The organism is Sphaerisporangium sp. NPDC049457, from assembly GCF_055586705.1.
The window spans coordinates 205453-263123 of record NZ_JBVJHR010000008.1; the positions used below are offsets into that span (position 1 = coordinate 205453).

General features: G+C 71.9%; 42 protein-coding genes and 1 pseudogene (2 of these 43 only partly in view). 25 read left to right on the plus strand and 18 right to left on the minus strand.

What is annotated here, in order from left to right; genetic code table 11:
* The 7 genes from ACZ6QO_RS14975 to ACZ6QO_RS15005 all read left to right on the plus strand — a co-directional run.
* On the plus strand, window positions 1-934 hold the 3' end of the coding sequence (locus ACZ6QO_RS14975) for a DNA repair ATPase (RefSeq protein WP_465850985.1). Its footprint begins 3935 nt before the window's first position; the window shows 934 of its 4869 coding nt (coding positions 3936-4869); its start codon lies beyond the left edge, outside the window; its stop codon occupies window positions 932-934.
* Between the two features lie 224 nt (window positions 935-1158).
* Window positions 1159-1923, plus strand: a complete 765-nt coding sequence (gene grpE, locus ACZ6QO_RS14980; RefSeq protein WP_465850986.1) for a nucleotide exchange factor GrpE — start codon at window positions 1159-1161, stop codon at window positions 1921-1923.
* A gap of 3 nt (window positions 1924-1926) precedes the next feature.
* On the plus strand, window positions 1927-3510 hold the full coding sequence (locus ACZ6QO_RS14985; protein ID WP_465850988.1) for an Hsp70 family protein: 1584 nt from the start codon (window positions 1927-1929) through the stop codon (window positions 3508-3510).
* A 12-nt stretch (window positions 3511-3522) separates the two neighbouring features.
* The gene (locus tag ACZ6QO_RS14990; protein WP_465850989.1) at window positions 3523-6231 is read left to right on the plus strand and encodes a hypothetical protein; all 2709 of its coding nucleotides are present in this window, start codon (window positions 3523-3525) and stop codon (window positions 6229-6231) included.
* Between the two features lie 7 nt (window positions 6232-6238).
* Window positions 6239-7408, plus strand: coding sequence for a TRAFAC clade GTPase domain-containing protein (locus tag ACZ6QO_RS14995; protein ID WP_465851139.1), 1170 nt, complete (start codon window positions 6239-6241; stop codon window positions 7406-7408).
* Between the two features lie 423 nt (window positions 7409-7831).
* Window positions 7832-10270, plus strand: coding sequence for a GAP1-N2 domain-containing protein (locus tag ACZ6QO_RS15000; protein WP_465850990.1), 2439 nt, complete (start codon window positions 7832-7834; stop codon window positions 10268-10270).
* 67 nt (window positions 10271-10337) lie between these two features.
* Window positions 10338-12461, plus strand: a complete 2124-nt coding sequence (locus tag ACZ6QO_RS15005) for a TRAFAC clade GTPase domain-containing protein (protein ID WP_465850992.1) — start codon at window positions 10338-10340, stop codon at window positions 12459-12461.
* A gap of 18 nt (window positions 12462-12479) precedes the next feature.
* Here the strand turns inward: ACZ6QO_RS15005 and ACZ6QO_RS15010 are convergent, their stop codons facing one another.
* A complete protein-coding gene (locus tag ACZ6QO_RS15010; RefSeq protein WP_465850994.1) occupies window positions 12480-13211 on the minus strand; it encodes a hypothetical protein in 732 nt (243 codons plus the stop codon).
* Window positions 13212-13473: 262 nt separating this feature from the next.
* Here ACZ6QO_RS15010 and ACZ6QO_RS15015 point away from each other — a divergent pair, with 262 nt between their 5' ends.
* Window positions 13474-14271 carry a hypothetical protein gene (locus ACZ6QO_RS15015; protein ID WP_465850996.1) on the plus strand — a complete coding sequence of 266 codons (798 nt, stop codon included), beginning with the start codon at window positions 13474-13476 and terminating at the stop codon, window positions 14269-14271.
* Here ACZ6QO_RS15015 and glnA read toward each other — a convergent pair.
* Window positions 14231-15592, minus strand: coding sequence for a type I glutamate--ammonia ligase (glnA, locus tag ACZ6QO_RS15020; RefSeq protein WP_465850998.1), 1362 nt, complete (start codon window positions 15590-15592; stop codon window positions 14231-14233). The two genes, ACZ6QO_RS15015 and glnA, sit on opposite strands and share 41 nt — an antisense overlap.
* A gap of 346 nt (window positions 15593-15938) precedes the next feature.
* On the opposite strand from glnA, the gene ACZ6QO_RS15025 reads away from it, so the two are divergent.
* Window positions 15939-17582, plus strand: coding sequence for an expansin EXLX1 family cellulose-binding protein (locus tag ACZ6QO_RS15025; protein ID WP_465850999.1), 1644 nt, complete (start codon window positions 15939-15941; stop codon window positions 17580-17582).
* Between the two features lie 22 nt (window positions 17583-17604).
* Here ACZ6QO_RS15025 and ACZ6QO_RS15030 read toward each other — a convergent pair whose 3' ends face one another.
* The gene (locus tag ACZ6QO_RS15030; protein WP_465851000.1) at window positions 17605-18567 is read right to left on the minus strand and encodes an ArsR/SmtB family transcription factor; all 963 of its coding nucleotides are present in this window, start codon (window positions 18565-18567) and stop codon (window positions 17605-17607) included.
* A 297-nt stretch (window positions 18568-18864) separates the two neighbouring features.
* On the opposite strand from ACZ6QO_RS15030, the gene ACZ6QO_RS15035 reads away from it, so the two are divergent.
* The gene (locus ACZ6QO_RS15035; RefSeq protein WP_465851002.1) at window positions 18865-20085 is read left to right on the plus strand and encodes an MDR family MFS transporter; all 1221 of its coding nucleotides are present in this window, start codon (window positions 18865-18867) and stop codon (window positions 20083-20085) included.
* 260 nt (window positions 20086-20345) lie between these two features.
* Window positions 20346-22136: an NAD+ synthase gene (locus ACZ6QO_RS15040; RefSeq protein ID WP_465851004.1), complete on the plus strand. Its 1791-nt coding sequence runs from the start codon at window positions 20346-20348 to the stop codon at window positions 22134-22136.
* A gap of 65 nt (window positions 22137-22201) precedes the next feature.
* Here ACZ6QO_RS15040 and ACZ6QO_RS15045 read toward each other — a convergent pair whose 3' ends face one another.
* Both ACZ6QO_RS15045 and ACZ6QO_RS15050 read right to left on the minus strand, forming a co-directional pair.
* Entirely contained in the window at window positions 22202-22822 is a 621-nt protein-coding gene (locus ACZ6QO_RS15045) for a TetR/AcrR family transcriptional regulator (protein WP_465851005.1), read from the minus strand.
* A 7-nt stretch (window positions 22823-22829) separates the two neighbouring features.
* Complete coding sequence (locus ACZ6QO_RS15050) at window positions 22830-24341, minus strand: MFS transporter (protein WP_465851006.1); 1512 nt, start codon at window positions 24339-24341, stop codon at window positions 22830-22832.
* A 445-nt stretch (window positions 24342-24786) separates the two neighbouring features.
* Between ACZ6QO_RS15050 and panB the strand changes: the two genes are divergently transcribed.
* Window positions 24787-25638 (plus strand): 3-methyl-2-oxobutanoate hydroxymethyltransferase, encoded by an 852-nt coding sequence (gene panB / locus ACZ6QO_RS15055; protein WP_465851008.1) that lies wholly within the window; start codon window positions 24787-24789, stop codon window positions 25636-25638.
* A 474-nt stretch (window positions 25639-26112) separates the two neighbouring features.
* On the opposite strand, the gene ACZ6QO_RS15060 is transcribed toward panB, so the two are convergent.
* Together ACZ6QO_RS15060 and npdG are read right to left on the minus strand one after the other, a co-directional pair.
* Window positions 26113-27288 carry a trans-sulfuration enzyme family protein gene (locus ACZ6QO_RS15060; RefSeq protein WP_465851010.1) on the minus strand — a complete coding sequence of 392 codons (1176 nt, stop codon included), beginning with the start codon at window positions 27286-27288 and terminating at the stop codon, window positions 26113-26115.
* A 114-nt stretch (window positions 27289-27402) separates the two neighbouring features.
* Window positions 27403-28074: an NADPH-dependent F420 reductase gene (gene npdG / locus ACZ6QO_RS15065; protein ID WP_465851141.1), complete on the minus strand. Its 672-nt coding sequence runs from the start codon at window positions 28072-28074 to the stop codon at window positions 27403-27405.
* Window positions 28075-28172: 98 nt separating this feature from the next.
* On the opposite strand from npdG, the gene ACZ6QO_RS15070 reads away from it, so the two are divergent.
* Window positions 28173-28757 carry a hypothetical protein gene (locus ACZ6QO_RS15070; protein WP_465851012.1) on the plus strand — a complete coding sequence of 195 codons (585 nt, stop codon included), beginning with the start codon at window positions 28173-28175 and terminating at the stop codon, window positions 28755-28757.
* 387 nt (window positions 28758-29144) lie between these two features.
* Window positions 29145-29405, plus strand: coding sequence for a CBU_0592 family membrane protein (locus tag ACZ6QO_RS15075; protein WP_465851014.1), 261 nt, complete (start codon window positions 29145-29147; stop codon window positions 29403-29405).
* Window positions 29406-29595: 190 nt separating this feature from the next.
* Here the strand turns inward: ACZ6QO_RS15075 and ACZ6QO_RS15080 are convergent, their stop codons facing one another.
* A complete protein-coding gene (locus ACZ6QO_RS15080; RefSeq protein WP_465851016.1) occupies window positions 29596-29778 on the minus strand; it encodes a hypothetical protein in 183 nt (60 codons plus the stop codon).
* Between the two features lie 105 nt (window positions 29779-29883).
* Between ACZ6QO_RS15080 and map the strand changes: the two genes are divergently transcribed.
* Window positions 29884-30732, plus strand: a complete 849-nt coding sequence (gene map, locus ACZ6QO_RS15085; RefSeq protein ID WP_465851018.1) for a type I methionyl aminopeptidase — start codon at window positions 29884-29886, stop codon at window positions 30730-30732.
* A gap of 64 nt (window positions 30733-30796) precedes the next feature.
* On the opposite strand, the gene ACZ6QO_RS15090 is transcribed toward map, so the two are convergent.
* Window positions 30797-32605 carry an alpha/beta fold hydrolase gene (locus ACZ6QO_RS15090; protein WP_465851020.1) on the minus strand — a complete coding sequence of 603 codons (1809 nt, stop codon included), beginning with the start codon at window positions 32603-32605 and terminating at the stop codon, window positions 30797-30799.
* A gap of 504 nt (window positions 32606-33109) precedes the next feature.
* Here ACZ6QO_RS15090 and ACZ6QO_RS15095 point away from each other — a divergent pair.
* Window positions 33110-33748, plus strand: coding sequence for a DedA family protein (locus ACZ6QO_RS15095; protein WP_465851021.1), 639 nt, complete (start codon window positions 33110-33112; stop codon window positions 33746-33748).
* 267 nt (window positions 33749-34015) lie between these two features.
* The gene (locus ACZ6QO_RS15100; protein WP_465851023.1) at window positions 34016-35797 is read left to right on the plus strand and encodes a thiamine pyrophosphate-requiring protein; all 1782 of its coding nucleotides are present in this window, start codon (window positions 34016-34018) and stop codon (window positions 35795-35797) included.
* A gap of 76 nt (window positions 35798-35873) precedes the next feature.
* Here the strand turns inward: ACZ6QO_RS15100 and ACZ6QO_RS15105 are convergent, their stop codons facing one another.
* Together ACZ6QO_RS15105 and ACZ6QO_RS15110 are read right to left on the minus strand one after the other, a co-directional pair.
* On the minus strand, window positions 35874-36416 hold the full coding sequence (locus ACZ6QO_RS15105; RefSeq protein WP_465851024.1) for a hypothetical protein: 543 nt from the start codon (window positions 36414-36416) through the stop codon (window positions 35874-35876).
* Between the two features lie 437 nt (window positions 36417-36853).
* Window positions 36854-37849, minus strand: coding sequence for a LuxR C-terminal-related transcriptional regulator (locus ACZ6QO_RS15110; protein WP_465851026.1), 996 nt, complete (start codon window positions 37847-37849; stop codon window positions 36854-36856).
* A 922-nt stretch (window positions 37850-38771) separates the two neighbouring features.
* Between ACZ6QO_RS15110 and ACZ6QO_RS15115 the strand changes: the two genes are divergently transcribed.
* From ACZ6QO_RS15115 to ACZ6QO_RS15135, 5 genes and pseudogenes are all read left to right on the plus strand, one after another.
* Window positions 38772-39590: a helix-turn-helix domain-containing protein gene (locus ACZ6QO_RS15115; RefSeq protein ID WP_465851027.1), complete on the plus strand. Its 819-nt coding sequence runs from the start codon at window positions 38772-38774 to the stop codon at window positions 39588-39590.
* Window positions 39581-39778 carry a DUF397 domain-containing protein gene (locus ACZ6QO_RS15120; protein WP_465851029.1) on the plus strand — a complete coding sequence of 66 codons (198 nt, stop codon included), beginning with the start codon at window positions 39581-39583 and terminating at the stop codon, window positions 39776-39778. The genes ACZ6QO_RS15115 and ACZ6QO_RS15120 overlap by 10 nt, the downstream gene beginning before the upstream one ends.
* Before the next feature lie 63 nt (window positions 39779-39841).
* Window positions 39842-40393, plus strand: a pseudogene (locus ACZ6QO_RS15125) (GNAT family N-acetyltransferase); the annotation flags it as partial.
* A gap of 186 nt (window positions 40394-40579) precedes the next feature.
* Complete coding sequence (locus ACZ6QO_RS15130; protein WP_465851030.1) at window positions 40580-43642, plus strand: hypothetical protein; 3063 nt, start codon at window positions 40580-40582, stop codon at window positions 43640-43642.
* A 325-nt stretch (window positions 43643-43967) separates the two neighbouring features.
* Window positions 43968-44147 (plus strand): hypothetical protein, encoded by a 180-nt coding sequence (locus ACZ6QO_RS15135; protein WP_465851031.1) that lies wholly within the window; start codon window positions 43968-43970, stop codon window positions 44145-44147.
* A 49-nt stretch (window positions 44148-44196) separates the two neighbouring features.
* Here the strand turns inward: ACZ6QO_RS15135 and ACZ6QO_RS15140 are convergent, their stop codons facing one another.
* From ACZ6QO_RS15140 to ACZ6QO_RS15160, 5 genes are all read right to left on the minus strand, one after another.
* Complete coding sequence (locus ACZ6QO_RS15140) at window positions 44197-44586, minus strand: sensor histidine kinase (protein WP_465851033.1); 390 nt, start codon at window positions 44584-44586, stop codon at window positions 44197-44199.
* A gap of 348 nt (window positions 44587-44934) precedes the next feature.
* Window positions 44935-46923 (minus strand): bifunctional copper resistance protein CopD/cytochrome c oxidase assembly protein, encoded by a 1989-nt coding sequence (locus ACZ6QO_RS15145; protein WP_465851035.1) that lies wholly within the window; start codon window positions 46921-46923, stop codon window positions 44935-44937.
* Window positions 46920-47528: a copper resistance CopC family protein gene (locus ACZ6QO_RS15150; protein WP_465851037.1), complete on the minus strand. Its 609-nt coding sequence runs from the start codon at window positions 47526-47528 to the stop codon at window positions 46920-46922. Before ACZ6QO_RS15150 ends, ACZ6QO_RS15145 begins: the two co-directional genes overlap by 4 nt.
* A 163-nt stretch (window positions 47529-47691) precedes the next feature.
* Window positions 47692-48993: a helix-turn-helix domain-containing protein gene (locus tag ACZ6QO_RS15155; RefSeq protein ID WP_465851038.1), complete on the minus strand. Its 1302-nt coding sequence runs from the start codon at window positions 48991-48993 to the stop codon at window positions 47692-47694.
* Window positions 48994-49214: 221 nt separating this feature from the next.
* Entirely contained in the window at window positions 49215-50864 is a 1650-nt protein-coding gene (locus ACZ6QO_RS15160) for a PucR family transcriptional regulator (RefSeq protein WP_465851039.1), read from the minus strand.
* A gap of 183 nt (window positions 50865-51047) precedes the next feature.
* On the opposite strand from ACZ6QO_RS15160, the gene ACZ6QO_RS15165 reads away from it, so the two are divergent.
* Window positions 51048-53216: a molybdopterin cofactor-binding domain-containing protein gene (locus ACZ6QO_RS15165; RefSeq protein WP_465851142.1), complete on the plus strand. Its 2169-nt coding sequence runs from the start codon at window positions 51048-51050 to the stop codon at window positions 53214-53216.
* A 46-nt stretch (window positions 53217-53262) separates the two neighbouring features.
* On the opposite strand, the gene ACZ6QO_RS15170 is transcribed toward ACZ6QO_RS15165, so the two are convergent.
* Window positions 53263-54720 carry an excalibur calcium-binding domain-containing protein gene (locus tag ACZ6QO_RS15170; protein ID WP_465851040.1) on the minus strand — a complete coding sequence of 486 codons (1458 nt, stop codon included), beginning with the start codon at window positions 54718-54720 and terminating at the stop codon, window positions 53263-53265.
* A 445-nt stretch (window positions 54721-55165) separates the two neighbouring features.
* Here ACZ6QO_RS15170 and ald point away from each other — a divergent pair, with 445 nt between their 5' ends.
* Window positions 55166-56281, plus strand: a complete 1116-nt coding sequence (gene ald, locus ACZ6QO_RS15175; RefSeq protein ID WP_465851042.1) for an alanine dehydrogenase — start codon at window positions 55166-55168, stop codon at window positions 56279-56281.
* 78 nt (window positions 56282-56359) lie between these two features.
* On the opposite strand, the gene ACZ6QO_RS15180 is transcribed toward ald, so the two are convergent.
* Entirely contained in the window at window positions 56360-57076 is a 717-nt protein-coding gene (locus ACZ6QO_RS15180; protein WP_465851044.1) for a DUF3105 domain-containing protein, read from the minus strand.
* 124 nt (window positions 57077-57200) lie between these two features.
* Here ACZ6QO_RS15180 and ACZ6QO_RS15185 point away from each other — a divergent pair, with 124 nt between their 5' ends.
* Window positions 57201-57671: the 5' portion of a DUF305 domain-containing protein gene (locus tag ACZ6QO_RS15185; protein WP_465851045.1), read on the plus strand. The gene runs 162 nt beyond the window's last position; 471 of the gene's 633 nt are visible here — the first part of the coding sequence; it begins with the start codon at window positions 57201-57203; its stop codon lies off the right edge, out of view.

A 57671-nucleotide genomic window follows, 5' to 3' on the forward strand; every position in this document is an offset into this window, starting at 1 on the left:
GGTGTTCGTGAAGGTCGACGGGCCGTCCCTGGGCGGCGGCGTCACCTCGCTCGATCCCGCGCGGGCGCCGGACGCGACCGCCCGGCGCGAGGTCGAGAAGATCTCCTTCGCGCTGGAGATGGGGAGCAACGTCCTGCTCTATCTGGACGACATCCAGCACACCTCGCCAGAGCTGCTGCGGCGGTTCATCTCGCTGTGCGACGCCCGGCGCCGGATGGAGGGGGTGTGGGACGGCGCCGCCCGCACCTACGACCTGCGCGGCAAGCGGTTCGCGGTGTGCATGGCGGGCAACCCGTACACCGAGTCGGGCGGGCGCTTCCACGTCCCCGACATGCTGGCCAACCGGGCGGACGTGTGGAACCTGGGCGAGGTCCTGTCGGGACGCGAGGAGCTGTTCGCGCTCAGCTACGTCGAGAACGCGCTCACCTCCAACCCCGTCCTCGCCCCGCTCGCGGCCTGGGACGGCGACCTGGCGTCGCTGCTGAGCCGGGCGAGGGGCGACCAGGCGGTGCGCCCGGACGGGCTCGCCAATTCCTGCTCCGCCGCGGAGCTGGACCAGATCACCTCCGTGCTGCGCAAGCTGCTGCGGGTGCGGCGGGTCGTCATGGCGGCCAACCAGGCCTACATCGCCTCCGCCATGCGGTCGGACGCGTCGCGGACCGAGCCGCCGTTCCGGCTGCAGGGCTCCTACCGGAACATGAACAAGCTGGCCGAGCGGATCGTGCCGGTGATGAACGACGCGGAGCTTGAGGCGTTGATCGACGACCACTACCTGGGCGAGGCGCAGACCCTCGGGAGCGCGGCGGAGGCGAACCTGCTGAAGCTGGCCGAGTTGCGCGGGACGTTGACGCCCGAGCAGGCGAAGCGGTGGGAGGAGGTCAAGGCCGCCCACGTGCGAGCCGCCCTGACATCGCGTGGCGCGGAATCCGTGTAACTAATGGGACGTATGGGATCTAAGCCATATCCAACCGAGAATTCCTGCGCCGGGCCGAGAAGGATGTATATACGGTGCAGGTCTTGCCTTCGGAAGCCCGCGCTCCGGCGTAGATCAGTCCGACATTTAGCTCATTATCGGACAGATGAATCTCTACCGGGCGGGGTCTTCGGTGGCCTAGAGTTACTGACGTCAGGAATTCATATTCCGCCGCGAGGAGATAGATGGCGCCTCCCCCCGAAGAGCCGCGCGAGCCCGCCTCCGGCGGCGCGACGCCCTCCGCGCCCTCCGAGGGGCGGCCCGACGCCGCCGCAGAGCTCTCACGCCAGGTCGAGGAGCTCGCGCGCCGGGTCGCCGCCCTCACCGAGGCCGCCGGACGCGAGCACGAGCGGGCGGCGCACCGGGAGCAGGTCATCGACCGCCTGCACGCCGAGAACCAGCAGCTCAGGCATGGGCTGCTGCAGGAGGCGCTGACCCCGGTCAGGGCGATCCTCTACCGCCTGCACGACACCGTGGCCCGTGAGGCGACCCGCTGGCAGGGGCCCGCCGTCCCGTCGGCCGAGCTGGCCGGGCCGCTGTTCTCGGCCATCGCCGACGAGGTCGCCGAGGTGCTCGGCCGCACGGGCGCCGAGCGCGCCGGGGTCAGGCCCGGCGACGCCTACGACCCGGCGCTGCACCGGCCGGCGGGCACCAGTCCGGTGGCCGAGGATGCCGACGGGACGGTCGCCGAGGTGCTGGGCGAGGCGTTCACGATGGGCGAGCGCGTGCTGCGCAAGGCCTCGGTGGTCGTCGGACGCGCGGAGGCCGACGTGGCGGAGCAGCGGAAACCCGAAAATACGAAAAAGCCGAGAAAGCCGGATAAAGCGGGCAACATGGATGACCCGAAGCAGCAGCGGGACAACCGGAGAGACGGCAAGGCCGGCAATGCGCGTGACGGGGTGAACGGCACCGCCGAACGCGTCGGCGGCACGGACAAGGGGAGCGAGTAGGCGATGGCTGTTCACGGGATCGACCTCGGTACGACGTACTCCTGCATCGCCTACGTCGACGACGTCGGGCGTCCCACGGTGCTGCGCAACATGGAGGGCAGCGACACCACCCCCTCGGTGGTGTTCTTCGAGTCCCCCGGCAACGTCGTCGTCGGCGCCACCGCCAAGGACAGCGCCGTCCTGCACCCCGACCTCGTCGTCAGCCGCATCAAGCGCGACATGGGCCAGGACACCCCCCGCGTCAGGCACGGCAGGCCCTACACCCCGGAGGAGATCTCCGCCTTCATCCTGCGCAAGCTCGCCGACGACGCCGCCACCGCGACGGGCGAGACGGTCGAGGACGTCGTCATCACCGTCCCGGCGTACTTCGGCGCGGCCGAGCGGGACGCCACCCGCAAGGCCGGGCAGATCGCCGGCCTCAACGTCATCGACATCGTCTCCGAGCCGATCGCCGCGGCCATCACCTACGGGGTGCTCAACCCCGACCAGGACCGCACGATCCTGGTGTACGACCTCGGCGGCGGCACCTTCGACACCACCGTCATGCGCATCCAGGGCGGCGACATCGAGGTCGTGTGCACCGACGGCGACCACGAGCTCGGCGGCGCCGACTGGGACGACCGCCTGGCCGAGCACCTGGCCGAGCGGTTCCGCGAGGAGCACCCCGACGCCGGCGACCCGCTGCTGGACAAGCACTCCGAGCAGCAACTGCGCCGCGACGCCGAAGACCTGAAGAAGACGCTGTCCACGCGCGCCCACCACGTCGTCCGCGTCATGCACGAGGGCCGGGTCAGCACGGTCGAGCTGACCCGCGAGTCCTTCGAGGAGCTCACCCGCGACCTGCTCGACCGCACCCTTGAGATCACCCGGCGCACGATGGAGACCGCCGCCGCCAAGGGGACGCGCGACTACGACCACCTGGTGCTGGTCGGCGGGTCCACCAAGATGCCCGCGGTCACCGAGGCGCTGCAGAAGGAGTTCCAGCTCACCCCGCGCCTGCAGGACCCCGACCTGGCCGTCGCCAAGGGCGCCGCGCTCTTCGCCTTCGAAGAGACCTACCGGCGCCTGATGCGAGCCGGCGAGCCGGCCAAGGCGCAGGAGATCGCCGAGCGGGCGGGCCTGAGCGCCGAGCAGCAGGAGCAGATCGCCGGGCGGACGATCAAGACGGTCGCCTCGCGCGCCTTCGGCATCATCGTCACCGACAAGGAGAGCCGGCGCCGCAGCGTCGAGCACCTCGTCCACGCCAACGACGCCCTGCCCGCCGGCGTGACCCAGGACTTCTACACCATCGACGCCGGGCAGACCGGGGTCACCATCGAGGTCATGGAGCAGGCGGGCACCGCCGAGTCCGAGGAGGTCGAGGACAACGGCCTCATCGCCGAGGGGGTGCTGAAGATCCCGCCGGGCAAACCGGCCGGGTTGCCGATCGAGGTCACCTTCGCCCTCGACGGCTCCGGGCTGCTCCAGGTCACCGCCCGCGAGCGCGAGACCGGCGAAGAGCTGGAGCTCCGCATCCAGATCGGCGGCATGTCGGAAGAGGACGTCGCCGAGTCCCGGGCCGCCCTGTCCCGCGTCCAGGTCAGCTAGCCGGGCGGTCGCATGGCGTTCGACGAGCAGCGTTACACCCGGGAGGTGCTGGAGCCCGCCCGCGAGGCCGGCGGGCTCCCGCCGGAGGATCTGCGCGTCCGCTACCAGCTCACCGAGGCGATGACGGCGGCGGAGGTCGCCGACACCGTCCGGCGGGTGCGCCAGTGCTGGCGGCGGGCCAGGGGCATGCTCAAGTACAAGCGGCTGGCCGACCGGCTGGAGGCCGACCACGCCCGGTTCGCCCCGATCTTCTCGGCCGCCGCCGAGGGCGACCTCGCGCCCCTGCGGGAGGCGCTCGGCGACTCCGAGCGCAGGGCGGCGCGCAGGCTGTCCGGCGCCGGCGGCCGGCTGGAGGACGCCGCGGGCCGGCTGCGCATGCTCTCCCCCGGCCTGCTGGCCACCATCGCCCGCTCCAGCGGCGTCAGCCAGGAGGAGGCCGTCCGGCTGGCGGCCGAGCGGAACATCGAGGTCCGCGACCCCGACCCGCTGCCCGAGACCGCCCCCTACCCCGGGTTCGCCAAGGTCCGCGAGGCGCTGGACGTGCTCGGCGCGCCCCACCTGGGCCGGTTCCTCTTCGGCGACCGGTGCGCCGAGATGCGGGTGCTCGGCGCGTTCGCGATCGCCGGCGGCGGCTCGGTGCCCGACGCCATCGCCGAGGCCGGGCGCCACTGGGCGGCCCGCACGCGCGGCCCGTGGACCATCGGCGCCGACACGGTGCTGGCCGCGCTGCGCAACTCCCCCGACCCCGTGGCGCTCATCCGCTACGACGTCGTCGCCCGCCTGCGCGAACGCGTCCGCGAGCACCCCTACGACGACACGCTGCTGCGCCACGCCACCACCGAGCTCGACCTGCACCCCGGGGACGCCCGCAGGCTGATCTTCGCGGTCCGCGGCGAAGGCGGGCTCGGCGGCGGCGCGGCCACCCGGCTGCGCGAGCTGGTCGACGCGGGCGAGATCCACGCGGCCGCCGACTTCGCCGAGGCGCTGGAGCCTGGCGCGCTCGCCGGCGACGCCGCCGAGCTGGCCACCGAGGTGCGGGCCCGGCTCGCGCACGCCGTCCGGCTCAGAGACCGGGCGCGGGCCGCCCTCGACCCCGACGACGCCTGGATCGCGCTGCGCGACGCCCTCCAGCGCGTCCCCGACCTGCCGGGCGCCAAGGAACTGCTCGCCCGGCTGGCCCCCCACCCGGCGCGGGCCGTGCGCGCCGCCGTCCAGGGCGAAGGGGTGAGCCTGGTGTGGCAGCCCTCGCCGTCGCGGGCCGGCCGCATCGTCTACGACGTCTACCGGGACGGCATCCTGCTGTCCACGGCCGACCGGCCGTCCGCGCGCGACGACGGGCCGCCGGTCAACACCCCGGTCACCTACTGGGTGGTGGCCCGCAGGGACGAGGCCGTCGCCATGCCCGCGCTCGCCGCCTCGGTGGTCGTCCGCCCCGAGCCCGCCGACCTGCGGCTGACCGCGGGCGACGGGGTGGTGTCCGGCCGCTGGACCCGGCCCGCCGAGGCCACGCGGGTGATCGTCACCCGCGACGGGCAGCCGGTGCCCGCCGGCGACACCGGGTTCCGCGACCGGGACGTCGCCAACGGCACCAGCTACAGCTACACCGTCCGCGCCGTCTACGCCGATCCGGACGGCGAGGTGGTCACGCCGGGCGTCCGGCGCACGATGACACCTCTCGGCCGGCCGCGCCCGGTCACCGACTTCACCCTGCGGCCCGACCCGTCGGCGCCGGGCACGTTGCTGGTCCACTACGAGGAGCCCGCGACCGGCGCCCTGGAGATCGTCGGCCTTGACGCCGCGCCGCCCTGGCCGATGGGCACCACCCTGTCGCTGCCCGAGCTGCGCGCCGCCACCCGCGCGATCCCCTCCGCGCCCACCCGCGACGGCCAGTCCATCCGCCCCGGCGGCGGGCAGGGCGTGCTGCTGGCGGTCACCGTGTCCGGCGAGCTGGCCACGGTCGGCGCGCACACCGAGCACGTGAACCTCGCGCCCCCGGCCAGGCTCACCGCCCAGCGCCGCGGCGTCACCGTGTACGTCGGCTTCGTCTGGCCGCCGGACGTGCCCGAGGTCGAGGTGCGCTGGAACGGCCGCAGCATGATCGTCAACTCGGCCGCCTACCGCGCGCAGGGCGGCGTCCGGCTGGACGTCCCCGAGGGCGAGCCGGTCACCGTCGAGGTGGCCCCCACGTCCATGGTCCGCGGTGAGCGGGTGCGCGGCGCCGCCGTCAGCCTGAGCCTGCCCGGCCGCGTCCCGGTGCGGTACGACATCAGCCAGCAGGGGCCGGCCTGGCGGCGCTCGCTGGTGGTCGAGGTCACCGCCGACCGGCCCGTGCGCCTGCGCCGCCTGGCGCTGGTGCTCAAACCCGGCCACGTGCAGCCCAAGTCCGCCGACGACGGCGTCCTGCTCGACGATTGGACCGACCTGGAGATCCCCGCGCGTCTCACCGTCCCCGCCCCCCGGCAGGCCAAGCCGTACTGGCTGCGCTGCTTCGCCGAAGGCGTCGCCGACGGCGGCCGGGTGCGGGCGGCGCCCTACGGCGACGCGCCGGAAAGCCTCGAACCCGCCCACGGGCCCGGCCCGTCGTTCGGCGACGGCCTGTTCGCCGACGACCGCGACCCCCGCCCGGCGTACGGCTCCGGCCCGGACTTCGCCGAGCCCGGCGGCCCGGGCGGCGAGGTCGCCCTGATCGATCCGCCGGTCCGGCGGATGAAGGTGGGATGACCCCTTGGTGATCACCTGTCCGTTCTGCTTCGCGCGGCCCGATCGCAACCGCATCGCGTTCCGCTGCGCGGGCAGGTCCGGGCGTGGCGGCGGATGCGAGGCCGAGCTCGACGAGGTCCTGGCCGACTACCTCGGCTCGCCCGCCGCCGCGTCCCTGCCCCCGGTGTTCTCCGTGCGCCGGCCGGGACGCCGGGCCGACTGCCCCCGGTGCGGGCGCTCCACCGGATGGCGGGTGTGCCCCGAGTGCCACAACCGGTTGCCCGCCGAGTACTGCGCCAACCCCGGCAAGATCGTCGCCCTGGTGGGGGCCAAAGGGTCGGGCAAGAGCACCTACATCGCCGTGCTGCTGCACGAGCTGACCAACCGGGTCGGAGCCGAGCTGGACGCCTCGCTGGTCGCCTGCGACGACCGCACGATCGCCCGTTACAAGCAGGACTTCGCCCGCCCCCTGTACGGCGAGCAGCGGCTGCTCGCCACCACGCGGCCGGCGGCCACCGAGCCCCGCGACCCGCTGGTGTACCTGCTCACCCGCACCGTCCCAGGGCGGCTGCGCGCCAAGACGATGTCGCTGACGCTCGTCCTGTTCGACACCGCCGGCGAAGATCTGCGCAGCCGCGAGTCCACCGAGACCCACCTGCGCTATCTCAACGCCGCCGACGCGATCGTCTTCCTGGTGGACCCGCTGGAGCTGCCGGGGGCCAAGGCGTCGCTCAGCGGCATCGCCGCGGCCAGGAGCGGCGTGAACGCGGGCGATCCCGACAGCGACCCGATCAACGTCATCAGCCGGGTCACCGAGCTGCTGCGCGACCGCGCCGGGTCCGGCCGCCTGAAGGTGCCGGTGGCGGTGGCGCTCAGCAAGATCGACGCGCTGCAGGAGGGCATGGACGCGCAGTCGGCCCTGCACCGGGCCCGCACCCCGTCCGGCACGCTCGACCTGGACGACCGCGAGGCCGTCCACGAGCAGATCCGGGCGCTGCTGGACGAGTGGCAGGCCGGCATGGTCGACCGCTACCTGCGCCAGCACTTCATGGACTTCGCGCTGTTCGGCCTGTCGGCCCTCGGCGGAGTTCCCGGCGCCGACACCGTCGGCCCCGGCGGCATCCGCCCCTACCGGGTCGAAGACCCCCTGTTATGGCTCCTCCACCGCTTCGGCATGCTAGCCGGAGTCCGCCGATGACCCCACCATCCCCACCCGAGCCCCGCACGACCACCCCGGCCGAAACACGACCCCCTCACCCCCGCACGACCACCCCCTCCACCCCGGCCGACGCACGCCCCCCCCACCCCCGCACGACCACCCCCTCCACCCCGGCCGACGCACGCCCCCCCCACCCCCGCACGACCACCCCCTCCACCCCGGCCGACGCACGCCCCTCCCACCCCCGCACGACCACGGCCCCGGCCACCCCGGTCAGAGGGCACCCGCACATCGGCGCCGCGACGGCGAGAAGGTGTACGGCGATGCCGGCGCCGCCGTACGGCGGGTCACCCGGCCGCCGTGCCGCGGCCCTGCCGTGGCGAAACGTGCCGGCGTGGCGGGGTGCCCTGTGGCGGGGTGCTCTGTGGCGGGGTGCTCTGTGGCGAGGGGAGGTGGGCGGAGATGGCGTGGCAGTTGCACTACACCTCGGCTGAGGCGGGGCCCGCCGGACGGGCGGGGTTCCAGTTCGTGGCCGAGTCGCCCGGGCTGCCGCCGGGCCTCACCGGCAAGGTGGCCGCGTACCTCTCCTACCGGCCGCCCCCCGGCGCGCCGCTCGCCCCCACCCCTGAGCAGGTCGCGGCCCTGCCTGTCGCGCTGGCCTACGGGCCGGCCGGCTCGCGGTGCGTCCTCACCCGGTGCGTGTACCTCGGCCAGGACTACTCCGGCCGGTACGGCAACTACCTCGGCCACGCGGTCGTCGCCGACGCCGAGGAACTGACGGGCGTCCGGCCGGTCGAGTTCTGGCAGGCCGCGCTGTGGTCGGACGCGCCCGCGCCCGCCGGGACGCCCCTGCCCGCGCTCACCGACCTACCGCCGGGCGACCACGTGGACCCCGAGTCGCTGGCCGCCTGGCTCGCCGCGAGCGGCGAGAGCGCCTACGCCCGGCTCGGCACCCTCCTGCAGACGGTGGTCAGGGCGCTCTCCCAGGGCCACGGGCGCCTTGTGCTGGTATGCGCCGACGTGGAGGAGATCGTGCGCTGGATCGGCGTGATCTCCTACTCGCTGCCGTGGCAGGTCGCCGCGCGGGTGCCGTTCTGCACCTACAGCGCCGATCCGGCGGCGGCCTCGCAGCTCATCGTGGGGACGACCCCCGACGTGTGGCTGCCCGCCGACATCGACGCCGCCGTCGTCCGGCTGGACGACCCGCCGCCGGCGGCGGGCGTCCCGCTCGGCCGTTTCGCCCGCACGGTCGCCGACTGCTGGCGGCGCCTGGACCTCGCGGGCATCGACGCGATCGGCGAGCTGCGCCCGGCGGGCGACGCGGACCACGGCGGCGGGTTCCAGCCGGAGACCAGCGCGGCCCTGCTGGCGTTCTGCCGGGGCGACGACACCGTGACCTCCGAGGAGCAGGCGGCCGTCGCCCGAACGCTCTCGCCGGACCTGCCCGAGTGGGTCTGGGACGACCTCGGGCGCGTGTGCGACCGGATGGAGTACGAGCTCGCCTCTGCGGCGCGCGATGTCGCGCCCGCCGAGACCGCCGAGTTGTGCGCCGCCCGCTGCGCCGTCCTGGCCCTGCGCGACCCCGCGCTGCCGCCGCCCAAGCCCGCGGCCTGGCCGCGGACCCGTGAGACGTTGCGCCAGGATGCCGCCCGCGCGTTCGCGGCCGCCCGTGACATGGACGAGCTGCTGCGGGCGGCGGCCACGGCGGACGCGGTCGGCGCGCCCGTCGAGGAGGGGCACCTCGCCGCCGCCGCCCGTGCCCTCGCCCGCGACGGCCTGGGCGACCTCGGAGCGTTGCTCGACCAGGTGCCGCCGGACATGCGGGAGGCCGTGCTCGCCGGAGCGTTCCTCGGCCTGGAGGAGTCCGCCCCCGAGGTGCGCGACCGGATGCTGACCGATGTCGTGTGCGACCGGCTGGCGTCGCGCGACCTGTCGTCCGCTCCCCTGACCGGGACGGCGGTGCTCCTCGTTCAGGTGCGGCGCGAACGGATGCCCCGCGTGGAGGCCACCGTCAGGCTGGTCGACCTCCACCAGGCCGCGGCCGTCGCCCTCGCCGCCGCTTCCGCCACCGGTTCCGACGGTCACGCGGACGGCTCCGAGGGTCACGCGGACGGCTCCGCGGCCTTCGCCACCGGTTCCCCCGTCTTCGGCGCCGGTTCCGCCGCCGGTACGGCCGCGTCCGGGGCCGCCGGCGCGGGCGCCGAGGAGGCGGTGACGAGGGAACTGGACGCGGCCGTCCTGTCGGTGTGGGAGGAACCGCCCGGCAGCGCCGAATGCGCGGCCCTGGTGCACAGGCTCGGCGCCGCGATGGCGCGATCGTCCCACCTCAGTGACCTGCCCGCCCGTACGTTCCTCGCCGAGGGCGTCGAGGACCCCGCCGTGGTACGCCTGGCCGAGCTGGTGCGCGAGACGGTGCCCGGCTACCCCGCCGCGGACGCCGAGGTGGTCCTCCTGGCGGCCGGCGTCCGGGACGCCGCCGACGCGGCGAGCGCCGCGGCGGTGCTGCGCCGGCTGGAGGACCTGCGGCCGGAGGCCGACGCGGAGCTGCTGGAGGAGGCCCTCGCCGGCGCCGCCCGCGCCGTGGCCGAACGTGACCCGCGCTTCCGGGCGCAGGTCGTCACCGCGCTGCCGGCGCCCCTCCGGGACGGGCTGGTACACGCGTGGATGGACGGGCGCAGAACCCGGGACGAGCAGGCGGCCCTGCTCGAGGTCGCCGTCCGCCTGCACCTGGCGGACACGACGGTGCCCGAGCTGGACGCCTGGGCGAGGTCCCAGCTCACCGGCTGGTCGCCGTTCGGTTCCGCCGAGTCGCGCTTCAAGCACGATCCCGAGCTGGCCTCGGCGCTCAAAGAGATGACGAAGGGCCGGCGCGGCCGTCCGTGGCAGCGAGAGCCCCGATGAACGCCCTCCCGGCCCCGGCGTGCCCGCGCCCGGGCGACCGCGGTGGCGGGGAAGCGGGAGCGGACTGATGCCGGTCGTCGTGGTCTTCCTGATCGCCCTGTGGGGCGTGTGCATGTACTTCGGCTTCCTGTACGGCTTCCCGCTCGTGGCCGCGGCCACCCTGGCCGCCGCCACCCTGGCCGGGCTCGGCCACTACTTCCTGCGCGCCGGGCGGGTGCTGCTCCCGGTCACGGCGCGCGGAGCGTCCCCCGCCGTCGCGGGAACGCCGGAGGCCGAGGGACGCCGGGGCGCCGCGGAGGCGGAACGGGACCCCGCCTACCGCCATTACCTGTTCGGCCAGATGGCGCTCGACTGGTGGCGGACCCAGCGCTCGGCCGTTCCGGCGATGTGGCAGGCAGCCCGGCGCGCGGTCGTCGCGGTCACGCGGCGGCTGATGAGCCACGTGCAGGGCTTCTTCGTCTTCCCCGTCTGGCTGGGCCTCGTCGTGGGCGTCGCTGCGGCGGCGATCCCGCTGGCCGCCGTCGCCGCCGCGCTCACGGCCGCGTACGCGCTGGTGGGGGTGGCGGCGCTGCTGCTGTGGCTGGCCTGCCTGCTGATGCTGCTCGGCGTGGAGACGGTGTTCATGCGGGTACGGCGGATCCTGCAGACCTGCCCGCACCCCCAGTGCTACTCGCGCATCAGCCTGCCCGAGTACGCCTGTCCCACCTGCGGTCTGCGGCACCGGCGCCTCACCCCGAACCTCGACGGGGTCTTCCGGCACGTGTGCCGGTGCGGCACCCGCCTGCCCACGGCCATCGTCCTTGGCCGCTTCCGGCTGCCGGCGTACTGCCCCGTGTGCGGGCGCGCGCTGCCGTCCCGCATCGGCAGGGCGCGCATCGAGCCGCTGCCCTTCGTCGGCGGGCCGGACGCGGGCAAGACGACGTTCATGGTGCTGGCGATCAACGCGTTGCACCGGCTGGTGAAGGACGCGCACGGCCGGGCGGGCTTCGTGGTGGAGGGCGACGAGATCGCGTTCGCCCGGCTGCGCCAGGAGCTGCGGCGCGGCAAGGTGTCCAAGACCACGACGCGCGCGCCGTCGGCGACCATGGTGGACGTCACCCTGCCCGGCTCCCGCGCCCGCAGCGGCAACCGCATCCTGTACCTGTTCGACCCATCCGGGGAGGGGTTCACCGGCGCGACCCAGGTGGAGGCGATGAGCTACCTGGAGCACGGCGAGGCGATGCTGATCGTGGTGGACCCGTTCGCTCTGCCCTTGGTGCAGCACGGCCTCTCGGACTCCGAGCGGCAGGCCCTCCAGCGTGCGGGCGTCGTCCTGTCGCCGGAGGATCCTTCCGACACCTTCCAGCGGGTCAGGAACGAGCTCGCCGCACGGGCCGACGGCGGGCGGCAGAAACGCGTCGCCGTGGTCGTCACCAAAGTGGACTTGCTGCGTACGACGACGGTGGGTCACGACGCCGACCGGCTGCCCGAGTGGTTCGACGGCGTGGGCCTGGGCAACATGGTGCGCGATCTGGCCAAGACGGCGGCCGAGGTGCGATACCTGGCCTCGGGCCTGCCGGCCGACGACGCGGCCATCGCCGGGCTGCTCGCGTGGCTGATCGGCCTCCCCCTGCTCGGCCTTCCCCTGAACGGCGCCCGCTCCGCCGGCCACGAGCACCCGGCCGCCACGGCCGGAGGCTCCGGCGCCGAACGGAACTCCGGCGGGAACGCCGAACCCCACCTGGCCGGCGGACCGTCCACGGCTTACGGAAGCCTTCCGCATGACGGCGGCCCCGGCGCACGGCGCTCCCGCGCCACCGACCTCCTCGACAGGCACGACGCCCCCGACGGAGGCGGCTCCCCGGCCGACCGTAACGCCCGTAGCGGCCCGCCGGCCCCGTACACGACGACCGACGCGCACACGAAGGACGACCCGAGCACGAATGACGACCTGAGCACGAAGAACGACCCCGGCGGGCAGAACGGTCCCGGCGCGAAGGCAGGTCCGGACACCGAGGACGAGGCCGAGCTGACGACGACGGACCTGCGCGGTCCGTGGGCGCCGAGCAGGGGCGCGGAGGACCGCGTGCCGCTGACCTACCGGCTGCTGCGCTGGTCGGTCTTCGGCGCCGCCACCCTGCTCGGCGCCGGCGTCCTTGCCCTGCTGGTCGTCTGGGCCGTCTCGCTGGTCCGCGCGGGCCTCAACCTCTGACCCGCTCCGGCGGGACGGTCAGGCGGGGATGATCCAGGTGGCCTTGGCGGCGGCCACGAGGGTGCCGTCGACCTCGTAGACCGCGCTCTCGCCGAAGAGCTTGCGTCCTTCCCGCCCGGTGGAGCGTGCCACGACCGAGTAGGTGCCGTTCGGGTACACGCGACGGAAGATCTGCGCCGTGATGCGTCCGAGCAGGCCGGGGCCGCCGGCGTGGGCGTTGGCCCAGCCGGACGGGCAGTCGAGCGCGGCCCACACCAGGGCGTCGGGGACGACGCCGTCGTCGGTCACGGTCATCGGCACCCGCCAGCCGGCCGCCACCAGGTCGGCGCCCTCGACCGGGCCGGGGAAGATGCGCAGGCCGTCGCCGGGGTCGCGCAGGCCGCAGACGAAGCACCCGGGCGCCGGGTGGGGGCCGGTCAGCCCGGCGAACCCCGCCTCGGCGCGGGCCGCGTCGATGAACGGCACGAACGGCGGCGGCGTCACGTCCAGCGCCACGGGGATGGCCTCCGCGAGCAGCCGGCCCTCATGGGAGAGCGACGCGGAGTTGGCCATGTGCCCGACGACCAGATCGGTGTCCAAGGGAACCGGCCGGTGCAAGGTGACCTCTACCGCGTGCGCGCACTCGGGCATGTCCGCGAGGGTCGCGGCCAGCGTCCCGGCGACCCAGCCACCGTTGGCGATGCCATCGGGGCCGCGGAAGCGGGCCGGTACGGTGAGAGCGGTCTGCACACCTGTGGACGTCGTTGTCATGCGGTAGCACCCCCCATGTTTGCTCCCAACAGGAGCAATAGACCGTAAATTCCGTTAGATACCGCCAGATTTTATCTGTACTGCTTTGATCACCATCACACCAGCCACCGATGACCTGGCCGTTAGCGTCGAGTAACGGCGGCGTGACGCCGCAGGGAGCATCGTCCGGACGTGCCCGCCCGCATGGCCGCGCTCTTGACGAAGATCGCCCCGATGGGTACCTCTTGATGGTCACGGCGGACCGCCTCCGGGGGTGCGAACGGTGGATCCACTCACGCCCCTTCTGGGAGGGGCGGAACTGGTACGCGGGCGGATGTCCTTCTACCTCAGCCTGCAGCTGCCCAGCGCCCTGGCCCCGGGACTGGTGGTCCTCACCGAAGGCACCGTGCTCGTCAACCAGATACGTCACGAGGAGACCCTGGAGGCACTGGCGGGCGCCACCGGCGTCCTCGGCGTGATGGTCGCCATCTCCGCGCTCGCCGCCGCCTTCGTGCTCGGCTACATCTGCCGTGAGCTGACGTTCAAGCTGGTGGCGCGGCTGGAGCGCCTGAAGTTCGTGCGGCGCAGGTACCGCGTCGGGTCGCAGGACCGGCTGCAGGAGTGGTTCGCGCCGGAGGACCTCGCAGAGTGCTTCCGGGCGCACCCGCATCTCGGGCGATGGCAGGAGACGCACGAGCCCCTCAAGGAAGGCGGCGAGAGCGTCGTCCAGACGGGCGAGGCGGCCGCCGAGACGGGACGCACGGCCGCGGAGGGCGACCCCGGCGCCGTCCGGCGGGCCGACGCGGCGAACGGCCCCTTCCACCCGACCGGCGGCTACCACACGGGAGATCCCCAGTACTACCGGTTCGTGTACAGCAAGCTCTGGTTACGGGCGTACGCGCCCCTCTACAGCGTCGACAAGACAGATGTTCACCAGCGGATCCGCGCACGGCGGCGCGGCGGCGGCAGGGGGCCGGCGACGTGTCGTCGCGGCCCCCTGCCGGCCTGCCCTCGACGGCTCGCGCGCCGCCGGACCGCGATCAGAGCACCGGCAGGTAGCGGCCCAGTTCGAACTCGGTGACCTGGCGGCGGTACTCGTGCCATTCGGTGCGCTTGTTGCGCAGGAAGTAGTCGAAGACGTGCTCGCCCAGGGTCTCGGCGACCAGTTCGCTGCGTTCCATGGTGGTGATGGCCTCGTCCAGGCTCTGCGGCAGCGGCTCGATGCCGAGGGCGCGCCGTTCGGCGGAGGTCAGCGCCCACACGTCGTCCTCGGCGCCGGGCGGCATCTCGTAGCCGCCCTCGATGCCCTTCAGGCCGGCGGCGAGGATCACCGCGTACGCCAGGTAGGGGTTGCACGCCGAGTCCAGCGAGCGGAACTCGACCCGGGTCGAGTTGCCCTTGTGCGGCTTGTACATCGGGACGCGCACGAGGGCGGACCTGTTGTTGTGGCCCCAGCTGATGTAGCTCGGCGCCTCACCTCCGAGCCCGGCGATCGCCTCGGCCCCGCCCCACAGCCGCTTGTAGGAGTTGACCCACTGGTTGCAGACTGCGGTGATCTCGGCGGCGTGCCGGAGCAGGCCGCCGATGAAGGACCGGCCGATCTTGGAGAGCTGGTAGTCGGCGCCCGGCTCGTAGAAGGCGTTGCGGTCGCCCTCGAACAGCGACATGTGGGTGTGCATGCCCGAACCCGGATAGTCGGTGAAGGGCTTGGGCATGAACGACGCCCAGATGCCCTGCTCCAGCGCGACCTCCTTCATGACCAGCCGGAAGGTCATGATGTTGTCGGCGGTCGTCAGCGCGTCGGCGTACCGCAGGTCGATCTCCTGCTGACCGGGGGCGCCCTCGTGGTGGCTGAACTCCACCGAGATGCCCATGGCCTCCAGCATCATGATCGCGTTGCGGCGGAAGTCGTGGCCCGAGCTGTGCGGGGTGTGGTCGAAGTAGCCGCCCGAGTCGATCGGAACGGGCTTCTCGTCCCCCTCTGGGCGCCCCTTGAGGAGGAAGAACTCCACCTCGGGGTGGGTGTAGAAGGTGAAGCCCATGTCGGCGGCCTTGGCCAGCGTGCGCTTGAGCACCCAGCGGGGGTCGGCGTGCGAAGGCGAGCCGTCCGGCATGAGGATGTCGCAGAACATGCGGGCGGCGCCCGGCGTCTCGCTGCGCCACGGCAGTATCTGGAACGTCGACGGGTCGGGCTTGGCGAGCATGTCCGACTCGTACACGCGGGCGAAGCCCTCGATCGCCGACCCGTCGAAGCCGATGCCTTCGGCGAACGCGCCTTCGAGCTCGGCGGGGGCGATCGCCACGGATTTGAGGAACCCGAGCACGTCGGTGAACCACAGCCGGATGAACCGGATGTCGCGTTCTTCGAGCGTACGGAGCACGAATTCCTGCTGGCGGTCCAAGGCATCCCCTTCTGCCGGACGGTGTTCGGACACCATCGTCGTCACGCTGAGCCAGTTCCTGAGTCGGCGGAAGACATGTCTGGTCATCTACCAGTCTGCCCGCTTGGTGTTTCGCACACGTTACGCGGGTCCGTAGTGAGCCGCGACGCCAGGACCCGCAGCCTGCATCCACCGCCCGTCGCCCGTCACCGACCGCTCGCCGCGCCTCGCGCGCCTCGGTCACCGAATGCCCGTCGATCGGCATTCCATCCCCGACACGGGACAAGACCAGCCTGCGGTTGCTTAATGTGACAGCATGGTGCCGTTCCGCATTCGACAAGGCCGACGTCCGGCGAGGAGAGCGCACATGGAGGCGGATCGGCGCCACGCCAGGCCCGCGACCCTGCGGCGATGGCCACGGCCCTGGGTGAGGGCCGCCCACGAGCGGCCGACGGCGGCGCCGCACGACCCGCCGCGGGTCCCGCGGGCGGCCGGCCGGCAGCGGCTGCTGTGGGCGCTCTCGATGGGCACCGCGCTCACGATGGTGGCGCTCGGCGCCCAGGCCGGCCGCAACGCCGCCTGCGCCGCCGCCGCGCCGGGCCCCGACCGGCCCGCGGGCCTGCTGCGCATGCTCGGCGGCGGCTGCTCGCTCTCCGGAGCCGTGCACGACGACCTGGTCGTCGCGGTCTCCCCCGTCGAGTACGCCGGCTCGGCGGCCTGCGGCGCCTATCTCGACGTCACCGGCCCGCGCGGCGCCGTCCGCGTGCAGGTCGTCGACGAGTGCCGGTCGTGCGCCGCCGGAGAACTCGACCTCAGCCGCCCGGCGTTCGCCCGCATCGCCGGTCCCGGCCACGGGGTCGTCCCGGTCGGCTATCACCGGGTGCGCAACCCCGCCGTGCCACGGCCGGTGGCGTTCCGCCTCAAACAGGGCTCCTCCGCCGCCTGGCTCGCCATCCAGGCCGTCGACCACGGCAACCCGCTGCGCCGGCTGCAGATCTTCCACGCCGGGCGCTGGCGCGATCTGTCCCGTGCGTCCGACAACTACTGGGTGATGCGCGGCGGGGCCGGCTCCGGCCCGTACACCGTCCGCATCACCGACGTGTACGGGCAGCGTCTGGTGGCGACAGGCATCGATCTGCTCCCCGGCGGTCTGCAGCGCACCACGCGCCGTCTGTACGGCCCGGCGGCCGCCTCGCCCGCTCCGCCGGCGTGGGGAGCGACGGCGCGGCGCACGTCGGGCAACGCGCCCTCGCGTCTGGGTGGCGCGCCGTCCCGCGTGGGGAACCCGGCCTCGCGGGCACCGGGAGCCTCAGGGGCGGGGGCCTCGGGGCCGTCCGGTGCCACCTGGTCTTCGCGCGAGCGCGACGGGCACACCGGGCTCTGGAGTGGCGGGCAGGGCAGCGGCCCGGCCGGTCCCACCCGCCCGGCGGACGGCGCGCCCGGGAACGTCCCCCCGCATGGGGAGGACGCCACCGGGAAGCCCCGCCCCGGCGACCATGCCACCGGAAACGGCGCCACGGGCAACGGCGGAGACGGCGGTGGAACGCCCAGAGACGCCGGTGGCACGAAGGGGGCGACCGCCAACGGGACCCCTGGGAACGCCGGTGGCGCGAAGGGGGCGACCGCCAACGGGGCGACCGGGGATGTCCGCCCGGGAGGCGTCCCCCGTGCGGGCGGAGACGTCTCCGCGGCGGGCCGGTCCGGGAACGCGGCCGGGTCCGGCGGCTCCTCAGGCGCCACCGGGCCCCGGGACGCACTGCAGGCGGGGGCAGGCCCGGACGGCGCGGCGTCCGCCGGGGGGCTTCCCCCCGGTTCCGCTCCGGCCGGTGGCACGGCCTCAGGGGGGATGCCGGGTGTGGGCGGGAAGTCCTCACGGGCCGTGGCCGAAGGGCCGGGGCGCGAGAACGGCGCCGCCCGGGGCACCTTGGACGTCTACCCCGGCGCCGCGCGTCCCGCGGCCGGCCGTGCTCCCCTCGCCGCCCTGCCCTCCGTCCGCCCCTTCTTCTGCTGACCCCTCAGAACATGATGCCCTTTCAGGGGGTGCCGGCGAGGGTGTCGCCGGTGGGGGTGCGGCGGTAGAGCACCTCACGGCCGAGACGCCTGCGGACGACCAGGCCGCTGGCGCTGAGCACGGAAAGGTGCTGCGACACCGCGCCGGGCGTGAGCGCCATCCGCCGGGCCAGGACCGTGGTCGAGGCGGGATCACGCAGTGAGAGCAGCAACTGGGCGCGGGTCTTGCCGATGAGCGCGGCCAGCGCGCCGGGCGCCGGAGGCGGCCCCGCCTCCCACAGCGTGCCCACCCCGCGCGCCGGGTAGACGAGCATCGGCTGGTAGGGCTCGGACATGACGGCGGTGTCGGGCCAGCGGAAGGCGCTCGGCACCAGCAGCAGCCCGTCCCCGCCCAGGTCGCCCGTGTGGCACCACTGCCCGCCGGTCGTCAGCCGGTCGCCCTCCCACCGGACCGAAGGGTGCAGGTCGGCGAACAGCTCCTTGGCCCCTCCCGCGGTCAGCCGCCGGGTGCGCCACATGAGATCGGCCTCCAGCAGCCCGTGCACGCGCGGCCAGAACTCGGCCAGGGCGATCTCCCAGTATGCGGCGAGGGTGTCGGCGACGCGGCGCACGCCCGCCGCCGGGTCGGCCTGGAAACGTGCGATGGCGGTGGAGTCCGGCGTCCTGACCCATCCGGCCTCCTCCGCGGCCTTCTCCGGCGGCGTGTCCCGCACGCGGGCCAGCTCGGCGGCGAAGTCGGGCAGCGGGGTGTCCGGCGGCGGGGTCAGGAAGTCGGCGATGTACCCATAGGTGGGCGCCAGGGCGAACAGCTCGGACAGGTCGACGGCGCCGAGGCGCGGTACGACGGCCCGCAGCCACGGCAGGTGGACCGAGTGGCGGGCAGGGGCGCGCAGGACGCGCAGGCTCGCGACCAGTTCCCAGATCGGAGAGAACGCGAACCGCAGACGGGCCAGGTCATCGGCCTCGAAGCGCCACTCCACACCCACGGGCCCCCGCCCTCCACCATGTCAAAGCACCGTCCGGACGTCCGCGCGAAACGACGCCACCTGACCAGCACCGAGCCACGCCACATCCACCATCGCGAAACGACGCCACTAATCCCAACACGAACCCACGAACCCATGCCCCACCCGCCCGCGACGCCCCCCGACGCCAGGTCGTGCCGCATCCACCCGCCCGAAGCGACGCCGCCCCCGGCAGCAAGCCGTGCGATCTCGGCGTGAGGTTTTAGTGCTGCCTAAAAGATTGGCACCGGCCGGAGACGATGTCCAAGGGTTATCCCCGTGACCAGCGTTATCACCGACAAGCCCTCCCTCCTCCAGGCCAGGATCGGAGGGTTCCCCCGTGCCTTCTGGGTGCTCTTCGGCGGCACCTTCATCAACCGGCTCGGCACCATGGTCGAGCCCTTCATCGGCATCTACCTGACTCAGTCCCGTGGGCTGTCCCTGGCCGCGGCGGGCATGGTGCTGGCGGTCTTCGGCGTCGGCTCTCTGATGTCGCAGCTCGTCGCGGGCTGGCTGTCGGACCACGTGGGCCGCCGCGCGACCCTGACCGGCGGCATGGTCGCCACGGCGTTCACCATGATCGCCCTCGGGTACAGCACCTCGCTGCCGGCGATCATCGCGGCGATGGCGGTGCTGGGCATCGTCGTGGACGCCTACCGCCCGGCCTCCCAGGCGCTGATCGCCGACCTGATCCCGGCACACGACCGGCCGCGCGCGTTCGGGCTGATCTTCTGGGCGATCAACCTCGGCTTCGCGGTGGCGATGGTCGCGGGCGGCATGCTGGTCAGGTCCGGTTTCATGTGGCTGTTCTGGATCGACGCGATCACCTCGCTGGTCTTCGGTGTGCTCGTGTGGCGGGCCGTGCCCGAGACCCGGCCGCGCAGGACGCGGGAGTCCGGCGGCTTCGGCGATGTGCTGAAGGACCGGCTGATGGTCACGTATGTCGCTCTGACGTTGCTGTACACGTTCGTGTACCTCCAGGCGTACACGACGCTGCCGCTCGCGGTCACCGCCTCCGGACTGCCCGCGTCCGTCTACGGGTTCGCGATGGCGGTGAACGGCCTGCTCATCGTGGTGGTACAGCCGCTGGTCGGGCACTGGCTGGCCAAGCGCGACGTCAGCGGGACGCTGGCGCTGGGCATGGCGGTGTGCGCGCTGGGGTTCGCGCTCACGGCGTTCGTGTCCACCCCGGCCGGGTACGCGGTCACCGTCGCGATCTGGACGCTGGGCGAGGTGATCACCGCGGGCATGGCGGGCACGGTCGTCGCGATGCTGGCTCCGCCGCATCTGCGCGGACGCTACAGCGGCCTGTCGGGATTCGCCTGGTCGGCCGGCGGCCTGCTGGCCCCGTTGATCGGCACCCGGCTGCTGACCGTCGGGCAGGAAGCGTTGTGGATCACCGTCGGCGCGCTGGGGCTGCTGGCCGCGCTCGGGCAACTCGCGATCGGCCCGGCCATCCGCCGCCGCGCCGCGACCACCACGGACGTCGCCGTCTCCTGATGACGGACGACGTCCGGGAGTGAACCGCCCGGCGCGCGCCGTCCTGCCGGTCGGGCGCGGCGGACCCGTTGGGCGGAGGCTCGCCGGACGCTCGGGCCCCTACGCCGGTTCGAGGCATTCTCCGATCGGTTCGTGAACGAATTGCCGGGTCTGGGCGGCGGAACATGACCTGGAGGCGTCCGCGCGAGTGGGCCGGCGGTTATCCACAGGGAGCGATCCGGTCCGTTCGCCGCGGCGTCGTCACACGTAAGGTGGGGACCGTGCCTCAACTGCGAATAGCCCTCGCCCAGACCAACCCGTCGGTAGGCGATCTCTCCGCCAACGCCGGCGAACTCGTCGAGTGGACGCAGCGAGCCGCAGATCGCGGCGCGCACCTGGTCGTGTTCACCGAGATGTTCCTGACCGGCTATCCCGTCGAAGACCTCGTGCTGCGCACGTCCTTCGTCGACGCCTCGATCGCGACGCTCTCGGCCGCCGCCGCCCGCCTGGCCGACGAGGGGCTCGGCGAGCTGCCGGTGGTCGTCGGATACGTCGACCGATCAGGGGTCACGCCGCGCGCCGGGCAGCCGAAGGGCGCGCCGCTGGACGCCGCCGCGCTGCTCCACCGAGGCCGCGTCGTCACCAAGACAGCCAAGCACCACCTGCCCAATTACGGCGTCTTCGACGAATACCGCTACTTCATCCGCGGCGACCGGCTGCCGATCTTCCGGCTGCACGGCGTCGACGTGGCGATCGCCGTCTGCGAAGACCTCTGGCAGGACGGCGGTCCGGTGGCCGCGGTGGGCCAGGCGGGCGCGGGGCTGCTCGTGGTGCCCAACGCCTCGCCGTACGAGCGGGAGAAGGACGACGTGCGGCTGGCGCTGTGCGCCGACCGCGCCCGCGAGGCCGGGTGCGCCCTGGCCTACGCCAACCAGGTCGGCGGCCAAGATGAGCTGATCTTCGACGGCGACTCCATCGTGGTGGACGCCACGGGTGAGGTGGTCGCGCGGGCGGGCCAGTTCCGCGAAGAGCTCCTGGTCGCCGATCTCGAACTGCCGCTCGCCGACCCGACGGCCGCCCCGGGGTCCTTCCCCGTGGACGCCGGGGACGGCACCACGATCACGGTCGAGCGGCTCCAGCTCTCCGTCGACCCGCTGCCCGCCTACACCCCGGAGCCGGCGACGATCTCCCCCCGCCTGGACGACCTGGAGGAGGTCTACTCGGCGCTGGTCCTCGGCGTGCGCGACTACTTCACCAAGAACGGCTTCCGGTCGGTCGTCCTCGGCCTGTCCGGCGGCATCGACTCGGCGCTGACCGCCACCATCGCCGCCGACGCGGTCGGCCCCGAGCGGGTCCACGTCGTCCTGATGCCCTCCCGGCACTCCTCGGACCACTCGGTGAGCGACGCCCGTGACCTCGTCGAGCGGCAGGGGCTCAACTCCCGCCTCGTCCCGATCGAGGGCATCGTCGACGCCTTCGAGAAAGAGGTCGACCTCAGCGGCCTGGCCGCCGAGAACCTCCAGGCGCGCGTGCGGGGCATGCTGCTGATGGGGTTGTCCAACGAGCACGGCCACCTGGTGCTCACCACGGGCAACAAGAGCGAGCTGGCCACCGGCTACTCCACCCTCTACGGTGACTCGGCGGGCGGGTTCGCCCCCATCAAGGACGTGCTCAAGACGACGGTCTGGCAGCTGTCGAACTGGCGCAACGCGCAGGCCGGCCGCGAGAGCGAGCTGCTGCACCGCTTCGACGTGCCGCCCATCCCCGAGAACTCCATCACCAAGGAGCCGAGCGCCGAGCTGCGTCCCGGCCAGCGGGACACCGATTCACTGCCGCCCTACGACGTGCTCGACCGGCTGCTCGCCGACTACGTCGAGCACGACATGGGCAAGGCACAGCTGATCGCCGCCGGTCACGACGCCGAACTGGTGGCCAGGGTCATCCGCCTGGTCGACCTCGCCGAGTACAAGCGCCGCCAGTATCCCCCGGGCCCCAAGATCACTCCGAAGAACTTCGGCCGCGACCGCCGGCTTCCCATCACCAACCGCTGGCGCGAAACCCCCGGCTCCTGACCCGAACCCGATCGCGGGCGGGGGAGGTACGCACCACCCCCACCCACCACTACAGGAGGTCCGGATCAGGGGGTGCGGTTGTCGGGGCGTAGGCCGGTGAGGACGTGGTCGGTGATGCGTTCGGCCAGGTCGGCCGGGAGGTCGTCGTCACCGTCACGCCACTTGGTGAAGAACATCATCGCGCCGGTGAGCGCCGCGATCGCCACTTCGACGTCCACGTCGGAGCGCAGTTCGCCGGAGGCCACGCCCCGCCGGATGACCGACCGCAGGGCCTCCCGCCTGGGGCGCACCACGATCTCGCGGAAACGTTCGGTCAGGTGAGGGAAGCGGTCGGACTCGCTCAGCGCGATCTTCATGATGCAACGGGTGCGCGGATGGTGACTCTCTTGCTGCATCACCGACAAGAACCGGATGACGTCATCACGCACGGACCGGCCCGGTAGCTCGGGTATCGGAGCCTTCAGGCTGGCGAGCGCGTCGACGACGAGCTCTTCCTTGTTGGCCCAGCGCCGGTAGATGGTGGTCTTCCCGACCCCCGCCCGTCCGGCGATCGCCTCGATGGACAGCTCGGCGATACCGGTGCCCTCACCGATCATGTCGATGGCGGCATCGATGATCGCCTTCTCGGCCTTCTCGCTGCGGGGACGGCCCGGCGTGCGTACCGTCCCCGTCTGCTCAGTCACCATGGTCAGATCACACTACTGCCGGTTCCTTGCTTTCCGATCGCTCCACTGGGGTGATGCCCGCGTTCTTCCCGGGTAGCCACTTGGCCACCACCGCGGCGCCGATGAGGGCGACGACCGCGCCGGAGATCGCGGCGACGTGCATGCCCCCGACGAAGGCCTCCTTTGCCGGTTCGACGAGGGCGGCTCCCTTGGGGCCGAGCGACTGGGCGACGCCCAGGGTCGCCGTGATCGACTCACCGGCCGCGTGCCGGACGTTATCCGGCAGGACCGACAGCGTCCCGGCCATGTTGTCCCGGTAGCTGGCCGACAGCAGCGAGCCGAGGATGGCGACGCCGAGCGCGCCGCCCACCTGCCGGATCGTGTTGGTCATCGCCGAGCCGACGCCGGCCTTCTCCCTGGGGAGGGAGGACATGACCGCCTCGGTGGCCGGCGGGTTGATGTTGGCCATGGCCGCTCCCTGGACGAAGCCCAGCACTTCGAAGAGCCAGATCGGGGTGTCGACCTGCAGCAGCGCGTAGCAGGCCAGCGTGCCCGCCACGACGAGCATGCTGACGGTGGCGACGACCTTGCCTCCGAACCTGCGGACCATCTGGGCGCTGAGCGGCGAGAAGATGAGCTGCGCCGCCGCGAACGGAAGCACGAGGGCGCCCGCCTGCAACGGGCTGTACCCCTTGACGATCTGCAGGTAGAACGCCAGGAAGAACATCACGCCCATCATCGCGAAGAACACCAGGCCGACGCTGGCGACGGCCGTGGAGAACCTCGGGATGGCGAAGTAGCGCACGTCGAAGGCCGGATGAGCCGTCCTGCGCTCGTGCCAGACGAAGGCCGCGAGCACCGCGATGCCGGCGAGACCGGGCGCCCACACCTCGGGGTCGGCGACGGTGCCGAGTTCGCCGCCCTTGATGATGCCGTAGACGACGCCGACCAGGCCGACGATCGACAGCAGCACGCCGACCGGGTCGAGCTGGGCCTTGTCCGGGTTTCGCGACTCCGGCACCAACAGGAAGATCAGCACGGAGCTGACGAGCACGACCGGCACGTTGATGAGGAACACCGAACCCCACCAGAAGTGCTCGAGCAGCAGACCACCGGTGATCGGGCCGATGGCGACGGCCAGGCCGACGCCGCCCGCCCAGATGCCGATCGCCTTGGCGCGCTCCCGCGGCGCGAAGACGTCAGCGATGATCGCGAGCGTGGCCGGCATGACGGCGGCGCCGCCGAGGCCCATCGCGGCCCGCGCGAAGATGAGCTGCGTCGGGTCCTGCGCGTAGGCGCTGGCCAGGGACGCCAGGCCGAACAGCACCATGCCCACCTGAAGCATGCGCTTGCGTCCGAACCGGTCGCCCAGCACGCCGAACGTGAACAGCAGACCGGCGAAGACCAGCGTGTAGGAGTTGATCGCCCACTCAAGCTCGCTCTGCGTCGCGCCGAGCCCCGCCACGGGGTCGGAGATGACCTTGAGCGCGACGTTGAGGATCGTGTTGTCGAGAACGATCGCGAGCAGGCTGAACATCATCACGCCGAGGATCTGCCATCGGCGTGGATGTCCTGTCGTTTGTTCCACTTCTTCCCCCAGGGATCGCCCCGTGTGGGCGATTACGATACGATTTAGTTTCGCAACGCCACCGTAGCGCTTCGATATTCGATACGCAACCGTCCCGTTTCGATAATCAACGACCGTCAGCGACGGTTCGCAACGGTTCACAACACGGCGTAGCTCACATCTCCCCCGCCCGACGTGTGGCCCCGTCTCCCCCGCCCGGGCGGGCCCGATGCACCGGACGAGGCCTTCCCCGGACGGGTATGGGTGATCTTCCCGAGTACGGGTAGGCGCCGGGAGGTGCGGGGATCGCACGGGGATGAGGAGGGGGGCTCCGGGTGTTGCCACCGTGGTCAGACGTGCGATGATCTGACCGTCCGGGGACGCCACAAGGGCGCCTCGAGGCTTGGAGGGATCAACGATGTCCTCTACGTCACGTATTGCCAGCTCGCCGACCGCGCTCTACGGCGGCCAAGCTGGGCGCAGGGTCACCGTCCGCGACATCTCGGCCGCCAAGGAGCGCGGCGAGAAGTGGCCGATGGTCACCGCCTACGACGCTATGACCGCCAAGGTCTTCGACGAAGCCGGCATCCCCGTCATGCTGGTGGGCGACTCCGCCGCGATGGTGGTCTACGGCTACGACTCGACGCTCCCCGTCTCCGTCGACGATCTGATCCCGCTCACGGCGGCGGTCGTCCGCGGTTCCTCGCGGGCGATGGTGGTCGCCGACCTGCCCTTCGGCTCCTACCAGTCATCTCCGCAGCAGGCCCTGGAGTCCGCGGCGCGGTTCCTCAAGGAGGCCGGCGCCCACGCGGTCAAGCTGGAGGGCGGCCGCCGGGTGCTCCCCCAGGTCGAGACGCTCGTCTCGGCCGGCATCCCGGTGATGGGCCACCTCGGCCTGACCCCGCAGTCGGTCAACGTGTTCGGCGGGTACCGCGTGCAGGGCCGCGGCGAGTCCGGCGAGCAGCTCATGGCCGACGCCAAGGCTCTGGAGCACGCGGGCGCCTTCGCCGTCGTGCTCGAATGCGTGCCGACCGACCTGGCCGCGCGGGTGACCGCGGCCCTGTCGATCCCGACCATCGGCATCGGCGCGGGCCCGTCGTGCGACGCCCAGGTGCTCGTCTGGCAGGACCTCATGGGTCTCACCCCGCAGCCGGCGAAGTTCGTGAAGAAGTACTTCGACCTGGCCGGCGAGATGGACCACGCGGTCCGCGCGTTCGCCGACGAGGTGGTCTCCGGAGCCTTCCCAGCCCCCGAGCACAGCTACCGCTGACCCCTGCCACCCCATACCGGCTCCCCCGAATCCGGCTCCCCCGGATTCGGGGGACGCGGATCCGGTGCACTCGAATCCGGTTCACCCGTGCCCGGCCGATCCGGCCGGGCACGGTCCCGCCGCCCGCGCCCGCACCACAGAGCCGGCGCGTCCCAGCGCGGTGACCGCTCATCTTCGCCGCGTGCGCTTCCTCCCGTCCCTCCGATGGGGGCATCCCATCGGCGTCCGGCCGGCGGGACGGCCGACGGTGAAAGTCCAGGACGGCGCCTGCTGCAGGTACATGGTCGCCGTGATCCCTTGCGCGGTGGCCGCTTGACTTCGTCTACGCGCTCGCTCCCGCCCTGGGGATGAGGTCCCCATCGGCACCGGGGCGGTGGGGCGGTGGGCGGCGGAGATCGGCGCCGTTCTACGGCGGGGACTCGGTGCATCTTTCTGATCAACTCTGGTCAACTCTGGTCAACTCTGGTCATCGCATCAGGCTTCGAGGGCCTGGAGGAAGTCGGCCCACAGGTCCTCGGGGTGCTCGATGCCGACCGCCACCCGTACCGTGCCCTCGCTGATCCCCGACCGCTCCAGTTCCTCCGCGGTCAGCGTGCGGTGCGACGTGGTGGCCGGATGCAGGATCAGCGTCTCGACGCCGCCGAGCGATGGGGCGAGCAGCGCCAGCCGTACCGAGCTCATGAACCTCTCGCCCGCGGCGCGGCCACCGGTCAGGTCGAAGGAGAACACGCCTCCGAAGTCGGGCAGCAGCTTGGCCGCCAGCTCGTACGACGGGTGCGAGGACAGCCCCGGCCAGTGGACGGCGTCGACGGCCGGGTGCTCGGCCAGCCGGGTCGCGAGCAGCCGGGTGTTGGCGCAGTGGCGCGCCATGCGCAGCGGGAGGGTCTGCATGCCGCGCAGCGTCAGCCAGGCGGCGAAGGGGTCGAGGGTCGCGCCGAGCTTGGTCGCGTACGACCAGACCTTCCGGTAGAGCGCGTCGTCGGCGAAGACCGCGATTCCGCCCAGCACATCGCTGTGCCCGCTCAAGTACTTCGTCATGGAGTGGACGACGATATCGGCGCCGTGCTCCAGCGGCCGGCACAGAACGGGTGAGGCGAAGGTGTTGTCCACCACCGTGATCAGCCCGGCCTCGCGGGCGATGGCGCACATGCCGGGCAGGTCGGCCACCTGGGTCATCGGGTTGGCGATGGTCTCCAGGTACAGCAGCTTGGTCTCCGGACGTATCGCCGCGCGCGCGGCCGCCGGGTCGTCCTGCGGGACGTAGGTCACCGAGACGCCGAACCGGCTCTCCAGATCGGCGAACGAGGCGGCGGTGCCGCCGTACAACGCCGTCTGGGCGATCACATGGTCACCGGGCTGGACCAGCGCGAACAGCGTGGCATTGATCGATCCCATGCCGGAGCCCGCGGCCACGGCGCCGACGCCGCCCTCCAGGCCCGCGACGGCCTCCTCCAAGGCGCGCACGGTGGGATTGCTCAGCCGCCCGTAGACGAAGGCGCCGTCGGGACGGCCCATGCCGTCGGCGAAGACGGCCGGATCGTCGAAGACGAACCCGGAGGTCTGGTACAGCGGCACCGCGATCGGCGTGCTGCCGTTCAGCGGCGGGTTGGGCAGGTGGACGGCGCGGGTATCCGGGTGCAAGAAGCTCATGCTGTCAAGAATGACCGGAAATAGCACCATTTGTCAGATCTGCCCGCGCGTTGTCCGCAACCCGCCTACAAGGAAGTGGGAGAGGAGGCACGCGGGCGGATGGGACGCCGAGGATCAGACGTCGGTGATGCGCAGGCCGGCGTGGGCCTTGTAGCGGCGGTTGATGGAGATCAGGTTGGCGGTGAACGCCTCGACCTGCCCGGCGTTGCGCAGCCGCCCGCCGTACACGCCGCGCGCGCCGGGGATCCGCGACGCCAGCGCCTGCACGGTGTCGGTCGCCTCGCGGTCGTCGCCCAGCACCAGCACGTCCAGGTCGATCTCGGCCACGGCCGGGTCGAGCAGCAGCACGGCCGACACATGGTGGAAGGCGGCGACGACGCGGCTGCCGGGCAGGACCGCCGCCGCCTGCTGCGCCGCGCTGCCCTCCTCGACCTCCAGGGCGAAGGCCCCCCGCTTGTCGAACCCCAGCGGGTTCACGCAGTCGACGACGATCTTGCCGGTCAGCTCCGAGCGCAGAGACTCCAGAATGGACCGGTGCCCGTCCCACGGCACCGCAACGATGACGATGTCGGCCCGGGTCGCGACGCTCGCGTTGTCCGCGCCCCGGATCGGCAGGCCCGCGCCGAGGCTGTCGGCGGCCTCCTGTGCCCTGGAAGCGTCACGCGAACCGATCAGGACGTCGTGCCCGGCCACGGCGAACCGGCGGGCGAGCCCCTTCCCCTGGTCCCCCGTGCCGCCGAGGATTCCCACTGACAGGCCGCTGACGTCCAGTGGTGCATCGCTCATCATGTGGCCGATCTCCTCGTTACGCTCATGATTCTTCCGATCATGCCAGGTGTTTCTATCCGGGACGGCGGCAGGGGCGATGATGCACCATGGTGGCCATGGACGCTGCGTCGGTGGCCTTCCTCCGGGAGGTGCTCTCCACCACCCGCTGGGTGGAGCGCACCCGCGATCTCGGAGCCTTTCTCCGCTCTACCCGCACGCCCGGAGGGCTGCTGCTGGTCGGCACCCCGCAGGTGGAGCCGTGGCACCTGGCCGCCCACCTCGACGACGAGGCGCGCATGTCCGGGCTCGCCCAGCTCGCCCCCACGCTGGTGCGCTGGTCGCCGCCGCCGGGCGCCCCGCCCCACCTCGCCGTCGGCATCGACCGCATCGAGGCCGCGCGCCGTGGGGAGACCCTGTTCGTCGTCGCCGAGGAGAAGGCGCCCGTGCCGCTGCTCGAACGCGTCGACGACGCCCGGCGCACGGGTGCGACGATCCTCGCGCTGGACGGCGGCGACCCCGAACTCGAAGGTCTCGCCCATGACGCGCTCGCGGTGCCGTCCCAGGACGGGCTGTTCACCTTCGACGCGGCGCAGCATCTGGTCAGCATGGCCGCCGGGGAGGGGCAGCGTTCGGGCGGCAGGCTGATCGACCGCCTGGCCCGCCTCGCCGAACGCATCACCGGTCCCCGCATCCCCGACTGAGCCCTCGGGCCCTTTGGGCCGACATCACCCGAGAAAGCGCGATCGGCGCGGACATCGGGCGGCGAAACATACTTCCGCAGAGGACGCGGTTCCACTCGCGTCTGAAGCCTGCCCAACCATGTCGCATCCTTCGCCCGCGCCCGGAGCAAAGCTGGCCAGAACCGGGCGTAGCCTATCGAACGACACCTGTTATGCGGCGTGAGCTGGGGAAACGCCGCCGCCGTCCCGGCGGGGACCGTGTCACCGCGAGGCGCCGGCACGAACACGGATAGGGGACCGAGTTGCACTGGATCAACCCACGGCTGACATCTCCGGAAGACACGGCCATCCCGCGCCGCGGTCATCTCATCGCCAGGCCGCCCCTGAGCCGCGCTGGGGCATGAGGCTGTGCCGCTCCTGATCGACATTCTCGGCATGCTCGGCGCCGGGGTGCTGCTGTACGCCTACGCCATGCTGTCGATGCAGAAGTTGTCCGGCGACAGCCTCGTCTACCAGCTGCTCAACCTCGGCGGAGCGATCGCCCTCATGATCAACTCCGCCGTTCATCTCGCCTGGCCGTCGGCCCTGCTCAACCTCGTCTGGTGCGGCGTCGGCGCCGTCACCATCTGGCGCCTCGTGGTCACGCGCCCCTGGAAGCGCCAGACCTGATCCACATCCCGCTCATCGCCGGATGTGATCCACATCCCGCTCACCGCCGGATGTGATCTGCATCCCGCTCACCGCCAGACTTGATCTACATCCCGCTCCTCGCCGGATCTGATCTGCGTCCCGCCCGTCGCCGGATCTGACCTATGTCCCGCTCCTGCCGGATCGGGTGACGCCTCGCCTCTCGCCGGATCTAGTCTCCGTCCCAGTCCTTGTCGGCGTCCTGCCAGCTCTTGTTGCGTGCGGCGGCCGTCTGCAGCGCCGCCGCCGCCTCGTCACGCGTGGCGTAGGGACCCATGCGGTCCTTGTTCGGACAACCGTCGTCCGGCTCGACCGCCAAGTGCTTCAGGCAGAACCACCACTGGTCGGCGCTCATGTGCTCTCCTTGCCTCACCGGGATCTACCAGAATGCCCGCAGAACGTGCGGCGCGCTCGCTGTCAGGCAGATCCTGCCCGCTTGCCGCCGAACTAGACTTGCCGCATGACGACACTGCTCCGGCCAGGACGGCTCTCGCCCACCCGCAAGGTTCCCGCCCACATCGAGCGCCCGGAGTATGTCGGTCGGAAGACCCCCCGCCGCGGCGAGTCCGACGTGCAGACGCCCGAGACGATCGAGCGCATGCGCGTCGCCGGGCGCATCGCCGCCCAGGCGCTCGACGAGGTCGGCCGGCACATCGCCCCCGGCGTGACCACCGACGAACTCGACCGCATCGGGCACGAGTTCCTCTGCGACCACAACGCCTACCCTTCGACGCTCGGCTACCGCGGCTACCCCAAGTCGCTGTGCACCTCGATCAACGAGGTGATCTGCCACGGCATCCCCGACGACACCGTCCTCAACGACGGCGACATCGTCAACATCGACATCACCGCCTACATCGGCGGCGTGCACGGTGACACCGACGCGACCTACCTGGTCGGCGAGGTGGACGAGGAGTCGCGCCTGCTGGTAGAGCGGACGCGCGAGGCGATGATGCGGGCGATCAAGGCGGTCGCCCCGGGGCGTCAGCTCAACATCGTGGGACGGGTGATCGCGGCGTACGCCAAGCGCTTCGGCTACGGCGTGGTGCGCGACTTCACCGGGCACGGCATCTCGACCTCCTTCCACTCGGGCCTGATCGTCCCCCACTACGACGACCCGTCTCTGTCGGTCACGCTGGTGCCGGGCATGACGTTCACCATCGAGCCCATGCTCACGCTGGGCACCATCGAGTACGACCTGTGGCCCGACGGCTGGACCGCCGTCACCAAGGACCGCAAGCGCACGGCCCAGTTCGAGCACACGATCGTCGTCACCGACAGCGGCAGCGAGATCCTCACCCTTCCCTGACCCGCCCCACCGCTCCACCGCTCCACACCTCCGGTCGTAGCCCCGTCACCGCCGCCACCTGTGCTCAGAGGTACAGCAACCACCACAGGAGCAGGGTGACCGCGGCGGCGACCGGTGCGGCGGTCTGCCAGCGCAATCGGCCGCGGAGCAATGCGGCCACGCTCAGCGCGGCCGACAGGGCGGCCACGGTGCCGTACCACAGGATGGCCGAGGGTATTCCGACGCCGAGCGCGGTCTCGTTGGACGCAGCGGCGCCGTAGAGGCCGACCACGGTCAGCAGCGTGAACGTGACCCCCGCGAAGCCCGCGACCGTGGTGAGGCCCACGACCGAGGAGACCCTTCCCGCGGCGCTCTGCCGGACCAGCGCCCGCGACCCGGCCGCGAGCTGGCCGACCGACGTCACGAGGAACAGCGCGAACGGGATGAGCAGCCACCAGGCGCCGCGGCTGAGCCGGTAGACGACCGGGGTCACGTGGAAGTCCCCCGGACGGCGGATCTGATGCGGAGCCTGGCGTGGATCGCAGGGCGCCGCCGCCCGAGGGTCGGCCACGAACGCCGAGATGGTCTGGCGCCCGCACCCGCTCGACAGGAAGACGGCATGGCCGACCCCTGCGAACTCGACGAACCGGGCGCCGGGCAGCGCCTGGGCGGCGGCCCTCGCCTTCGCGGCCGGCGTCGCGGGATCGAGCTCGCCGCCCACCACCAGCACCGGCACGCCCAACGGCATACGCGGCCCCGCCACGTCGCGCCGGGACGCTCCGCGGGTGGCGGTCGCGGACGACGAGGGGGGCAGGCCCCAGGCGTCGCAGACCGCCTTGTCGCCCACGACCGTGAACAGGTGAGGGTCTCCCCGATCGGGGAAACCGTTGAAGGGCGCCTCGTCCTGGCACATGACCGCGTAGTAGAGGCCGAACTCGTGCGACAGCAGCCCGCCGCCCGCCTGGTCGGCCAGGACCTGCAACGGACGATCGTCGCCGCCGGCCACGGCGTCCACGAGGGCGGGCACGACCGGCAGGACGTCCACCTCGTGCATCGCCTCGCCGAGGATCGTGGCCACATCGTCCCCGGTCAGCCGCAGGATCAGCCCGCGCCCGTTGAGCGGGTCGGTGGTGCGGACCCGCGCCGGCCGCTCGTTCAGCCGCCGCACCATCGCCGCGAACCGCCCGGGCAGCCCCGGCCAACGACGGGCCAGCGACCTCAGGGAACCCGCGAGACCGGGGACCGCCTCGTCGTACCAGCGGGTCAGCGGCGGGAGGAAGGAATCGAGGACGACCGACCGTGTGCCCTGCGGATCGGCCTGAGCCGCGGCCAGCATGGACCTGGTCGAATAGCTGACCCCGAACAGGTTCCAGCGGTCGTAGCCGAGCGCGTGCCGCAGGTCGACGACATCGGCGGCGATCTCGGAGGTCACGTAGCCGCGCAGGTCGACCCCCTGGCCGGTGAGCCGGTCACGACACGCCGCGGCGCCGGAGGCCATGCGTCGGCGTTCCGCCGGATCGGCGGGCCCGCCGGGCGTGCTCAGGGTGTCGAGAAGGGCGCGGGAGATCTCGGGGCAGTCGAGGCGCGGCCGGGACCAGCGGCTGCCGCGCTGCTCCAGAACGACGACATCTCGGTCGCGGCCGAGGCCCATCTGGGTGAGCCGGCCGGTGAGCTGGATCGAGGCCGAAGCGGGACCGCCGCTGGTGTAGACGACGGGATCGGGCTTGCGGTCGGCCGCCGTGGAACGATGAACGGCGTACATCACGCGGATCTGCCGACCGCCGGCCGCGTCTCTGCGCTCGGGCACCACCAGGAAGCCGCAGCGCGTGCCCGACGGCACGGGCACCGGGCAGGCCGTCTCCTCCACGCGAGGCCCGCCGGATCGGTCCTCCACCTGAGGCTCGCCGGATCGCCGCGCGGCTGCGGCGGGGTGGGGACCCACGACCGTGGTCAACAGGACGGGGACCGCCACGAGCAAGGTGAGGCCCATCGCCGGCCAACGCCGCATCGACTGCGCGAAACCGCGGGACGGCCGGCTCATGCGGTCGCCCCAGCGGCCCGGTAGCACGCGATCACCACTCCACCACTCCATCCGACCGGCCCGACGCGACCGTCACGCCTGCACGACTCCATCGAGCCCGACTCCATCTGATCGGGTGAACGTGACCGTCACCCCCCACCGCATCCGACCGGGCTCTTCGGTCATGTCCCCGACACTAATGACCTGATCTTCGCGATGAGCAGGCCGACCTCTGCCCTGTGGACAACTCCTCTACCAGACCTGAGAGAGGGGCTTCGACACCTGGTTTTCCACAGGATGCGCCCGGGAGATGCCGTCCATGGGACCGATATCAGCCCTCATGCCGCGAGATGCCCGATCTTGCATAGCGTGTGGGGCATGGACACGACCGTTGACGGGGTCGCCGGATGGGCGACCAGGATGATGGAGCAACTCGGGGCCCCGGGTGCCGGCCTGGCCATCGCGCTGGAGAACCTGTTCCCTCCACTGCCGAGCGAGGTGATCCTGCCGCTCGCCGGATTCACCGCCAGCAGGGGGGACATGAGCCTGTTCGACGCGCTGCTCTGGACCACGCTCGGCTCGGTGATCGGCGCTCTGGCGCTGTACGGCATCGGAGCCGCGCTCGGGCGAGAACGCACGGTGGCGATCGCCGCACGCCTCCCGCTGGTCAAGACGGCCGACATCGAGAAGGCCGAGGCATGGTTCGGCAGACACGGGGCGAAGACGGTGTTCTTCGGAAGAATGATCCCGATCTTCCGTAGTTTCATCTCGGTGCCCGCAGGAGTGGAGCGAATGCCGCTTGTCACCTTCCTCACGCTCACGACCCTGGGAAGCCTGATCTGGAACTCGGTCTTCGTGCTGGCCGGATACCAGCTGGGCGAGAGCTGGTCGCTGGTCGAGAGCTACGCGGGCATCCTGTCGAAGTTCGTGCTGGCGGCCGTCGTGCTGGCCGTGGTGACGTTCGTGGTCGTACGGCTGTCCGACAGACGAGGCAAGGGCAGGCACGCCTCCCGCTGACCGGCGGCGCGGACGGACATCGGCCGACCCGGCGGCGCGGGCGGACATCGGCGGCACCGCCGCCAAGGGACGACCACCAAAAGGACGAGCGCCAAGGGGACGACGGCGATGAGCGGGTAGGACCGCCGTGCGCTCGCCGCACCGCGCCTTCCGGTCTCCCGAGCCGGAAGGGGGCAGACGGCGCGGGCGTCGATCTTCTACGCTCAGCAGTCGACGCAGCATCAACACGATAAATACCTCTATGTCAGTTATGTCAGGAGATACCGCGTGGACGACTTCCAGCCGGCGACCACCGCCGAGCACCTGCTCTGGCTGCTCGCCGAGCACGGTGTGGAGCACCTCTTCCTCAACCCCGGCACGGACTCCGCTCCGCTGCAGGAGGCGATCGCCACGCTGGCCAAGGCGGGCGTGCCCACGCCGAAGGTCATCATCTGCTCGTTCGAGTCGGTCGCGCTGGCCGCGGCGCACGGCCACTGGCAGGTGACCCGGCGCCCGCAGGCGGTGTTCGTCCATGTCGACGTGGGCACGCAGAACCTCGGCGCCATGATGCACAACATGCTGCGCGACCGGGCCGGAGTGATCGTCATCGCCGGCAAGACGCCGTACGCGGAGGAGCCCGGCGCTCCGGGCGGGCGTTCCCACACCATCCACTGGCAGCAGGACGTCGCGGACCAGGCCGGCGTCGTCCGCGGGTACGCCAAGTGGGTCATGGAGATCACCCGTCCCGGCATGCTGGCCAGGGCGATCGGCCGCGCGGTGCAGATGGCGACGGGCGGCGTGCCCGGCCCCGCGTACCTCATGGTGTCCAGGGACGTCCTGATGGACCCGCCCGCGCCCGAGCTGGGCCGCACCACCGGCTATGCCGTCCCGCTCCCGCCCGCGGCCGACGCCGAGACCGTGCGGTGGATCGCCGAGCGCGTGGCGGGGGCCGAGCGACCCCTGCTCATCACGGCGAAAGTGGGCCGCCGGGCCGAGGGGTTCCACGCCGTCACGCGCCTGGCCGACCTCGCCGGGGTCCGGGTCGTCGACCTCGCCGAGAGCGGCTGCGTCAACATCTCGACGTCGCATCCAATGAACCTGCTGTCGGCGGCGGAGGCCCAGCGCGCCGTGGAGGAGTCGGATCTGATCATCGTCGTGGACGCGGACGTGCCGTGGATCCCGAGGTTCACCCAGCCGCGGGACGACGCCACCGTCGTGCACATCGACGTCGACCCGCTCAAGACCGACATGCCGATGTGGACCTTCCCCGTGGACGTGGCGGTGACCGCCGACGGCGCCACGGCGCTGGGCCAGATCGCCGACCGGCTGGAGGAGATGGGTCACACTGCTCCCTCGGCGGACGCCGCCGGCACCGCGCCCGGGACGGACGCGGCCGTCCCGTCGTCCGCCGGCACGACGAGCGACACCGACACCGACACCGACACCGACACCGACACCGGCACCGGCACCGGCACCGGCACCGACGCCGGCTCCCACGCGGGGCCGATGACCGGGCCGGAGGTCGTCTCCGCGCTGAACGCGGTGCTCCGCGCCGACGACCTCGTCATCGAGGAATCGGTGACCAACTCCCGCGCGCTGCACGAGAACCTCGACCGCACCGAGGCCGCGACCATGTACGGCACCGGGTCCCCCGGCCTGGGCTGGGGGCTCGGCGGGGCGGTCGGCGTCAGCCTGGCCTCGCCGGGACGCCGGGTGGTGACCGTCGTCGGAGACGGCAGCTTCATGTTCGGCGTGCCGACGGCGGCGCTGTGCCTGGCGGCCGAGGCGGGCGCGCCCATCATGGCCATCGTGCTGAACAACGACGGGTACCGCGCCAGCAGGCTGCCGGTCTTCGAGCTGTTCCCCGAGGGGATCTCCGCGACGCGCGGAGATGCCGAGGGGACGCGTTTCAGCGCGCCACCCGACTTCGCCGCCGTCGCGCGGGCCTGCCACGCGCACGGTGAGACCGTCACCGAGCGGGCGGACCTGCTGCCCGCCCTGCGGCGCGGCCTGGAGGCCGTCGAGGCGGGACGTTCCGCGGTGGTGGACGTCCACATCGCCCGGGACTGACCCCCGCCCCGCGGCCGTTGGACGCAGGTCCTCCCCGTCGCCGCCCACCCGGCGACGGGAAGGACCTGCGCGCTCGTCAGGCCTGCGGCAGCGCGTCGCGCCGCCTGTGGCCGACCTCGACCCTGAGGCCGCGGTCACCGGCGCCGACGGACTGGCCGTCGCAGTACGCCGCGTACGCGAGCGCGCGGAACACCCGCTCGCGCCGCCGGAGCAACCGCGCCGGATTCCTCGGCATTCCCGCCCTGATGTACAGCACATTCGTCGACGACACGCCGAGCCCTCCCAGCTCCGGCATCCGGACGACCGTGACCTCCTCGGCCCGGCCGGTGACCCGGCTGCCCGACGGCGTCTCGCGGACCTCGAACGACATCACCCCTGCCCTGCATTCGATCTCGATTTTCAGCACGTCCCCACTGCGCATCACGGGCACAGCCCTACCGGTCGCCCTTTCCCGCCATGTCAGACCAGCCTGCATCGCGATCTGAGCGGCCTTCTCCGGAGTCAGCGGGAATTCGCCGGCGAGCGACAGAAGCGCGTCGTTCCCCAGACGGTTCATCCACGAATAGACGACTCCGGACAGCAGCGTGATCCCGAGGATGGCGATGGTCAACCCCTCCATAGCCTGCTCCTCGCCTGTGCCGGTACCACCGGCGACGTCGACCCGTCTCCCCCCGTGTCGACTGCCGGAGCCGCCAGGTACCGACAAACCCCTCCCTCTTGACATAAGGACGATATCCGCACCGATCACCCATAGCGCCACCCACCCGGACGGGTTTTCCAGCACGGTGCCGCAGTACTAAGTACTGCCTAAGCTCGCTAGGTGAAGAGGCGGAAACGATCGGTGACGAGAACCGAAGGGCCGGCCGCCCCGAAAAATCTCTCAAACGGCACCAGAAAGGCGTAGAGCGGCGCTCGAACGTGCATGCGCACGTGAATCGCAGATCGTTCGCAAGTAACGTGCGGCCGGCCGCGACCGGGGAGAACACGCCTGCACATCGGGGGAGGTCGCGCGGACGCGCGGACTCGGACGCGCCGGGACGGCCGAAGCGGACGACGCTAGTCGAAGAATTGCTCCAGCTTCGCCGCGATACCGGACCGCTGCTCGACACCGAGCTTGCGCAATATGCGAGAGACATGCCCTTTGATAGTGGATTCGGTGACGAAAATTCTGGCGGCGATCTCCTTGTTCGTCATGCCTCCCCGGGCGATCAGCAGTGCGATCTCGCGCTCCTTGGACGACAGCGAGTCGAGCAGGTTCTGGGCCCGGACCGAGGGCCGGGCGATGATGTCCATCGTCTCGGTCTGCCCCCGCTCGCAGCGGTACCGCAGCTCCCTGACCAGCCGCACCAGCTCGCGCTCGCCCATCGGGATGGCCTCCTCGAGGGCGCAGATCTTGCTGTGCAGCTCGGAGAGGATCTCCGTGACGTCCTGCACCACCTCGACGACCGTGGGCTGGTCGGACTCCGATCCGGGTGCGGGGACGGCGAGCTCCTCCCGGTTCAGCTCGTCCTCCCTCTCGCGCGCGAGGACGGTGGCCACCGACCGCGCCGTCCACTCGAAGGCCCGTACATGCTCTTCGGTGTAGGCGTGGCTCTTGTAGGTCTGGATGGACGCCAGGCCGATCACCACCTGCTCGCCGTCACGCGTCTCGAACATCGGGATCGTGATGGCGTCGGCCGACACCCGCTGCTCGTCGCCGAAGGCCACGCCGTGGTGCAGGAGCATGCCGTTGTCGCTGGCGAAGGTGTAAGGGCGCTTGTGCTTGAGTATCCACGCGGCCTGCCCGGTCGGCCCGTACCCGAAGACCTCCGGAGGCATGTAGCTCTTGACGGCGACGGCGTCGTCGTAGGTGTACGGATAGACGATCCTGCGTCCCTCCCGGTAGAACCCCACATAGAAGGCCTCGACGCTGCAAATGGTGCTCATGGCGAAGCGCCAGTAGTCGAAGAGCGCGTGATGGTCGCCCATCCGCATGCGAATTCCCCGGTCGGCCATACTCAGGGCCGACGCGACGTCCGGCGAGAACCCGGATTCCGAACGAACCACCGACACTCGTCCCTCCTTGACCAGTTCGGCGTCCATGGACCCACGTCCAGAACATAAACGGGACGTGCTTGTAGAGCCTTACTGACTGACGTCCGTCTGTCATCATTTCACCGGCATTGGTGCCATTAAGTGATCGTTTCACACCCCGACCAGGCCGAAGAACACGGCATACGATGCCGTACAAGCCGCTGACCTCGGTCGATGCCACTTCGTTATAAGAGACCGGCGAGAAGTCGCGGCGCGGCCGAAACGGCGCCCACGGGCGACGCCGGCCGGGAATCCACGGGCCGGAGTCAAGAACCGTGCGACGAGGGGAACAAACGCGCCACGGCCGCGCATCACCCGCGCGTATGCACCGTTCCCATACGGACGCGGCGGGCCCCGCGGCCACCGCCGAGACGAACGGCCACTCCGGGCGCACGCGGGCGCCGGCACCGCGCTCACCCGGCGCGGCGCCCGCGCACGCCTCACGGTTCTCTCACGCGTTCCCGCGAATCGCGAACGACCGCTGACGCCATGGCGTTTCCCGCCGCGAGAACATTCAGCGGGCCGAATTCATAGGGGGCGCGGCGGTCGCCGGCACGCCGTCCGATAAGCGCGGCAGGCCTGGACGACGGCGGCTTCACCGGCCGCCGCGGCACCGGCGGCCACCCGGCATCACAACGGCATGAGTTCGAGGGTGAAAGCCCGGGAAAGGGCCGCCCATGCCGTGCCGTCATGGGCCGGCACGCCCCTTAGGCGCCGCGCGCCATTCCCGGCACATCACGACGCGGTGGCGCACAGGATAACAAATGCGCCTTCCCATGGTACGCACGATCCATTACCTTGGGTATCCGATTGACTACACACCGGAACCACGATCTCCGTGGCACGGTCGTCACCCCATGCCATTCCTCTCAAAATGGAGAAGACGCTTCAAATGCCACATATGACTAGAATCAACCCCGAGGAATCCGCCCGTTCCCGTTTCGCCTACGAACTCCAGCGCCACCGCGTACTGGCCGGGCTCACCCAGGGGCAGCTCGGCCGGCGGGTCGGCTTCTCCGGCAGCCTCGTCGGCGCGGTGGAGAACCTCAAGCGCACCCCCAGCGAAGACTTCGCCAAGCGCTGTGATCAGGCCTTCGGCCTTGACGGAGTGCTCCAGGGCCTCCACCTGGAAGGCTGGCCTCCCCCGCCGCCGGTCGCCGACCATTTCCGCGATTTCACCTTCGAGGAGCGCCGGGCGACCGCAATTCAAACCTGGGACCCGATGCTCGTTCCGGGGATCTTCCAGACCGAGCCATATGCGCGGCGAATCTTCAGCCGCGCGCCCGACAGCACGCCGGAAACGGTCGAGGAACGGGTGCTCGGCAGGATGCAGCGCAAGAACGTCCTGTCCCAGGAAAATCCGCCGTCGATCCTCAGCCTGATGGACGAGGGCGTTCTCCGCAGGCCGATCGGCGGCAAGGAAGTGATGCGCGACCAGATGCTCCACCTTCTGCAAATGGCGGAGCATCCGCGGGTGACGATCCAGATCGTTCCGTTCGACGCCGAGGCTATCCCCGGGCTGCTTGCCGGATTTGTTATAGCCGAACAGCGTGGCACCCCATATACGGTATATGTGGATTCGGTGCCGGACGGGCGCACGATGAGCGATCGAAACGCGATCGCTTCGCTCACCGCTCGATACGACGCCATCAGGGCGGAGGCATACCCCCAGTCCCTGTCGCTCAAGGTAATCAAGGAAGCGGTAGACAAATGGACCTGAGTCAGGCGTTATGGCGCAAATCATCGTGGTCAGGTGACAACGGCGGCCATTGCGTCGAGGTGGCGAGCAACCTCGCGGACGAGGATGCGATCGCCGTCCGCGACTCCAAGAACCCCGACAGCCCTCCCCTCGTCTTCACCTCCGGCGAATGGTCCACGTTCGTGCACATCCTCAAGACCGGCCGTTAGCGCCGTCCGGCCGATCACGCGAGCCGCCCTCGCGGGCGGCGCCTCCGAGCAGCGCGCACCGCACGGAAACGACTGTTCACCAGCGGCCACGGCGGCGACAATGAGCCGATGAGCATCCGTATGGCCGCCCTCGACGAGCTTCCCCTCCTGCAGGAGATCGAGCGCGCCGCCGGGCGATCCTTCCACGACCTCGGCATGTCCCCGGTCGCGGAGGACGAGCCCTTCTCCGTCGAGGTCCTCGCCGGCTACCAGCGCGCCGGGCGCGCGTGGGTGAAGGCCGACGCCGGCGACCGGCCGGTGGCCTACCTCCTCGCCGACGTGGTCGACGGCAACCTCCACCTGGAGCAGGTGTCGGTGCATCCGGCCTCGGCCCGCCGGGGCATGGGACGCTCGCTCATCGACCACGCCGCCGCCTACGCCACGGCGGAGGGCCTTCCCGCCCTCACTCTGATCACCTTCACCCGCGTGCCGTGGAACGCCCCCTACTACCAGCGGTGCGGGTTCTGGTCCCTGGACGACGCCGAGCTGACTCCGGGGCTGCGCGACCTGCGCAGGCGGGAACGCGCGCTCGGCCTGGACCGCTGGCCCCGGGTGTGCATGCGCCGCGATCTCTGACCGCCGGGGCGAGACTCTGCCTATGCTGGTGCGGCCGGGCCACCCCGGGCCCGGCGAGCACGGCCGTCCGCAGGGGACGGCCGCGTGGCGGCGACGCCACACCACCGTGATCCCCCGCACCTCTCCCCTGCCTTCGAAAGACCAGAAAGCGAGCGCCTCGACCCCCTGCCGATCCGGAGTGAGCCAGTGACCCCTGCACCGCCGCCCTCCCCGAGTCCGGAAGAGCCGGCGGCCGTGATGCCCGGCGCCGCCTCCGGAGGCGAGGCGGGCACGGTCGCGCGGCACGATCCTGACGAGAGCTACCGGCGGCGGCACGAAGGCGTGCGCGAGTTCCTGCGCGTCTTCGACCAGATGCGCGTCCGGCCCACCTGGCGCGCCGGGGACGTCCCGCTGCCCGTCGTCTGGGTCACCGGGCAGTACGCGGCGACGTCCGCGGTGGTCCAGGCGCTGGAGGCCCGCTGCGACGGCACCCCGTTCGCCCACCTGGCGCCCGCCGCGGAACCGGCGCAGGCCACGCCGGCCGGGGAGCGCCCGGTCCCGCCGTACACCGCGATCGCGGCGCGGCTCCGCCAGGTCACGCGCGACCTGGCGGCCGTCGCCCCGCCCGGCGAGGCGCACCTGCGGTTCCCGTTGTTCGCCCAGGTGCTGTGGATGCTCGACCTGCAGGTGCCCGAGGACGAGCCCGACCGCCTGCACGACGGCGTGAAGAAGGCCGTGCGCCAGCGCCGCAGGCAGATCAGCGCGGGCACGGGCCAGGACCGGCGCACCTTCTGGGCGAACGTCCGCGCCTACGCGGAGGGCCCGCTGCCCGCCTGGGCCGCCGCCACGGCCATCCTGAGCGCCGGGTGGGCCGATCAGCTGACCACGCTCTTCGGGGTGTGCGCGATCCTCGCCGGGCCGGTCATCGGAGCGTTCCATGTTCTGCTGCTGTCGCGTAACTGGGCCGGGCGGCGCCGCTACCGGTGGTTCCGCCGCCAGCCGTTCCTCATGCCCGGCCAGCGCCGCAACCAGCCGCACGACATCACCACCTTCGCCGTGCGCCTGCTGCAGTTCCGCCGCCGCGCGGCAGCCCTTCCCGGCGGCGCGGGCGCGGCGCCATCCGGCCCTCCGCCGCACCCGAGCCGGCGGGCCGGCGCCCCGCAGGGCGTCACGCCGCAGGTGACGACGCTGCCCCAGGTGGCCGCCGTGCCCGACGACCCCGCGACGGCCGGCACGTCGGGCGCGCCCGGCCCGCAGGCGTGGGCGACGGGGGCCGAGCCCGGCGAGGACCGCAAGACGCTGGAGGCCGTCCAGGCGAACGAGGGCATCGAACGCCTCCTGGTCAACGCCTTCCTTGAGGACCTGCGACAGGGATACGAGCGCCGGCTGTGGAAGGTGTGGCGTCGGGTCGCCTGGGCGCGCACCTCCTACCCCGTGCTGCTGGCCGAGGGGGACGGCCACCCCCTGGTGGCGCGCATCGAGGAGGTGCGCGCCATCACCTGCCTGTCCGACCCGCTGCTCGTCGTCGTGACCGGGGCCGGCGACCAGGCCGGCCTCCCAGCGGTCCGGACCGGCGGCGCGCCGGCGCCGGTCATGACGGGCCGGCCCGAGCTGACCGAGGAGCTGTGGCGGCAGTGGGGAAGGGAACTGGCCAGGGACCGCGCCCTCGGCTCCCACCGCGTGCTGCGCATCGAGACCGAGCCCAAGGACGCGCCCATCCTGGAGAAGATCCACGTGCCGGTCCGCGGCCGGCGGCGTCCGGTGCTGGCGCACCCCGTTCTGCCGTGGGTCGCGGTGACCGCCCTGGTCGCGCTGTCGCTGGCGCGCGTCCTCGCGACGGCCACCGGCAGCTGCGGCCCGGACATCTGGCGCACCGCGAGCGGCGAGTGCGTGGGCATCAGCGACGGCGGTTTCGTCTTCAACCCGCGGCTGGCGCCCGTGCTCGGCCGCATCGACGAGCAGAACCGCTCCGTCCTCGCCTCGCGCAACCCCTACGCGACGGTGATCTACTTCGGGAAGCTCACCACCTCGGGGCGGGCGGTCGCCCAGGCGGACGACGCGCTGACCGACATCCACGGCGAGCTGGCCGGCATCGCCCTGGCGCAGGGCAGGCTCATCGACAACAGCGGCGACGGCAGCAAGCTGCAGATGCGGGTGCTGGTCGCCAACGCGGGCGCCGACTTCGAGTACGCCCAGGACGTGGCCCGCCGGGTGCTGCGCAGGATCGACGAGGACCCGAGCGTCATCGGCGTGGTCGGCCTCGGCGAGAGCAGGCAGGACGTCCAGGCCGCCCTGCGGATCCTCGCCCGCAAGGCCGTGCCGGTGATCAGCACCACCTCGACGTACGACGATCTCGGGCTGCGCGGCGACGGCGACACCTACATCCCGTCCCACTTCCCGCTGGCCCCGCCCAACAGCCTGCTGGCCGAGGCCGCGGCGCGCTGGGCGAGACAGGGCGTCCCTCAGCGGGGAGTCCCGCCCGCGCGCACGGCGGCCGTTTTCACCGACACCATGCTGAGCGATCTGTTCACCAAGGACCTCGGCACCAGGTTCGTCAGCGCCTTCGGCAAGGGGGCCACCCCGGTGGAGTACTCCAACGCCGCCCTGCTGGAGGAGAAGGTCACGCAGGTCTGCACGAAGCCGGTCAAGCCAGACCTGGTGTACTACGCCGGGCGTACCGCGCAGTTCGGCACCTTCATCGACGCGATCGCCAAATCGCAGTGCCACCGGCTCACGGTGATGGCCAACGACGACATCACGCAGTACGTCAACGACTACGCGCCCACGCTCGGCCGCAACAACCGGGTGCGGGTGATGTACGTGGCGCTGGCCGCCGAGAGCGCGTGGGCGAACGTCCCCGCCGAGTTCAGGACCGACTTCTACCACCGGCTCGGCGCGCTGATCGGCGACCTCGGCATGGGCAGGCTGCCGAGCACCGACCTGCCGTCCAAGGAGTACGCCGTTCAGGCCCAGGACGCGGCGGAGGTGCTCATCCGGGCGGCCCAGGTCGCGTTCACCGGACAGGGCGGCCCGGCGAGCGCGCCCGGCGAACCGGGGGTGGTCGACCGGGCCGGCGTGCTGCTCGCGCTGGAGAAGCTCCAGGAGATCGACGGCGACAGCGGGCTGGTCAAGCTGCACGGCGCTGCCGACGGCCGGCACGCACTCGACCGGCCGATCCTGCTGGTCACCGTCGACCCGAACGGCGCGCAGGTCGTGATCCGCCAGTGCGGCCGCCTCTACGCCCAGCAGAACCCCGCCTCCCTCTGCTGACCCGGGAGCCGAGCACCCGGCAGCCCACCGCCCCACCGCCCGCGCCCGGCGTCGTCCAGACCGCCCGCGGCTTTCGTCGTCCAGACCGCCCGCACCCGGCGTCGTCCTGCCCACCCCCGGCCGTGGTCTTCCTGCCCCCCCTCGGCCGTCGTCGTCCTGATTGCCCGCCGCCGGCGTCGTCCTGGTCGAACGATCGGGCGCCGCGCCCGATGTCTCTGGCCGGTCGAACGATCGGGCGCCGTGCCGCGTATCTCCGGTCAGCCGCGGCGCCGGCTTCCAGCCGGGTGGCGTGCCGCGGGAATCACCGGCACGGAAGGGGACATGGATGACGGACCCGCGCAGGACACCTGGTCACATCCCTGCTCTGAGCCTCCTGGCACTCGTCGGCGCGCTGGCCGGCGTCTTCTTCACGGCGAAGGCGGCCCCGATGGAGGCCGCGGATCTCCGCCTCACCATCTCCCGCTCCACCGACACCTCCGGCCCATCCCCCGTCCCGGCCCCCTGACCCGGGCCCCGCACTCACGGCCGGGACTCGCCTCCGCACCCGGCGGCGCTCAGATGTGGCCGCTGACGGTCGTGCCCTCGCCGACGACGCTGTTGATCGTCAGTGTGCCGCCCACCTCGCTGAAGCGCCGCTTCATCGTGTCCATGCCGCGGCCGGTGCGCCCCGGCGGGAAGCCGATGCCGTTGTCGCTGATGGTGAGCCGCAGCCCGCCGGGCCCCGTGGTGAGGGCGATGGAGAGCGTGTGGGCTCCGCTGTGCAGTTCGACGTTGGCCAGCGCTTCCAGCACCACGGCGTAGACGGCGTCGGCCACCGGACCGGTCACCGGGCCGGCGCCTCCGTCTTTGGGCATGGCCCATACCTCGACGGTGATCCCCGTGCGCTCCGACCATTCCGTCAGATAGTCCTCGATCGCCCGCGCCAGACTCCGCTTTCCGCGCATGCGCAACTCTTCGTACAACTCCCCCAACCCTTCTGGGCCGCGCACCGCTCAGGGCCGCGTGATCCCGGCCCCACCGCGTCGCCGCCCATGGGATGGCGGGACGCTACCGGCGCGTGCTTGAAGAGCGGTTGAGAAAAATCGCTCGGAGTGGAGGCGAGACCACCCCGGGAGGCGGATCTGCCGTGAGCCCGCCCTAGGGGTTTATGCCCGAACTCCTTGATGCCACGCTACCCGCAGGTAGGTCGCGGCGCGGCGGCCGAGGCGGCTGACCTTTCCTTTCTCACTACCTGTCGCCGAGTTGCGGCGCGCGGTCATCCACTGAGGCCCGTCACGATCATGCGCCGGCGGTCACTCGCGGCCGGTCTTGTTCAGCCGCGCGAGGTAGTCGTTGTAGGCGTCCAGCTCGGCGTCGCCGGTGCCGCCCTCCTTGGCGGCGCGCGCGTCGGCGCGGCGGTCGGCCCGCGTGGCCGTGCGCTGGTCGTCGCGGTACCACTGGAAGGCGAGGGCGATGAGCACGATGAGAGTGGGGATCTCGCCGAAGGCCCACGCGATGGACCCGCCCGTGCTCTGGTCGGCGACTCCACTGGCGCCCCAGGTGCGGCCGAGCTGGTCGTACCACTCACCGGCGAGCGGGGTGCCCATGTTCATCAGCGCGATGCCGAAGAAGGCGTGGAACGGCATGGTGACGAACAGCAGCAGCAGCCGCCCGACATAGGGCAGCTTGGTCGGCGCCGGATCGACGCCGATGATCACCCAGAAGAACAGGGTGCCGCTGACCAGGAAGTGGACGGTCATCGCGATGTGCCCGAGGTGCTCTTCCATGGCCGCGGCGAACAGCGGGGTGAAGTAGAGGGCGTAGGTGGAGACGACGAACAGAGCCGTGGCGATGGCCGGGTGGCTGACGACCTTGACGAACCTGCTGTGCAGGATGACGGTGATCCACTCGCGCGGGCCCCGGTCGCCGCGGCGGGCGGCGGGCTTGAGCGCTCGCAGGGCCATGGTGACGGGGGCGCCGAGCACCAGGAAGATGGGCACGAGCATCGACAGGATCATGTGCTCGGTCATGTGCACGCTGAACAGCACGGGGGCGTAGCGCGCGATGCCGCTCTGGGTCGCGAGGACGAGCAGCAGCACGCCGACGCCCCAGCTGATCGTGCGGCCGACGGGCCAGTGGTCTCCGCGGCGGGCCAGCCGGACGGCGCCCGCCCCGTACAGACCGGCCAGCAGGGCGGCGATCACCGCGAAGAACAGGTCGAACCACCACAGCGTGGCGAGGTTGGCCACGGAGATCGGCGGCGGGACGAGATAGCCCAGCAGCTCGAAGGCGCGGTCGACGGGCAGGTCGAGCGGCGGCGGGGCGGTGCGCGAGAGCGCGACCGCCAGGCCGACGGCCGCCAGCATGATCATGCCCTCGGCGGCGGCGAGCCGGGTGAAGGCGCCCGGCCGCCCGGCGGTCAGCGCCGACAGCGTGCGGCCGCGATGCCACCGGCCGATCACGCCGAGCGCGGCGAAGGCCGCGATCTTGGCCACGAGGATGAGGCCGTAGGAGCTGGTGAACAGGTCGCCGATCGACGTCAGCCTGCTGAGCGCGCTGAACAGGCCGGACAGGCCCACGCCGATGAAGCACCACAGCGCCATGCGGGAGAAGCGCCGCGCCGCCAGGTCGAGATGGGGGCCGCGCCGCAGGGCGTGCGCGCAGAGCAGCAGGAGCCCGCCCACCCACGGCGCGAGCACCAGCAGGTGCAGGGCGACGCTGGTGGTGGCGAGGCTGTGGTTGGGCGCGGAGGCCGAGTGGCCGGTGAGCGCCGGCGGCAGCAGCGTCACCAGGGACAGGGTGAGCAGGCCGCCGGCGGCGCCGACGGTGATCGCGCCGCGCGAGAACAGCGCGATGGCCGTGCCGAACAGCACGACGAGGGTCAGGGCGATGCCCTGCGGGACCTGGCTGGCGTAGCTGGTCAGCTCGTCGCCGCCGAGGACGTCGCCGATGGGGCTGCCCAGGGTCTCGGAGAGGCTGAAGACCAGGGTGGAGGCGGCGGACGCCGCCCACAGCAGGCCCGCCCACGAGGCGGCCCTGACATACGTCAGGGCGGGCTTGCCGAGCAGGCCCTTGTCGCTCGGGAGCAGCGCGGCGGCCATGAGCAGCAGCCCGACGCCGAGCAGGCCCGCGGTGTCCATGACGAGCTTGGACACCGGCAGCGCCCAGCGGGTGAGGGTGCCCTCGTCGGGCAGGCCGGGGATCACGCGCGGCGTGGCCGCGCCCCCCACGACCATGGCGACGGCCAGCGCGCCGAGCGCTGCGCACGTCCCCGCGACGGCGAGGCGGAGGGTCTTGCTCACGATTTCTTCCGCAGGGTGAGGGCCATGCCGATGCCGATGCCGGCCAGGCCGAAGATGACGATCCACACCCAGGTGGGCATGCCGCCGCCCTGGTCGCCCTGCTGGGAGACCGGGGTGGAGGCGCCGGGCTGCTCGCTCGTGGCGGCCGCCCCATCAGGCGAGGCGGAGGTCGCGGCCGGCTGCGAGGAGGCGGACGGAGCGCCGGCCGGAGAGGACTCGCCGGGCGACGCGCTCGACTCGGAAGCCTGCACCGTGAAGGGGATCTCGCCCTCGACGGGGTGGCCGTCGTCGGAGACCACCCGCCAGGCGATGGTGTACTTCCCGGCGGGCAGCGAACCGGCGACCTTCTGGGTGACCGTCGGACCGTCCAGCTTGGGTTTGCCGTCGTGGTGCTCCTGACCGGCGGAGTCACGGACGAGCACCACGGGGAAGCGCACGGACTCGGTGAACGTGAGCGTCACCTTGTCGAGGCTCTTGACCGTGGCCCCCTTCTCAGGGTTGCTGCTCTTGAGCGCCGTGTGGGCCAGGGCGGGGGCGGCGAAGGCCGTGCCCATGACGACGGCGACCAGGAACGCCATCGCGGCGGCGAGCGGGGAAGTCCTCATAGCACCCTAAGGCTACTCACGTGAGAGCCCGGTCCTCACCGCGCGTCGCCACCTGTGGACAACCGTGGCGCAAGTGTGAAACCGCGGCGCGGCCGGAGAACCGCGGCGCGGCGCCGGACGCCCTTGTCCCGCCCGGGCGGGACAAGGGCGCGGGCCCTTCTGTTCAGAGGCCGGCGCAGGCGAGGGCCCGCTGGTAGGCGGCCACGCTGGCGTCCTCGCGGTCGTCCAGCCGCTCCAGCACCGTGGCCGTCGCCAGCCATCCCTCGGCCGCCTTGCGGGACGCGGGCGAGTGCTCCAGCGACTCCTCCACCGCCAGCAGCTCGACGGTCGCCTCGGCCGCGTCGTTGAGCAGCAGGAGCGCGCTGGCCAGGACGAGGCGCGCCTCGTCGAGCCGCGACCTGGTGCGGTCGTCCAGCAGGTCTCTGCCCCGGCGCGCGTGCTCGGCGGCCTTCGCGGCGTTGCCGAGCACGAGCTCGGCCTTGGCCAGGTAGATCGCCACGATGGCCTGGTCGACGGTGCTCGCGGAGGTGGACGTCAGCTCGCGCTCGGCGCGCAGCAGGATGTCCCGGCAGGCCGCGGCCTCCGAGGGGCGGGTGCGGAGCAGGAGAATGGCGTACTCGAGGCGAAGGCGGGCGAGGTTGCGCGCCTCTCCGGTCTCGGACTGGACGGCGAGCGCGCGCTCGACCAGAGACAGCGCCTCGTCGTTGCGGCCGGTGCGCTGGGCGACGATGGCGGCGTTCCAGCAGGCCGCGACGGTCGAGCGGGGCGTGCCGAGCATCTCGGCGGCGGCCAGCAGCTCCACGGAGAACTGCCGGGCCCGCAGCAGGTCGCCCCGGACGTCGTAGACGCTGAGCAGGGTGGCGCCCAGCTCCACGAGGGCGTCGTTCCAGGTGGGCCTGCCGGGGCCGAGGAGGGCGTCCTCGCCGACCTGCACCGCGGCCGCCAGGTCGCCGCGCTCGCGGTAGCACCGCGTCAGGGCGACCGCGATCGCCACGGACTGGTCGGAGTTGGTCGCGTCGCTGGAGGACTCGCGCAGCCGCAGCAGGACGTTGATCGCCTCGTCGAGGTCGCCGCACGCCTCGCTGGCCAGGGCGTAGCCGTACTCGGCCTGCTGCAGAAGGGAGCGCAGGCCGGTGAGGCTGCCGTCTTCGAGAAGTTCGGCGTAACGCTGCCTGGCCTCTGCGACCTCGCCGTTGTTGAGCGCCAGGCTCGCGTAACCGAGGCGCAGTTCGAGATCTTGCATCTGCTCGGCCGTGACACCGTTGATCAGGTACGTTAGGGAGCATTCGAGCTTGGCGGCCAGCAGTTCCAGAACGGCCGCGGTGGGCGTACGCTTCCCACTCTCGATGAGTGACACATAACTGTCCGACAGTTCCGGATGTGCCAATTGCGCCTGGGAAAGACCGCGCTGGCGGCGGGTCAATCTGATTCGCTGTCCAATAAGATCTTGACCGCTCACCGGCACCCCTTCAAGATGTAAGCCCCGACATGCCCCGACCGACAGGAGTCAGCCATGCGTCGCCGCCGCCTCGCGCTTCTCGCTCTAACCGTTGCTTTTTCGACGGTCTTCAGCTTTACCGGCAATGGTACGGCCCTCATCGCGTCCCCGGCCGTGCAGAACGCCAACCTGGACGCATACTGCTGTTGATTAACCATTCGGTACTTCCTGAACCGCTCACTCGATATTCAGTTCGCACGTAGCGCAAGGAAAAGATCCACTCGGTCCGCCATCGAACCGAGATCACGTCCGGTGAGCTCCTCGACCCGCCGGATGCGATAGCGCACCGTGTTCACGTGCACGTGCAAACGTTCAGCACAGTTGTTCCACGAACCGGCGCACTCCAGGAAGACACCCAGCGTACGGACCAACTCCGACCGGTGCCGCCGATCGTATTCGAACAGCGGCACGAGGATGCGGTCGGAGAAGGACCTACGGACCTCGGCGGGGACGGTGGCGAGCAGCAAGGCGTGCGTATAGATCTCGTCACTTGTCACCACCCCTCCGCCCCGCGCCTCCGCCAGACGCCGTGCATGACCGGCCTCCTCGGCACCGCCCCGGATGCCTGTGGCGCCGGTGACCAGGGCACTGACGCCCATGGCCACCTGCGCTCTCGGCATCCCGGCCGAGAGGGCCGTCACACGTTCCCTCAACGCGTGTACCAATGCTTGCACATGAGCGTGCATTTGCCCATGCACTTGCGGGCGCACTTGCGGATGAGTGTGCATCGATTCGGCAGCGGACCTGACTCGCGGTTCGTCCCGGCTGTCCGGGGCTGAGATCGCGAGCGCCTCGACGACGCGCAGCGGCACCAGGGCCAGGGCTCCGTCCGCCCCTGGAGCGGCGACGACCCGCCGGTCCAGCAGTTCCTCCAGCACCTGACCGCCCAGCGCGGCGGGGTCGGGCCCGTCGGTGGCGCCGGGCCTGACGACGGCGGCCGTCACCACGACGTACGGCTCCTCGGCGCCGATGCCGCAGGTGCGCAGCCGGGCGGCCAGTTCGGGCGCGCTCTCGGCTCCGGCGACCGCCAGCCCGATCAGCTCCTCGGCCAGCCGCCGCTCCACCCTGCGGCCCTCCTCGGTGCGGCCCCGCTGCAGCGCGACGTAGGCCGCGAGCTCGAACCCGGTGTCGGCGTGGTCGGTCAGGTCGGAGCCGAGGACCAGGGCCCACCCGGCCGCCCGGTGCGACCGGTCGACGGCGAACAGCGTGAACGGCCCCTGCGGGGTGCGCACCAGGTGGGGCAGGCGGGCGGCCGACAGGAACTCGCGGGCGAGGCGGGCGGGCAGCTCGCCCTCCAGCCGTCCCGCGACGACGGCGCCGCTCGCCGAGACCACCGCGCCGGTGATGCCGAGCTCCTGGGCGATCATCGCGAACAGCTCGTCCAGATCGGTGCCCTCGGCGATGGTCGCGACGATGCGGCGCCGGCGGCCGAGCGCTCCCCGCAGGTCACCCGCTCCCCCGCCGCCCGCACGCCCCTCGACCGCTTCGACCGCCTCGCTCAGCGTGCGGAAGGAGACCTCGACCGGCACGTCCAGCAGCGGAAGGTCGTACTTTTGGCAGGCTTCGACCAGGTCGCCGGGCACGTGCCCGAGCAGCGCCCGCCCGGCGGCCAGCGCGGCGACCCCCGCCTTGGCCAGGGCCTGGACGAACCGCAGGGAGTCCTCAGGGTCGCGGCGCCACATCAGGCCGGTCAGCACCAGCTCGCCACCGGACAGGTAGCGCCCCGGGTCGGGCAGGTCGGTGATGTGCGCGCCGGTGAACCGCCGGTCCAGATGCCGCGCGTCGGACAGCAGCGTGAGATGGAGGCCGTCCATCGCGATCAGTTCACGTATGCGCACCTACCAAGCTAACCACTCGATTTGGACGAACCTCCAACTCATCGCCCGGCCCGTGCCCGGCGTTTCGCCGCCGCGCCTATTGGACGTCTTGAACTGGGCTGATGTACTGCCGGTGTGACCCAGACCGCACGCGGCCGCAGCCTGGAGCAGGGCGTCGGCGCAGGCGCCGCCCGGCCGGACGGCATGCTCAAGGTGACCGGGGAGTTCGCCTACTCCTCCGATCTGTACCTGGCGGGCATGCTGTGGGGCGCCACGGTGCGCAGCCCGCACCCCTCCGCCTGGATCCGCTCGGTCGACATCGGCCCCGCGCTCGCGATCCCCGGCGTGCACGCCGTGCTCACCCACGAGGACGTCCCCGGCGAGCGCTTCTACGGCCTGGAGCACAAGGACCAGCCGGTGCTGGCCATCGACCAGGTCCGCTACCAGGGAGAACCGGTCGCGGTCGTCGCGGCGGACCACCCTGAGACCGCGCGGCGCGCGGCGGCGGCCGTCGTCGTCGAGTACGAGCCGCGCGAGGCCGTCACCGACCCGCGCCGCGCCCTGTTCGACCCCGGCTGCCCGCATGTCCTGCCCGGCGGCAACCTGGTGCGCCACCAGCCGGTGCGCGTCGGGAGCGTCCCGCCGTCGGCGGACGTCGTCGTCACCGGCGAGTACGAGGTCGGGATGCAGGACCAGGCGTTCCTCGGGCCCGAGTCCGGGATGGCCGTCCCCGCCGAGGACGGCGGCGTCGACCTGTTCGTCGCGACGCAGTGGCTGCACGTCGACCAGGACCAGATCGCCCCCTGCCTCGGCCTGCCCAAGGACAAGGTGCGGCTGACGCTGGCCGGCGTCGGAGGCGCGTTCGGCGCCCGCGAGGACCTGTCCATGCAGATCCACGCGAGCATGCTCGCCCTGCGCACCGGCCGGCCCGTCAAGTTCGTCTACGGCCGGGAGGAGTCGTTCTTCGGCCATGTCCACCGGCATCCCGCCCGCATGCGGTACGAGCACGGCGCCACCCGCGAAGGCAGGCTGGTCTACGTCAAGGCCGAGATAGTGCTGGACGGCGGGGCGTACTGCTCCTCCTCGCTCGCCGTCGTCGGCAACGCGGCCTCGCTCGGCGTCGGGCCGTACGAGGTGCCCAACATCGCGATCGACGCCTACGGCGCGTACACCAACAACCCGCCCTGCGGGGCGATGCGCGGTTTCGGCGCGGTGCAGGCGTGCTACGCCTACGAGTCGCAGATGGACCGGCTCGCCGAGGCGTGCGGGCTCGACCCGGTGGAGATCCGCCTGCGCAACGCCGTCTCGCAGGGGTCGCGGCTGGCGACCGGCCAGGTCATCGACTCCCCGGCCCCGCTCGCCGAGATGCTGCGCGAGCTGGCGGCCATGCCGCTGCCCGGCGGGTCGTGCTCGCCCGACCTGCGGTCACTGCCGGGCGGGGTCGCCCAGACGACGCACGGCGAGGGCGTGCGGCGCGGGGTCGGGTACGGCGTCGGCATCAAGAACATCTGCTTCTCGGAGGGGTTCGACGACTACTCGACGGCCCGCGTCAAGGTCGAGCTGCTCGGCGACGAGCCGCACGTCCTCGTGCACACCGCCGCCGCCGAGGTGGGGCAGGGCCTGGTCACCGTGCAGGCGCAGATCGCCCGCACCGAGCTCGCGGAGTTCGGCGTCCGGCGGGTGACCGTCGCTCCGGCCGACACCTCGGTCGGGTCGGCCGGCTCCAGCTCGGCGTCCCGGCAGTCGTACGTGACCGGCGGCGCGGTAAAGGCGGCGTGCGAGGCCGTGCGCGAGCGCCTCGTCGCGCTGCGCGCCGAGGAACCGGGTCGCACGCTGGAGGAACTGCTGCGCGAGCACGGACCCGTCGAGGAGACCCGGCAGTACCGCCACCGGCCGACCTACCCGATGGATCCGCTCACCGGTCAGGGCGACTCCCACACCCAGCTCGCGTTGTGCGTGCACCGCGCGGTCGTGGACGTGGACGTGGAGCTCGGCCTGGTAAAGGTCGTCGAGCTGGCCGCCGTCCAGGACGTCGGGAGGATCCTCAACCCGCCGGCGCTCGAAGGGCAGATCCACGGGGGCTCCGCGCAGGGGCTGGGGCTGGCGCTCATGGAGGAGATCCAGGTGCGCGACGGGCGCGTGCTGAACCCGTCGTTCACCGACTACCTGATCCCCACCATCCTCGACATGCCGCCCATGAAGCTGTCGATCATGGAGAATCCCGACCCGGCGGCGCCGTACGGCCTGCGCGGCGCGGGCGAACCGCCCACCCTGTCCTCGACCCCGGCCATAGCCGCCGCCGTCCGCGCCGCCACCGGCCTCCCCCTCCCCCGCGTCCCCATCCGCCCCCACGACATAGCCCTCCCCCACTGACTGACCACCCCGGTGGCCGCCGGTTCCCGGCCCGGTCGGGGGTGGGTCAGGTTATGTCGCCGCGTTCGCAGGCCACGCCGTCGTGGTCGCCGTCGACGTACCACTCGTACTCGGGGTGGACGCCCTTGGTGTAGGGGCCGTAGTTGGCCGCGTGGGCCTGCTTGCAACTGGGGAAGCGGGGGTCGGGGGTGCGGCCGGAGTCGCGTGCGGAGACGCCGGTGGCGCGGGCACTCGGAACGCCCGCCCCCAGACTCGCCGGTGCGGTTCGAGTGCCGGCGCCGGGAGTCTGCGTCGCGGACGGAGGGACGAGGGGCACGGAGCCCGGCTGCGAGGCGGAGGCGCTGGACGCCGGCGCCGTGGGTCCGCCGGCCGGTCCGGAGCCGGGCGGGCAGGTGGCGGAGCCGCCGAGCACTCCGGAGCCCTGGTCGCCGATCGTTCCGCCCGTGCCCAGGTCAGGCGTGGCGCCGCCCGTGCCCGGATTGCCGGTGGTGCCGCTGCCCGGGTTGCCCGTGGTACCCGTGCCAGGGTCGCCCGTCGGGCCCGTGCCGGGATTGCTGGGATTGCCGGTGCCGGGGTTGCCCGGGTTGCCGGTCGTGCCGGTGCCGGGTGGTGGGGTGGACGGGCAGTCGGCGCCGGGGGTGGGGACCGACGGGGTGGGAACGGCGGTGCCGGGGACCGCGCCGGAGGTGCCGAGGAGGCGGGACACGAGCGCGTCCGCGGTCTCCTTGGACAGCCCCGCGATGCTCAGGCTGTCCTCGGTCATGGGCTGGGCCACCCGCGGAGCGGTGACGACCTTGTCGTCCACCACGACGGCGAGCTGCTGCTTGAGGGTGTCCTCGATGAGGGCGGCGAGCCGGTAGCGGCTGTCGGGCGCCGTCACGATGCGCACGGAGTAGGTGCCGTCCCGATCGGGGACGCTGGTGACCTTGATCACTGACGTGACGGTGACGCCCCGGCCGACCTGGTAACACGTGGTCCCCGCGTCGTCGAGCACCGCCTCCGCGCCGGGACACGGAGCGGCGCGCACCCCCGTGACGGGGGCGAAATGGATGGGCGTGGCGAGCCGGCTCGGCGGGTCGGCGCCGAGCGGCAGGTCCGGCTGCCGTGTCATCAGCACGGCGATCGTGCCGAGGACGCCGGTGACGACGATCGCCACGAACAGCCCGGCGATCAGCGCGATGGTGGTGGCGCGCCCGGCCCGCGCGGGCCCGGGCGGCGGACCGCCGGGCGTGGACGGTCCTCCGGGTCCAGGGGGCGGGCCTCCGGAGCCCGGCGGCGGGGGCGGATCGCCATCGCCGGCGGGCGGCAGCCCGTCCTCGGCCGATGGCGCATCGGTGAACAGCGACCGCTCAGGGCCCTCGGGCTCCTCCGGATCGTCCATCGCGAGCCGGGACTCGACGGTGACCCGCAGCTCATCTGCGGGGTCGGCCGGAGGCGGATCGGCGAGACCCGGCAGCACGCCGGCCGGATCACCGTGATCGCCGGCCGCCGGACGGTTACGCATCCTCACCCCTTTGACATCACCCCGCTCTCAAGGACGGGGGGCCGCCCTTGATGTTCGGCGTCTGACATCGCTCGGCCGAGCCTATCGAGGCTCGCGCGTACGAGCTAACCGCGCAGGATGAGCATCGAGGAGAGGGTCCTACGCTGAAGATAACCTGACAATTCGCCCGTGCGCCTGGATCACTCCGGTATCCCGGCGGCCCGGGACCCCGATGGCCGTCGACGGCCGGCGGCGGCGGGCAGGCGGGCCCGGGTGAGCCGGAGGCGCTCCTGGGCAGTGCTTTCCCAATCACAACACGCGGGCCGGTCACGGCGTACCGGCGTCACAGGGGCCGGTCGGCGAACGCGAACAGGAAACCCCCCACGGCAGCCGGACGCGGCACGAGGAAGCCGGTCACGGAAGACGGAGAGGGCGATCCGCCCGCCCCGGGTCCAAGGAGGATCTCATGAAGGTCGGAATACCCCGAGAGGTGAAGGACCACGAGCACCGCGTCGCCCTCACCCCCGCGGGGGCCAACGAACTGGTCCGCCACGGCCACCTGGTCTTCATCGAGAGGGGCGCGGGCGCGGGCTCCTCGATCCCGGACGAGGACTTCAGGGCGGCGGGCGCGGAGATCCTCGACTCGGCCGAGGAGGTCTGGCGGGAAGGCGACATGATCCTCAAGGTCAAGGAGCCCATCGCCTCGGAGTACCCCCTGATGCGTCAGGGCCAGGTCCTGTTCACCTACCTTCACCTGGCGGCGTCCCGGAAGCTCACGCTGGCGATACTCGAGTCCGGCGTCACCGCGATCGCCTACGAGACCGTGCAGACGGCGAACGGCGCACTGCCGCTGCTCGCGCCCATGTCGGAGGTCGCGGGACGTCTCGCGCCACAGGTCGGCGCGTACCACCTGATGCGGCAGGGCGGCGGCAGGGGCGTGCTCATGGGCGGGGTCCCCGGGGTCTATCCCGCCAAGGTGGTGGTGCTGGGCGCCGGGGTCACCGGCATGAACGCCGCGACGATCGCGCTCGGGATGCAGGCGGAGGTCCTGCTCCTGGACAAGAACATCGACCGGCTCCGTCAGGCCGACACCATCTACCGGGGGCACCTGCAGACCGTCGCCTCCAACACCTACGAGATCGAGCGCGCCGTCCTGGACGCCGACCTGGTGATCGGCGCGGTGCTGGTCCCGGGGGCCAAGGCGCCCAAGCTGGTGACCAACGAGATGGTGGCGCGGATGAAGGAGGGGTCGGTGCTGGTCGACATCTCGATCGACCAGGGCGGGGCGTTCGAGGACTCCCGGCCGACCACCCACGCCCATCCGACCTACCGGGTGCACGACTCGGTGTTCTACTGCGTGGCCAACATGCCGGGGGCCGTGCCGCACACCTCGACGTACGCGCTGACCAACGTCACCATCCCCTACGCCCTGGCGATCGCCGACAAGGGCTGGCGGGAGGCGCTGCGGGACGACCCGGCGCTGGCGCTCGGGCTCAACGCCCACGCGGGCATCCTCACCAGCCGGCCGGTGGGCGAGGCCCACGCGCTGGAAGCCGTGGACCCCGAGAACGTCCTGGAGTGACCGCACCCCTGGGCGGGCGCGCGGGCCTACGGCGTGGGGCCGTACGGCGCGCGGCCGCCCGGGGGACGGAACGGACGGTCAGGAACTGGGCGTGGCGCTCGGCATGGGAGCGTCCGAGGCGGTCGGGGCCGCCGAACCGCTCGGTGCCGGGGACGGGGAGGTGGTGGGCAGCGGGTTGTCCGCGGCGAGCGCGGAGGTGCTGCCTTGGCCGGTGCAGGTGGCGCCGTACTCGGGCGTCGTGCTCGGGTTCTGCTTGTACTTGGTGATGTACTTGGGCAGACGGGGGTCGTCGGCGCCCTTGAGCGTGAGCTGGTGGTTCCAGGAGCTGACCACCACCGGCGCCTGCAGGCCCGGGTAGGGGCTGAGCAGGATGTAGTCGGAGGTGACGAGCGCCTTGAGCTTGTCCACCTCCGCCTTGGGCAGGTCGGGCCGGTAGGTGATCCAGACCGAGCCGTGCTCCATGGAGTGCACGCCGTTCTCGGCGTTGATCGGCGCGTCGTAGGGCCCGCACTGCTGCCACTGCGGGTTGTGCTCACCGCCGACCGGCGGGTTCTCCTTGTAGTTGACCTTGATCGAGGTGTGCTGCGAGCCCTTGTAGGAGAAGGTCTTGACCCCCTCCAGCGAGGTGGCCGCGTTCTCCTTGATGACGTAGAAGCCGACCAGGCCGACCACGAGGACGATGACGAAGGCGCCGACACCCCACATGAGCATCGCCGTGCGCCGTTCCTTGCGCTTCTGCGCGGCGCGCAGCTGGGCGAGATGCTCCCGCCGTGCCTGCGTCCTCTCCTTGCCCATCGTGTCTCCTCCAACGGCTGTTCAGGACGTGTGTGTTCAAGCTGCCGATACTTATGTGGAGGATAGTGGGTAGGTAATAACGTTTGCGTTCAACGCCCAGGACGATCACTATTCTTGGCTGGCTATGGTCAACTCTCGCTTCCGCACGGTCCTCGTCGCGCTGATCTCGTGCGCGGTGACGGCCGTCGTCATGTTCCTGCTCCTGGGGCGCTCGGCGCCGCCGGGTGACGCCTCCCCCGAGGCCGGTTTCGCGCGTGACATGGCGGTTCACCACGCGCAGGCGGTCGAGATGAGCTTCGCCGTGCGGGAGGTCAGCACCGATCCCGGCATCCGCGGCCTGTCCTACGACATCATCACGACCCAGACGGCCCAGCGTGGAATTTTCATGGGATGGCTGCAGCAGTGGGGCCTGAATCAGGCGGGCTCCCAGCCCGCGATGGCGTGGATGGCGGGACACGGGCACGGCGGCTCGGCCACCGGTGCGCCCACGGGCGCGGACGGCGCCGCGGCGATGCCCGGCATGGCGACCCCCGACGAGCTGAAGCGCCTGAAGGACGCCAAGGGCGAGGACGCGGAGATCCTCTTCCTCCAGCTC

Bases quoted from the DNA above. Each gene is read 5' to 3' on its own strand.
- ald (WP_465851042.1), top strand. From the start codon at position 55,166: ATGAAGGTCGGAATACCCCGAGAGGTGAAGGACCACGAGCACCGCGTC.
- grpE (WP_465850986.1), top strand. From the start codon at position 1,159: ATGGCGCCTCCCCCCGAAGAGCCGCGCGAGCCCGCCTCCGGCGGCGCG.
- ACZ6QO_RS15045 (WP_465851005.1), bottom strand. From the start codon at position 22,822: ATGGTGACTGAGCAGACGGGGACGGTACGCACGCCGGGCCGTCCCCGC.
- ACZ6QO_RS15120 (WP_465851029.1), top strand. From the start codon at position 39,581: ATGGACCTGAGTCAGGCGTTATGGCGCAAATCATCGTGGTCAGGTGAC.
- ACZ6QO_RS15025 (WP_465850999.1), top strand. From the start codon at position 15,939: ATGGAGGCGGATCGGCGCCACGCCAGGCCCGCGACCCTGCGGCGATGG.
- ACZ6QO_RS15115 (WP_465851027.1), top strand. From the start codon at position 38,772: ATGACTAGAATCAACCCCGAGGAATCCGCCCGTTCCCGTTTCGCCTAC.
- ACZ6QO_RS15140 (WP_465851033.1), bottom strand. From the start codon at position 44,586: ATGCGCGGAAAGCGGAGTCTGGCGCGGGCGATCGAGGACTATCTGACG.
- ACZ6QO_RS15005 (WP_465850992.1), top strand. From the start codon at position 10,338: ATGCCGGTCGTCGTGGTCTTCCTGATCGCCCTGTGGGGCGTGTGCATG.
- ACZ6QO_RS15060 (WP_465851010.1), bottom strand. From the start codon at position 27,288: ATGAGCTTCTTGCACCCGGATACCCGCGCCGTCCACCTGCCCAACCCG.
- ACZ6QO_RS15105 (WP_465851024.1), bottom strand. From the start codon at position 36,416: ATGGAGGGGTTGACCATCGCCATCCTCGGGATCACGCTGCTGTCCGGA.
- ACZ6QO_RS15180 (WP_465851044.1), bottom strand. From the start codon at position 57,076: ATGGGCAAGGAGAGGACGCAGGCACGGCGGGAGCATCTCGCCCAGCTG.
- ACZ6QO_RS15135 (WP_465851031.1), top strand. From the start codon at position 43,968: ATGACGGACCCGCGCAGGACACCTGGTCACATCCCTGCTCTGAGCCTC.
- ACZ6QO_RS14985 (WP_465850988.1), top strand. From the start codon at position 1,927: ATGGCTGTTCACGGGATCGACCTCGGTACGACGTACTCCTGCATCGCC.
- panB (WP_465851008.1), top strand. From the start codon at position 24,787: ATGTCCTCTACGTCACGTATTGCCAGCTCGCCGACCGCGCTCTACGGC.
- ACZ6QO_RS15150 (WP_465851037.1), bottom strand. From the start codon at position 47,528: ATGAGGACTTCCCCGCTCGCCGCCGCGATGGCGTTCCTGGTCGCCGTC.
- ACZ6QO_RS15170 (WP_465851040.1), bottom strand. From the start codon at position 54,720: ATGCGTAACCGTCCGGCGGCCGGCGATCACGGTGATCCGGCCGGCGTG.
- ACZ6QO_RS15165 (WP_465851142.1), top strand. From the start codon at position 51,048: ATGCTCAAGGTGACCGGGGAGTTCGCCTACTCCTCCGATCTGTACCTG.
- ACZ6QO_RS14990 (WP_465850989.1), top strand. From the start codon at position 3,523: ATGGCGTTCGACGAGCAGCGTTACACCCGGGAGGTGCTGGAGCCCGCC.
- map (WP_465851018.1), top strand. From the start codon at position 29,884: ATGACGACACTGCTCCGGCCAGGACGGCTCTCGCCCACCCGCAAGGTT.
- npdG (WP_465851141.1), bottom strand. From the start codon at position 28,074: ATGAGCGATGCACCACTGGACGTCAGCGGCCTGTCAGTGGGAATCCTC.
- ACZ6QO_RS15050 (WP_465851006.1), bottom strand. From the start codon at position 24,341: ATGATGTTCAGCCTGCTCGCGATCGTTCTCGACAACACGATCCTCAAC.
- ACZ6QO_RS15070 (WP_465851012.1), top strand. From the start codon at position 28,173: ATGGACGCTGCGTCGGTGGCCTTCCTCCGGGAGGTGCTCTCCACCACC.
- ACZ6QO_RS15010 (WP_465850994.1), bottom strand. From the start codon at position 13,211: ATGACAACGACGTCCACAGGTGTGCAGACCGCTCTCACCGTACCGGCC.
- ACZ6QO_RS15080 (WP_465851016.1), bottom strand. From the start codon at position 29,778: ATGAGCGCCGACCAGTGGTGGTTCTGCCTGAAGCACTTGGCGGTCGAG.
- ACZ6QO_RS15095 (WP_465851021.1), top strand. From the start codon at position 33,110: ATGGACACGACCGTTGACGGGGTCGCCGGATGGGCGACCAGGATGATG.
- ACZ6QO_RS15000 (WP_465850990.1), top strand. From the start codon at position 7,832: ATGGCGTGGCAGTTGCACTACACCTCGGCTGAGGCGGGGCCCGCCGGA.